General features: G+C 65.4%; 52 protein-coding genes and 3 pseudogenes (1 of these 55 cut by a window edge). 31 read left to right on the forward strand and 24 right to left on the reverse strand.

Annotated elements, in window-relative coordinates; genetic code table 11:
• Positions 1 to 93 precede the first annotated feature (93 nt).
• From C6Y44_RS13125 to C6Y44_RS13140, 4 genes are all read left to right on the forward strand, one after another.
• A complete protein-coding gene (locus C6Y44_RS13125) occupies positions 94 to 882 on the forward strand; it encodes a crotonase/enoyl-CoA hydratase family protein (protein ID WP_159419217.1) in 789 nt (262 codons plus the stop codon).
• Between the two features lie 280 nt (positions 883 to 1,162).
• On the forward strand, positions 1,163 to 1,768 hold the full coding sequence (locus C6Y44_RS13130; RefSeq protein ID WP_120282669.1) for a TetR/AcrR family transcriptional regulator: 606 nt from the start codon (positions 1,163 to 1,165) through the stop codon (positions 1,766 to 1,768).
• A gap of 124 nt (positions 1,769 to 1,892) precedes the next feature.
• The gene (locus C6Y44_RS13135; protein WP_225623551.1) at positions 1,893 to 5,405 is read left to right on the forward strand and encodes a serine/threonine-protein kinase; all 3,513 of its coding nucleotides are present in this window, start codon (positions 1,893 to 1,895) and stop codon (positions 5,403 to 5,405) included.
• Positions 5,406 to 5,652: 247 nt separating this feature from the next.
• Positions 5,653 to 6,618 (forward strand): ScbA/BarX family gamma-butyrolactone biosynthesis protein, encoded by a 966-nt coding sequence (locus C6Y44_RS13140; protein ID WP_159418272.1) that lies wholly within the window; start codon positions 5,653 to 5,655, stop codon positions 6,616 to 6,618.
• Between the two features lie 7 nt (positions 6,619 to 6,625).
• Here the strand turns inward: C6Y44_RS13140 and C6Y44_RS13145 are convergent, their stop codons facing one another.
• Complete coding sequence (locus C6Y44_RS13145) at positions 6,626 to 7,282, reverse strand: ScbR family autoregulator-binding transcription factor (RefSeq protein WP_159418271.1); 657 nt, start codon at positions 7,280 to 7,282, stop codon at positions 6,626 to 6,628.
• Positions 7,283 to 7,434: 152 nt separating this feature from the next.
• Here C6Y44_RS13145 and C6Y44_RS13150 point away from each other — a divergent pair, with 152 nt between their 5' ends.
• On the forward strand, positions 7,435 to 8,310 hold the full coding sequence (locus C6Y44_RS13150; protein WP_159418270.1) for an NAD-dependent epimerase/dehydratase family protein: 876 nt from the start codon (positions 7,435 to 7,437) through the stop codon (positions 8,308 to 8,310).
• A 654-nt stretch (positions 8,311 to 8,964) separates the two neighbouring features.
• On the opposite strand, the gene C6Y44_RS13155 is transcribed toward C6Y44_RS13150, so the two are convergent.
• Positions 8,965 to 9,537: a hypothetical protein gene (locus C6Y44_RS13155; protein ID WP_159418269.1), complete on the reverse strand. Its 573-nt coding sequence runs from the start codon at positions 9,535 to 9,537 to the stop codon at positions 8,965 to 8,967.
• A gap of 105 nt (positions 9,538 to 9,642) precedes the next feature.
• Positions 9,643 to 10,443: a HugZ family pyridoxamine 5'-phosphate oxidase gene (locus C6Y44_RS13160; RefSeq protein WP_159418268.1), complete on the reverse strand. Its 801-nt coding sequence runs from the start codon at positions 10,441 to 10,443 to the stop codon at positions 9,643 to 9,645.
• A gap of 265 nt (positions 10,444 to 10,708) precedes the next feature.
• Here C6Y44_RS13160 and C6Y44_RS13165 point away from each other — a divergent pair, with 265 nt between their 5' ends.
• Positions 10,709 to 11,812, forward strand: coding sequence for an adenylate/guanylate cyclase domain-containing protein (locus C6Y44_RS13165; protein ID WP_318653680.1), 1,104 nt, complete (start codon positions 10,709 to 10,711; stop codon positions 11,810 to 11,812).
• Positions 11,813 to 12,045: 233 nt separating this feature from the next.
• On the opposite strand, the gene C6Y44_RS13170 is transcribed toward C6Y44_RS13165, so the two are convergent.
• The gene (locus C6Y44_RS13170) at positions 12,046 to 13,080 is read right to left on the reverse strand and encodes an MHYT domain-containing protein (protein ID WP_225623552.1); all 1,035 of its coding nucleotides are present in this window, start codon (positions 13,078 to 13,080) and stop codon (positions 12,046 to 12,048) included.
• 584 nt (positions 13,081 to 13,664) lie between these two features.
• Here C6Y44_RS13170 and C6Y44_RS13175 point away from each other — a divergent pair.
• The gene (locus C6Y44_RS13175; RefSeq protein WP_225623553.1) at positions 13,665 to 13,820 is read left to right on the forward strand and encodes an LGFP repeat-containing protein; all 156 of its coding nucleotides are present in this window, start codon (positions 13,665 to 13,667) and stop codon (positions 13,818 to 13,820) included.
• Between the two features lie 270 nt (positions 13,821 to 14,090).
• On the opposite strand, the pseudogene C6Y44_RS13180 reads toward C6Y44_RS13175, so the two are convergent.
• From C6Y44_RS13180 to C6Y44_RS13195, 4 genes and pseudogenes are all read right to left on the reverse strand, one after another.
• A pseudogene (locus C6Y44_RS13180) lies at positions 14,091 to 14,294 on the reverse strand (ABC transporter ATP-binding protein); the annotation flags it as partial.
• Positions 14,295 to 14,336: 42 nt separating this feature from the next.
• Positions 14,337 to 14,768, reverse strand: a complete 432-nt coding sequence (locus C6Y44_RS13185) for an ester cyclase (protein WP_159418266.1) — start codon at positions 14,766 to 14,768, stop codon at positions 14,337 to 14,339.
• Between the two features lie 42 nt (positions 14,769 to 14,810).
• Positions 14,811 to 15,242 (reverse strand): hypothetical protein, encoded by a 432-nt coding sequence (locus C6Y44_RS13190; protein ID WP_120282676.1) that lies wholly within the window; start codon positions 15,240 to 15,242, stop codon positions 14,811 to 14,813.
• 307 nt (positions 15,243 to 15,549) lie between these two features.
• Positions 15,550 to 17,541, reverse strand: a complete 1,992-nt coding sequence (locus C6Y44_RS13195) for an MFS transporter (RefSeq protein ID WP_216850652.1) — start codon at positions 17,539 to 17,541, stop codon at positions 15,550 to 15,552.
• 209 nt (positions 17,542 to 17,750) lie between these two features.
• Here C6Y44_RS13195 and C6Y44_RS28105 point away from each other — a divergent pair, with 209 nt between their 5' ends.
• On the forward strand, positions 17,751 to 18,185 hold the full coding sequence (locus C6Y44_RS28105) for a DUF7662 domain-containing protein (protein ID WP_443714673.1): 435 nt from the start codon (positions 17,751 to 17,753) through the stop codon (positions 18,183 to 18,185).
• Positions 18,097 to 18,284, forward strand: a pseudogene (locus tag C6Y44_RS28110) (transposase); the annotation flags it as partial. The gene C6Y44_RS28105 and the pseudogene C6Y44_RS28110, both read left to right, overlap by 89 nt.
• Before the next feature lie 250 nt (positions 18,285 to 18,534).
• Here C6Y44_RS28110 and C6Y44_RS13205 read toward each other — a convergent pair.
• Positions 18,535 to 18,960 (reverse strand): amphi-Trp domain-containing protein, encoded by a 426-nt coding sequence (locus C6Y44_RS13205; RefSeq protein WP_159418264.1) that lies wholly within the window; start codon positions 18,958 to 18,960, stop codon positions 18,535 to 18,537.
• A gap of 726 nt (positions 18,961 to 19,686) precedes the next feature.
• Here C6Y44_RS13205 and C6Y44_RS13210 point away from each other — a divergent pair.
• From C6Y44_RS13210 to C6Y44_RS13225, 4 genes are read left to right on the forward strand one after another with little or no spacing between them, the layout of a single operon-like run.
• Positions 19,687 to 21,342 (forward strand): acyclic terpene utilization AtuA family protein, encoded by a 1,656-nt coding sequence (locus tag C6Y44_RS13210; protein ID WP_230791718.1) that lies wholly within the window; start codon positions 19,687 to 19,689, stop codon positions 21,340 to 21,342.
• A complete protein-coding gene (locus C6Y44_RS13215) occupies positions 21,339 to 22,937 on the forward strand; it encodes an acyl-CoA carboxylase subunit beta (protein WP_159418262.1) in 1,599 nt (532 codons plus the stop codon). Before C6Y44_RS13210 ends, C6Y44_RS13215 begins: the two co-directional genes overlap by 4 nt.
• 7 nt (positions 22,938 to 22,944) lie before the next feature.
• Positions 22,945 to 24,981 carry an acetyl/propionyl/methylcrotonyl-CoA carboxylase subunit alpha gene (locus C6Y44_RS13220; protein WP_159418261.1) on the forward strand — a complete coding sequence of 679 codons (2,037 nt, stop codon included), beginning with the start codon at positions 22,945 to 22,947 and terminating at the stop codon, positions 24,979 to 24,981.
• Positions 24,978 to 25,757 (forward strand): enoyl-CoA hydratase family protein, encoded by a 780-nt coding sequence (locus C6Y44_RS13225; RefSeq protein ID WP_159418260.1) that lies wholly within the window; start codon positions 24,978 to 24,980, stop codon positions 25,755 to 25,757. Before C6Y44_RS13220 ends, C6Y44_RS13225 begins: the two co-directional genes overlap by 4 nt.
• A 35-nt stretch (positions 25,758 to 25,792) precedes the next feature.
• Here C6Y44_RS13225 and C6Y44_RS13230 read toward each other — a convergent pair whose 3' ends face one another.
• Positions 25,793 to 26,233, reverse strand: a complete 441-nt coding sequence (locus C6Y44_RS13230) for a hypothetical protein (RefSeq protein WP_159418259.1) — start codon at positions 26,231 to 26,233, stop codon at positions 25,793 to 25,795.
• A gap of 950 nt (positions 26,234 to 27,183) precedes the next feature.
• Positions 27,184 to 27,360, reverse strand: coding sequence for a hypothetical protein (locus tag C6Y44_RS13235; protein WP_159418258.1), 177 nt, complete (start codon positions 27,358 to 27,360; stop codon positions 27,184 to 27,186).
• Positions 27,361 to 27,442: 82 nt separating this feature from the next.
• Between C6Y44_RS13235 and C6Y44_RS13240 the strand changes: the two genes are divergently transcribed.
• Entirely contained in the window at positions 27,443 to 28,408 is a 966-nt protein-coding gene (locus C6Y44_RS13240) for a threonine/serine dehydratase (RefSeq protein ID WP_225623555.1), read from the forward strand.
• A gap of 24 nt (positions 28,409 to 28,432) precedes the next feature.
• Here the strand turns inward: C6Y44_RS13240 and C6Y44_RS13245 are convergent, their stop codons facing one another.
• Positions 28,433 to 29,086: a response regulator gene (locus C6Y44_RS13245; protein WP_159418256.1), complete on the reverse strand. Its 654-nt coding sequence runs from the start codon at positions 29,084 to 29,086 to the stop codon at positions 28,433 to 28,435.
• Positions 29,083 to 30,225, reverse strand: a complete 1,143-nt coding sequence (locus tag C6Y44_RS13250; protein WP_159418255.1) for a sensor histidine kinase — start codon at positions 30,223 to 30,225, stop codon at positions 29,083 to 29,085. Before C6Y44_RS13250 ends, C6Y44_RS13245 begins: the two co-directional genes overlap by 4 nt.
• 121 nt (positions 30,226 to 30,346) lie before the next feature.
• On the opposite strand from C6Y44_RS13250, the gene C6Y44_RS13255 reads away from it, so the two are divergent.
• From C6Y44_RS13255 to C6Y44_RS13270, 4 genes are all read left to right on the forward strand, one after another.
• Complete coding sequence (locus C6Y44_RS13255) at positions 30,347 to 31,315, forward strand: ABC transporter ATP-binding protein (protein ID WP_159418254.1); 969 nt, start codon at positions 30,347 to 30,349, stop codon at positions 31,313 to 31,315.
• Between the two features lies 1 nt (position 31,316).
• Positions 31,317 to 32,210, forward strand: coding sequence for an ABC transporter permease (locus C6Y44_RS13260; protein WP_192378458.1), 894 nt, complete (start codon positions 31,317 to 31,319; stop codon positions 32,208 to 32,210).
• A 159-nt stretch (positions 32,211 to 32,369) separates the two neighbouring features.
• Positions 32,370 to 32,780, forward strand: coding sequence for a LapA family protein (locus C6Y44_RS13265; protein WP_174247036.1), 411 nt, complete (start codon positions 32,370 to 32,372; stop codon positions 32,778 to 32,780).
• A gap of 79 nt (positions 32,781 to 32,859) precedes the next feature.
• Complete coding sequence (locus C6Y44_RS13270; protein ID WP_159418252.1) at positions 32,860 to 33,990, forward strand: carboxylate-amine ligase; 1,131 nt, start codon at positions 32,860 to 32,862, stop codon at positions 33,988 to 33,990.
• A 563-nt stretch (positions 33,991 to 34,553) separates the two neighbouring features.
• Here C6Y44_RS13270 and C6Y44_RS13275 read toward each other — a convergent pair.
• Positions 34,554 to 34,835, reverse strand: a complete 282-nt coding sequence (locus C6Y44_RS13275) for a hypothetical protein (RefSeq protein ID WP_159418251.1) — start codon at positions 34,833 to 34,835, stop codon at positions 34,554 to 34,556.
• A 205-nt stretch (positions 34,836 to 35,040) separates the two neighbouring features.
• On the opposite strand from C6Y44_RS13275, the gene C6Y44_RS13280 reads away from it, so the two are divergent.
• From C6Y44_RS13280 to C6Y44_RS13290, 3 genes are all read left to right on the forward strand, one after another.
• Positions 35,041 to 35,517: a 5' nucleotidase, NT5C type gene (locus C6Y44_RS13280; RefSeq protein WP_159418250.1), complete on the forward strand. Its 477-nt coding sequence runs from the start codon at positions 35,041 to 35,043 to the stop codon at positions 35,515 to 35,517.
• Between the two features lie 690 nt (positions 35,518 to 36,207).
• Positions 36,208 to 37,689: a glyceraldehyde-3-phosphate dehydrogenase gene (locus C6Y44_RS13285; protein WP_081314714.1), complete on the forward strand. Its 1,482-nt coding sequence runs from the start codon at positions 36,208 to 36,210 to the stop codon at positions 37,687 to 37,689.
• Positions 37,690 to 38,282: 593 nt separating this feature from the next.
• Positions 38,283 to 39,689: a selenium-binding protein SBP56-related protein gene (locus C6Y44_RS13290; protein WP_120282694.1), complete on the forward strand. Its 1,407-nt coding sequence runs from the start codon at positions 38,283 to 38,285 to the stop codon at positions 39,687 to 39,689.
• 53 nt (positions 39,690 to 39,742) lie between these two features.
• On the opposite strand, the gene C6Y44_RS13295 is transcribed toward C6Y44_RS13290, so the two are convergent.
• The 3 genes from C6Y44_RS13295 to C6Y44_RS13305 all read right to left on the reverse strand — a co-directional run bounded on the left by C6Y44_RS13295 (position 39,743) and on the right by C6Y44_RS13305 (position 42,210).
• On the reverse strand, positions 39,743 to 40,501 hold the full coding sequence (locus C6Y44_RS13295) for a cutinase family protein (protein ID WP_120282695.1): 759 nt from the start codon (positions 40,499 to 40,501) through the stop codon (positions 39,743 to 39,745).
• Between the two features lie 138 nt (positions 40,502 to 40,639).
• A complete protein-coding gene (locus C6Y44_RS13300) occupies positions 40,640 to 41,536 on the reverse strand; it encodes an alpha/beta fold hydrolase (RefSeq protein WP_120282696.1) in 897 nt (298 codons plus the stop codon).
• The gene (locus C6Y44_RS13305) at positions 41,533 to 42,210 is read right to left on the reverse strand and encodes a TetR/AcrR family transcriptional regulator (protein WP_159418249.1); all 678 of its coding nucleotides are present in this window, start codon (positions 42,208 to 42,210) and stop codon (positions 41,533 to 41,535) included. Before C6Y44_RS13305 ends, C6Y44_RS13300 begins: the two co-directional genes overlap by 4 nt.
• A gap of 130 nt (positions 42,211 to 42,340) precedes the next feature.
• Here C6Y44_RS13305 and C6Y44_RS13310 point away from each other — a divergent pair, with 130 nt between their 5' ends.
• Positions 42,341 to 42,988, forward strand: a complete 648-nt coding sequence (locus C6Y44_RS13310) for a pyridoxamine 5'-phosphate oxidase family protein (RefSeq protein WP_225623556.1) — start codon at positions 42,341 to 42,343, stop codon at positions 42,986 to 42,988.
• A 24-nt stretch (positions 42,989 to 43,012) separates the two neighbouring features.
• Here the strand turns inward: C6Y44_RS13310 and C6Y44_RS13315 are convergent, their stop codons facing one another.
• Both C6Y44_RS13315 and C6Y44_RS13320 read right to left on the reverse strand, forming a co-directional pair.
• Complete coding sequence (locus C6Y44_RS13315) at positions 43,013 to 44,296, reverse strand: competence/damage-inducible protein A (protein ID WP_120282699.1); 1,284 nt, start codon at positions 44,294 to 44,296, stop codon at positions 43,013 to 43,015.
• Positions 44,297 to 44,320: 24 nt separating this feature from the next.
• Positions 44,321 to 45,660: pseudogene (locus tag C6Y44_RS13320) on the reverse strand (adenylate/guanylate cyclase domain-containing protein).
• 168 nt (positions 45,661 to 45,828) lie between these two features.
• On the opposite strand from C6Y44_RS13320, the gene C6Y44_RS13325 reads away from it, so the two are divergent.
• The 4 genes from C6Y44_RS13325 to C6Y44_RS13340 are packed head-to-tail and all read left to right on the forward strand — an operon-like array spanning position 45,829 to position 48,215.
• Entirely contained in the window at positions 45,829 to 46,263 is a 435-nt protein-coding gene (locus C6Y44_RS13325; protein ID WP_225623557.1) for a hypothetical protein, read from the forward strand.
• Positions 46,260 to 47,489 (forward strand): NRAMP family divalent metal transporter, encoded by a 1,230-nt coding sequence (locus tag C6Y44_RS13330; RefSeq protein ID WP_120282702.1) that lies wholly within the window; start codon positions 46,260 to 46,262, stop codon positions 47,487 to 47,489. The genes C6Y44_RS13325 and C6Y44_RS13330 overlap by 4 nt, the downstream gene beginning before the upstream one ends.
• Positions 47,486 to 47,881 (forward strand): hypothetical protein, encoded by a 396-nt coding sequence (locus C6Y44_RS13335; RefSeq protein ID WP_120284285.1) that lies wholly within the window; start codon positions 47,486 to 47,488, stop codon positions 47,879 to 47,881. The genes C6Y44_RS13330 and C6Y44_RS13335 overlap by 4 nt, the downstream gene beginning before the upstream one ends.
• Positions 47,868 to 48,215 (forward strand): hypothetical protein, encoded by a 348-nt coding sequence (locus C6Y44_RS13340; RefSeq protein WP_120282703.1) that lies wholly within the window; start codon positions 47,868 to 47,870, stop codon positions 48,213 to 48,215. The genes C6Y44_RS13335 and C6Y44_RS13340 overlap by 14 nt, the downstream gene beginning before the upstream one ends.
• Before the next feature lie 491 nt (positions 48,216 to 48,706).
• On the opposite strand, the gene C6Y44_RS13345 is transcribed toward C6Y44_RS13340, so the two are convergent.
• From C6Y44_RS13345 to C6Y44_RS13355, 3 genes are all read right to left on the reverse strand, one after another.
• The gene (locus C6Y44_RS13345) at positions 48,707 to 49,477 is read right to left on the reverse strand and encodes a helix-turn-helix domain-containing protein (protein ID WP_026061934.1); all 771 of its coding nucleotides are present in this window, start codon (positions 49,475 to 49,477) and stop codon (positions 48,707 to 48,709) included.
• Between the two features lie 311 nt (positions 49,478 to 49,788).
• On the reverse strand, positions 49,789 to 51,045 hold the full coding sequence (locus tag C6Y44_RS13350) for an IS701 family transposase (RefSeq protein WP_106199178.1): 1,257 nt from the start codon (positions 51,043 to 51,045) through the stop codon (positions 49,789 to 49,791).
• Between the two features lie 74 nt (positions 51,046 to 51,119).
• Positions 51,120 to 51,821: an SIMPL domain-containing protein gene (locus C6Y44_RS13355; protein WP_016696376.1), complete on the reverse strand. Its 702-nt coding sequence runs from the start codon at positions 51,819 to 51,821 to the stop codon at positions 51,120 to 51,122.
• Positions 51,822 to 52,014: 193 nt separating this feature from the next.
• Between C6Y44_RS13355 and C6Y44_RS13360 the strand changes: the two genes are divergently transcribed.
• Complete coding sequence (locus C6Y44_RS13360) at positions 52,015 to 52,287, forward strand: GlsB/YeaQ/YmgE family stress response membrane protein (protein ID WP_019289453.1); 273 nt, start codon at positions 52,015 to 52,017, stop codon at positions 52,285 to 52,287.
• Between the two features lie 69 nt (positions 52,288 to 52,356).
• Here the strand turns inward: C6Y44_RS13360 and C6Y44_RS13365 are convergent, their stop codons facing one another.
• On the reverse strand, positions 52,357 to 52,776 hold the full coding sequence (locus C6Y44_RS13365) for a glutaredoxin domain-containing protein (protein WP_016696375.1): 420 nt from the start codon (positions 52,774 to 52,776) through the stop codon (positions 52,357 to 52,359).
• Positions 52,777 to 52,893: 117 nt separating this feature from the next.
• Between C6Y44_RS13365 and C6Y44_RS13370 the strand changes: the two genes are divergently transcribed.
• The 3 genes from C6Y44_RS13370 to C6Y44_RS13380 all read left to right on the forward strand — a co-directional run bounded on the left by C6Y44_RS13370 (position 52,894) and on the right by C6Y44_RS13380 (position 55,081).
• Entirely contained in the window at positions 52,894 to 53,574 is a 681-nt protein-coding gene (locus tag C6Y44_RS13370) for a phosphatase PAP2 family protein (protein WP_225623558.1), read from the forward strand.
• Positions 53,575 to 53,899: 325 nt separating this feature from the next.
• Positions 53,900 to 54,082, forward strand: coding sequence for a hypothetical protein (locus tag C6Y44_RS13375; protein ID WP_225623559.1), 183 nt, complete (start codon positions 53,900 to 53,902; stop codon positions 54,080 to 54,082).
• Between the two features lie 99 nt (positions 54,083 to 54,181).
• On the forward strand, positions 54,182 to 55,081 hold the full coding sequence (locus C6Y44_RS13380) for a phosphatidylinositol mannoside acyltransferase (RefSeq protein ID WP_016696372.1): 900 nt from the start codon (positions 54,182 to 54,184) through the stop codon (positions 55,079 to 55,081).
• A 34-nt stretch (positions 55,082 to 55,115) separates the two neighbouring features.
• On the opposite strand, the gene C6Y44_RS13385 is transcribed toward C6Y44_RS13380, so the two are convergent.
• Positions 55,116 to 56,093, reverse strand: coding sequence for a DUF6920 family protein (locus C6Y44_RS13385; RefSeq protein ID WP_225623560.1), 978 nt, complete (start codon positions 56,091 to 56,093; stop codon positions 55,116 to 55,118).
• Between the two features lie 414 nt (positions 56,094 to 56,507).
• On the opposite strand from C6Y44_RS13385, the gene C6Y44_RS13390 reads away from it, so the two are divergent.
• Positions 56,508 to 56,690 carry the 5' end (the start) of a CPBP family intramembrane glutamic endopeptidase gene (locus C6Y44_RS13390; protein WP_157788937.1) on the forward strand. The gene runs 717 nt beyond the window's last position, so 183 of the gene's 900 nt are visible here — the first part of the coding sequence; it begins with the start codon at positions 56,508 to 56,510; its stop codon lies beyond the right edge, outside the window.

Consider the following 56,690-nt stretch of genomic DNA (forward strand, 5'->3'; position numbering starts at 1 on the left):
GTGGACGGCACAGATGCTTGGGTGACCGGCGCTGGGCGCGGAGTCGGGCGGGACAGTGCTCGAACTCCTGCGTCCGAAGGTGCGCACGCGACGATGCAAGACGAAGAGGAGAGGGTCGTACTGCTCCACCGAGACGGGCCCGTAGGAGTGATCACCCTCAACCGGCCTCACGTTCTCAACGCCGTCGACGCCGCTGTGTCCGATGCATTGGGCGCCGCCCTCGACGAGATCGATCGTGATCCCGATCTGCGGGTCGGTGTCTTGACCGGAGCGGGACGGGCGTTCTGCGCCGGCGCCGATCTCGGGGCCTTCGCCGCTGGTGGATCCGTTCTGCCGACGAACCATCCGGAGTGGGGTTTTGCCGGCCTGGTCCAGCACTACGTGTCCAAGCCGCTCGTCGCCGCTGTCAACGGTGTGGCGGTCGGCGGTGGCACCGAGATCGTGCTGGCATGTGATCTCGCCGTGCTCAGCTCCGAGGCCACGCTCGGATTGCCGGAGGTCAAACGCGGTCTCATCGCTGGAGGCGGGGGTCTCGTACGTCTTCCGGGGCAGATTCCCCCGAAAATTGCTGCGCACGCGGTCTTTACCGGAGAACCTCTTTCGGCCGAGATGGCCCTGCGTTGGGGGCTGGTCAATTCGGTAGTTCCGCCCTCGGAGGTACTGCCCGAAGCATTACGTCTGGCTCATGTCATCGCAGACAACGCACCCCTCGCGGTACGCGCCAGCAAGAAGGTCATGTCGCACGCACATGCAGCCGGATTCGAAGACGATGTCTGGAAAGTCAATTCAGCCGAGTCCGATGGCGTGTGCGCCAGCGAGGACGCGTTGGAAGGTGCCGCGGCATTCACCGAGAAACGACCGCCCGTATGGCGGAACCGTTGACCGCCGCACAGCTTTCGCTGTGCGCCGATCCGTGAACACAACGCGTCCGTAGGGCTGCGCTGTGTAGTGCGACAAGTGACACCGTGGATGCCTCGTGCGGTATCCGAGTTATCCGGCCGGCCCATGGACCCGGTACGTCGTAGCCGGAGTAGAGAGAGGCAGCCGCTCCCGGATTCTCCAGCTGCACTGTCCCTCTCGGGATCGAGTGGGGTCTCGGCAGCGTGGACATCTCGAACCGCATGAACTTTTCTGCATACAATCGTAATCCCGAGGGGCACTGGTGAAGAGAACGACAGAGACAGTCGGACACGTTCGGAATGCGGCTCGGACACAGACCGCGTTGCTGGATGCAGCTCTCCAGGTCTTTCTCAGAGACGGGTACAGCAAAGCTACGACCGAGGAGATCGTGGCGCTGGCGGGGGTCACCCGAGGAGCTCTCTACCATCACTTCGCGAACAAGCACGAATTGTTCCGAGCCGTGATCGAGCGCGCGCAACGGGAGGTCGCGGAAGCCCTTGTGCCCCCAGAGCCGGTCGATGCTTCGTGGGAGGCGTTCATCGGTGGGGTGCTCACTGCTCTCGCCTCCGCTCAGGACCCGGCGACGCGTCGATTGCTGCTGATCGAAGCACCTGCCGTCCTTGGGTGGATCGATATCCGGAAAGCTCAGGAACCGCTGCTGCACAGTATCGCGACCATGCTCGAGCCGGTCGAAACGGTTGAGCGAGGACCGTCGATTCGCACGTCGATACTCGCTCGTCTACTGCTGGCTGCAGTCGAAGAGGCGATGTTGTACCTGGCACACGCCGATCACCCCCGGCACGACCACGCAATCGTGCAAGCCGAAGTGCGCACCATTCTCGAGAAGACCGGTCTTCCCGGGCGGTAGTGGCCGAGACACGACCGGAAGCGAGCACTTGACCGACGCGGACGTCGGACACGATGACGCGGGGTCGGACGACCGTTGCGGTCGATCCCTACGGTGCCCACCCCGCCTCCGCTCCCACGGAGATATGATCAAGGTGTTCGACTCCACCCGGCTATGGACGAGGCCGCCGATGGTTGACATCGATCCGATGGCGACACAGCGGGACGATCGGTCCCACCTTGTGGCCGAATTGAGCGCGGTGGGATTCGAGGACCTCCACGAGATCGGCAGCGGTGGTTTCGGCGTCGTCTTTCGAGGTCGGCAGCCCGAGCTGGATCGCACCGTGGCGATCAAACTGTTGACCGCGCGGCCGGATCCCGACAACGTCGAGCGTTTTCTGCGCGAACAGCGTGCGATGGGTCGTCTCTCCGGCCACCCGAACATCGTCACCGTGTACGGGGTCGGTACCACTGCATCCGGTCAGCCCTACATCGTGATGGAGTATCACCGACGCAACTCTCTCGAAGTTCGGATTCGGACGCAGGGCCCACTGCGTTGGGAGGACGCACTCGAAGTCGGCGTCAAGATTGCCGGCGCTCTGGAGACCGCGCATCGGATGGGCATGCTGCACCGGGACGTCAAGCCGGCCAATATCCTGCTCACCGATTACAGTGAGCCGCAACTGACCGACTTCGGAATCGCGCGCGTCGCCGGAGCCTTCGAAACCGCCAGCGTCGAGGTAACGGGATCTCCGGCATTCACCGCACCCGAAGTACTTGCCGGTCAGGCCCCTACCCCTTCGGCCGACGTGTACGGACTCGGTGCAACCGTGTTCTGCGCAATCACCGGACACGCGGTGTACGAGCGACAGCGCGGTGAATCGGTGGTCGCGCAGTTCCTGCGGATCACCCGCGGTCCGGTGCCGGACCTCTGTGAGGATGCCCGCATCCCGGACGACCTCGGCGAAGTGATCGAACGCGCGATGAACCGAGATCCTGTCTCGCGTACCGGTACTGCCGCCGAATTCGGTGAACAACTCCGTGCCGTCGCGGAATACCACGACTTGCCGGTGGACCGACTTCCGATGCCCGACACCGCCGACACCGCCGACGCCGCCGTGCCTGCCCGGACCACGACCGGTGATCTCGGCCCTCGACGACGTAGTGGATCCGGTCGGTTGCTCCTTCCGATACCCGCCACACGGTTACGCCCGCCGACGACGACCCGACCATTGGTGGTGCGCGAGCGCCTCCTGCAGATATTGCGAGCGGGCGGGCCGCGCATCCTGACGGCGATCACTGCTCCACCGGGCTTCGGCAAGACCACCCTTGCCGCGCAATGGTCGCGCGAGTTGACCGCGACAGGCATCCATGTGGCGTGGTTGTCCGTCGATACCGACGACAATGAAATCGTATGGTTTCTGTCGCATCTGATCCAGGCCCTTCGACAGGTGCGACCGATGTTGGCTCGCGAACTCGTCGCGGTGCTCGACGAGCACGGCGACGATGCCATGCACTACATGCTTGCCACGCTGATCAACGACGTTCAGCAATCCGCCGAACAAGTCGTCCTGATCATCGACGACTGGCACCGGATCTCCCACCCCGACGCCCTCGCTGCGATGGCGTTCCTGTTGGACAATGCCGACGCAGCGAACTTGAGAGTTGTCGTCACCAGTCAGGCACGCACCGGAATGGCGTTGAGCCGTATGCGCGTTCGCGACGAATTGATCGACGTGGACGCCGCCACACTGAGGTTCGACCTTTCGGAAGCGCGAGCACTGCTGGTCGATGTCGCCGGGCTACGTCCGACCGAGGAGGACATCGCCGCGCTGACCCGCGCGACCGGAGGCTGGGTGGCCGCGCTCCACCTGGTTTCACTGTCACTACGCGCCAGCGACGACCCCGCAGGGTTGATCCGCGGAATCACCGGTCGCCACCACGCCATCGAGGACTATCTCGCCGAGAACGTCCTCAGTTCCATCGAAGCCCCGACTCTGGACTTCTTGCTCGCTACCAGCATCTGCGAGTACATCTGCGCGGACCTGGCCGGCGCGCTCACCGGAACGACCCGAAGCCAGGCTCTGCTCGAGGAGATCGAAGACCGAGGGTTGTTCCTTCGCCGACTGGATCAGGACCGCACCTGGTTTCGCTACCACCATCTGTTCCGCGAGTTCCTCCATCGCTGGATCGAACGCGAGAGCCCCGAACGCCTGAGCCGGTTGCATCGCATCGCAGCACAATGGTTCGCCGACCACGGGTTCATCCGAGAGGCGGTCACCCATGCCGAGGCAGCAGGGGACGAGGAGATGGCCGTGGACCTGGTGGAACGGCACGGCACGAACTTGCTCGAGCTCTCTCAGGCCGCCTCGGCACTGGTACTGCTCGACAAGCTGCCGCAGTCGGCGCTTGCCGGCCGGCCCCGTCTGCAGCTCATGGTGGCGTGGAGCAACATTCTCCTCCATCGCCTTCGACCCGCCGAACGAGCCCTTGCCGCTGCCGAAGCTCTTCTGGCGGATGCGACCGTCACTGTCGACGACACCGAGGAAGTCAACGCGGAGATCGGTGTGATCCGCGCCCTCGTCGCAGCCCGTTCCGACCGTTACGACTCGACGGACGAACTCGTTCGTCCGGCTCTGGCTCGAGCCGATGCGCTTTCTCCGTGGGTCGTGTCGGCAGCGACCAACCTCGCGAGTATGGCTGCAATCCACCGCTTCGATTTCCCTGCCGCCGAGCAACTTCAGGAATGGGCCGCTCCTTACCACAGTCGAAATCGCGGACCGTATGCCCGGATGCACAGTTCTTGCTGCCTGGGCATCATCGCGCACGAACGACTGGAGATCTCGACTGCGGAAGAGCAGTTCCGACAAGCTTTGCGAACGGCACGTAACGGAAGCAATGGGAACTCGACCGCTGTGCGACTCGTCGGTGCATTGCTCGGTGGGTTGCTCTACGAGCAGAACCGTCTCGATGAGGCAGATCGGCTTCTCGACGAGAGCTTCCTGTTGGGATATGAAGCCGGTGCAGTGGACTTGAAGACGGTCCGGTATACGGCCGGTGTTCGAATCAAGGCGGCGCGCGGCAATCGTGCCGCCGCCGCACAACGCCTCGACGCGGGCGCCCGGGCGGCGCACGCATTGAAGCTGCTCAGGTTGCGAGCCCAGATCGAGGACGAACGTGCGCGACTGCGGCTACCTGCGACGATCGGCATTCCCGTCCGCCTGCCGCCCACGTATGCGGAACGGCGCCGACCCGTGCACGGGATCGACGCGACCATTGCTCAATTCGACGAGTCCGTCGGCATTCGGACCCTCCTCGACGACGGCACACCGGACTCGCTGGAAACGGCGTGCAGGTGGGCGCAGGAATGGGTGGACCTCCTCGTCGATGCCGGCCGTCCGCGGGCGTTGTTGCAGGCACGGTGTCTGCTGGTAGACAGCCTGGCCACGGCCGACCGCACCGACGAGGCCGAAACGCTGCTCGCAACGATCACTGTCCAGTGTGTCGCGCTCGGTATCGTGCGTGTCCTGCTCGACGGTGGACCGCACCTGGTGGCGCTGCTCGAGGACGTGCGAGCGGACGAGAGCAGGCAACGGAACAACAAATGGCCACCGATGTCCGACCGGTTCTGGAGCGTGATTGCCCCGCCAGGCCCGTGACGTCCGGTCGGTGTGCAGGCCGCACTGTCGATGAGTTCTTTTGTCGAGTCTCTTGTCGGAAGTCGTTTCGGAATCGAGCAGTCGTCTGGTGGACCGGCACCGAGCGGTTCGTGCCTGTCGCCTCCGGAAATGTGTTCGCCGGCGCGGGGGAGCGCAGACTGCTGCGCTCATGCCCTGCAAGCGACATCCTGCCGTCTCGATGACAGCGGGTGCGGTCACGTCCTACCCGTGAGGCGATACTTGCGGTATGGAGGTAGTGAACGGTTCGTCCGGTTCGGGGGATGATGTCGCGGTGTTGTCGTTCGAGTCGACGGTCCCGCGCAGGCATGTCCACCGCCAGGCGGTATCCGAGGTCTTCCTCACCGATTGCGTTCGCGGTCCCGGACCGGACCGGTTCGTTCTGGGTGCGCAGTGGCCGCGTCTGCACGGTTTTTATCGCAGCCGGTCCGGTCGTTACGACCCGATGCTGCTCGCAGAGACGCTGCGGCAATGCGTGATCTATCTGGCACACACCCGGTATCGGGTCTCTCTCGCTCAACGGTTCGTGATGCAGGAGATCGACATCAGCGCCGAGTTCGAGCGCCTGGTGATCGGTGCCGGTGCCGCCGAGGTCGCCGTCACTGCGGTGGTATCGGATGTGCGACGTCGTGGCTCGCAGGTCACCGCCTTGAGCGCCGCACTCGAGTTCGCGATCGCCGGCCGCTGTGTCGGGTCCGGAAGGGGCCGAACCGTGGTTCTCGCGGCCGAGGAGTACGACATCGTTCGTTGGGGTGAGGGCGGGCCACGTGCGCTCGGCTCTGTACCGAGGGGAGTGCCGGTCGATCCGGCCGTGATCGGGGTGCCGGTCGTCGGGGATGTGGTGGTGGGTGCGACGGTACGGCCGGGTCGCTGGCGAGTGCTGCCGGACCTGTCGCATCCGGTGTTGTTCGACCATCCGTCCGATCACTTGCCGGGCATGCTCGTCCTCGAGGCTGCCCGTCAGGCGGCACGAGCGGAGCTCGGGGACCCGGAGGGGGATCCGGTGTCGATGAGCGTGCAGTTTCACCAATTCGTCGAACTCGACGTTCCGGCGGAGATGGTGGTCTCGGGACTCGAAGAGGGGAGCGCAGGTGCCCATGTCGTGCTCGAGCAGCAGGGGAGGGCAATGGCTACCGCCACGCTGAGGTGGGCCGCTCGTGCAACTCGTGTGCCGGGACCGGGATGCGGCGGGTAGCGGCGTGTCAGGCCGGTTGGTGTGTGTTGCTCCAGCGGGCGTGGCGGATCCTGTCGCTGTCTGGGCGGCAGTCGGAGGTCAGGATGCCGTTGAACAGGAACTGAAGCATCTGGTCGATGCGTTGTTCGAGATCGATGCGCCGATCGAGGACATTCGAGACCATCTGGACCCCGGTGAACGCAGAGATGACGAACCGTGCCAGGTCGGGGGGGGCGATTGTGGGGAGGAGGTCGCCCTCGTCGATCGCGGTCTCGACGAGGTGCCGGCAGGCTTCGATCCAGTCCTGGTACGGTCCCGGTTGGTTCGGTTCGGCGCCGGCGCTGAATTCGAGGGTCAACCGGATGCCGGCGCGGACGATCGGATCCTCGACGATCTGCCGTCCCATCTCGTGGCAGAGCATCACGATCTGCTCGAGCGCCGAGGCCTGTGTGGCGGCGATCGCGCCGACTGCGGCGATGGAGATGGCGTGTTGTTGTTCTACGACGGCGTGTGCGAGTTCGTCCTTCGATTTGAAGTGGAAGTACAGGGCACCTTTGGTGAGCCCACTGCTCGCGTCGACGATCGCCCCGAGGCTGGCACCGTCGAATCCCAGCCGATCGAACGTAGCGGCCGCTGCTGCCACGATCTGCTGCCGGGTCTCTACTGCCCGAGCTTGTTTGGCCACACCCCGTGTCCTTTACTCGATGATCTACCGGAAGGTGAGTCGTGGAGCATCTCGGCCCTCTGCCTCCTCTGAGGCGAACCGTACCACCGGACCGGAACGACATTGCGGACCACGCCTCGGCGCCGTCGACGTCCCCGTTGCACGTCGCGGTCGTGGGTTCGAGCGGTTTCCTCGGCGGGGCGGTGCTCGACGCTCTGCTGAACATGGGGGTGGCATGCACGTCGATAGCGCGCCGTCCGCTCGCATCCTCGAGACCGGCGATGCGGGTGGTGGCGGCAGATTTACTCGATGTGGAATCGTTGACCGACGCGCTGGCCGGTGTCGACGTGATTGTGCATGCGGCCTCGTATACGGGCTCCGACACAGCCCGATGTGAGGAGGTCAACGCTCTCGGTACCGAGAATCTGGTGACGGCCGCTGCCGACCACGGTATCGAGCACATCGTGTATCTGAGCACCATCGGTGTCTATGGGCCCGGACCGCACCGGAACGTCGTCGAGGAAGAGCTTTTTCCGAATCCGGTCACTGCGCTGAGCGCCAGTCGGCTGACCGCCGAAAATCATGTACGTGAACATGGCGGTCTGGTGCTGCGTTCCGGATTTGTGCACGGACCCGGCGACCGCTGGTTCCTGCCGGGTTTGGCGCACCTCGTTGCGGCTCTCGGGGTGTGGATCGACGACGGCATCGCACGGCAATCGGTGATTTCGCGCGGGGACGTCGGCAGACTTACCGCCGCGATTGCGGCGTGGCCTCTACGCACTGCGTGGCGTGGGGGCATGCGTCATCTCGCTCATCCGAACGCGGTGACCGTCCGCGAGCTCGTTCACACCGCCGCCGCAGAAGGACTTCTCACCCCACCGATCGACTCCGTCGACTTCGAAGAGGCACTGCGGATAGGTCGGGAGCGGGGACTGTCCGCACGTCATATCGATCTGATCGGGCACGATCACCACTACGTCAGCACCCGAGTCTGGGCTGATACTGCACTCGATCCCTCGCCGGAGGCCTTTATTCCCCACTCACCGTAGAGGTGCTCTGGACGTCCCGAAGTGGATGGCGTTCGCCGGGTTCTCCGGGCGTACCGACCGTGCAGCGGGTATGTATCGGTAAGACGTTCCTTGTGCGCTGGACATGCGGTACTCTCTATTCGGCTGCAATACCGGTCGAATGGTATTGTTTGGTCGGCCTGGCATCGATGTGGATGAATATGGGAGTGTTCGAACGCATCGGCGGGTGATGTGCATCGAGTTGCTGACAGGCCGGTGATGGTGAGAGTTACGAGGGGTGCTCACCATCACCGGCCTGCGAGGTTCCGTCGGCATACGGCGCCGACGGACCTTCGTCCACGCGCTGGGGGGGGAGAGCGCGCGAACTGTGCCTCCGTCAGGGAGCACGGGGGCACAGCACAGACTATTCGAGACCTCGACCGTGTGCACGACCACCCCCCCGGGTACACGAAGTTGTCGGAGTAGGGGCCCAGGATGGTGCTGTATCGGTCATCGGTGCTGTCGACCGTTGTGGTCGGTGAGCTGCTGTGACGCGCTGCCGTCGGCGTCGGCGAGAAAGATCGGTCCCCATCCGTCGTAGACGGTCGCTTTCACTGGCGTCGGCTCGCGTGTCGCGGGACGTGCCGTGTCGCAGTGGGGTTCGATCCTGGACGTTTCTCCTACAGAGTCGTCCTGTTACGAAATGACGACCGGCCCAGTCGTTCCTGTCACTGTCCACCGTCCGTCGGCATGATCGAGGACGTAGGTGAGGCCGAGTCCGCAGTCGATGCCGCACCACAGTCCGGCGCCGACGTGGACCGTTCCGTCGTCCTGCCGTCCGAGGGAGGACAGTCCGACCAGGACGCCGTCGTTGTCGACCCCGGTCAAGCCCTGCCGTGCGGGCTCCGTATGCAGCTGAGGGTCTGCGACGAACTCGACGGGCGGCAGATCGGCGGCTCGGGCGGTGATCTCGTTCTTCAGGTCGGTGTCGAACTGCGGTCCATCGGCGGCGATGAACATCGCCAAGCTGCGTGATGCGGGACCGTCGACGATGTAGATGTACCCGACGGGAGTCGGTGCTTTCGCGAAGGGGTTGTCCACGAGGATGAGATGGTGCAGGGCAGCCGAATAGATCTGTGATTGTTCGCTCGGTACAGGTGTGCTCGTGGTCGTGTCGAGCGGGTCGGTGCCGGCTCCGGTGTCCGTGCTCGAGCAGCCGGTCAGGGCGGCAGCAAGGACCAGCGCGGAGGTCACCGTTCGGGCGCTCACGGTTCGGATGGTACCGATAGCGATGATGTCTTCGTCCTGCGTCCGCACTGGTCGAACAACCTGGTGTTCGTAGTCGGCAGAGTGCCTCGTCTTCGTGGACCGTGGTTACGGTGATTGTGCCATGCGAGCCAAAGCGACTGTTGCTGCTCGTAATTCGTCGGCCGAATCGAGTGGCGACAGATAACCGGCGCGCGTCATGGCTCGACCGCGCGGCGTGGTGACATCGAGGTCCAGGCCGTAGCGGTCGGCTCCGACACAGGTTGCTGCTGTGGCATCCGCGAATCCGCCGAGCTTCCGGGCCATTGCCAGCAACGAATCGGCGTGATCGTCGTTGAGATGTGCGATCGCACGAGCGGCCGACGGGGTAACCGGATCCGGCAGCGCTTCGGCGTAGTCCTCGGCGGTGGCCGAATCCATCCGCCCGTACCCCCCGACCCAGCGCACGCGCTGCACCCGCAGAATCCAGAGCGAGAAGTCGCTGAAATCGATGTACACGCGTGCCGCGGGGACAGCGGCCAGGTGCGCTTCCCGTGCCGCGGCCAACTCCTCGCCCTCGGGCCGCTCGACATATCCCGCGAGGGTGATGCGGGTGCTGGCGAGCGGGTCGGACTGCGGGGCAGGAGCTACGATCGCGATGCTCGCGCGTGGATCGCGCGCAAGATTACGGCCGTGCTCTGCCATGTGCGACACGCACAACACCGGAGAGCCTCCGACCAGTCCGTACGTCACGAAAGAAGCCCAGGGATCTCCGTCCTTGGTGAGGGTCGCGAGAGTGCCGGTGTTCGTCGAGGCTGCGACCGTCCGTGCTTCTTCGGCGGCAGAAGGGCGTGTCGCGTTCACGATCTCTGTCAGTGGCGGCGGCACCGTGGGGGCGTCGCCGGGGTTTCCATGATCCGAGTTCGTCATTCACGAGACGGTACCGGGTGGCATTCTCGACGTTCGCATGTTGAGGTCCGTTGTGTCCCGATCCGAGCGGCGCCTCTTCTCGGAGCATCCGCATCATGTCACCTTCTGCCTCGCCCGGTGCCGACAATCACCGCTACCGTCCTCGCGAGCTTGCCTTGGATCGAATTCGGGTCGATCGGGTACCTGCGACAATTCCCGAGTGCAGATTCCCACCGTCGAACCGCTGGTGTCCCGGCTGACCCGTGTACTTTCGCGCCCCCGTCGTGTGCGTGCGTTCGCTCGGGCCGGACTGTTGAACGGCTTGACCGGGGCAGCCAGACGTTCCCGGATCGCGGTCCTGCACCAACTTGTCGATCATGGAGTGAGCATGACCGAGTTGGGTCGGGCGACCAGCGCCGGTCAATTGGCCTATCTGGTGTTCGATGATGCGTTGGCGCCGCGCGGGGAGATGTACACCTTGGAACAGATTGCGCAGCAGACCGGCGTTCGGTCGGCCGATGTGGAGCGATGGTTTCGTTCGATGGGTCGGGGTGTGTCCACGACGGAGGCGGCAGATTACAGTGAAGATGATCTGCGTCTGGCGCGGTTGTTGACGGAGTACCGTGCGCTCGGGAGTGACGATGCCACCTTGTTTGCGTTTGCTCGGGTGGTCGGCAGAAATGCCTCGATGTTCGCAGATGTCAGCAGGCCGTTTCTGGAGAAGCAGTTGGAGGTGTATCGGGAGCGGCCCGAGGCTGCTCTGACGCTTGCTCAGGACCTGAGGCAGTTCGCTGCCGTTCAGTCCCGCCTGCTCAGTCAGGCTGTGACGACGCGGCTTCGTCAGCATCTCAGCCATCAGGTCCGTATCAGCGGGACCGATCGCCCTTCGCCGGACGTCTACGACGTGGCCGTGTGTTTCGCGGATCTCGTCGGATTCACCCCGTTGGGTGAACAGCTCTCGCCGACCGAGCTCGGAGGCTTGGCCGACCGGTTGGACAGTCTTACCACCGATCTGGTGGAGGAACCGGTTCGGTTCGTGAAAACGATCGGTGACGCGGTCATGTTGATCTCGCCCGATCCGACCGCGCTTGCTCAGGCGGCTGTGCGACTTGTGAATTCAGCTCAGCACCAGGGACTTCCGCCGCTTCATGTCGGCATCGCATGGGGTGCGGTAGTGCACAGTGCGGGTGACTGGGTGGGGCAATCATTGAATCGCGCCAGCAGGATCGTTGCGGTTGCGGAGCCACTGGAGATACTGGCCGACAGCGAGACGATGAGTCGTCTGGATGCATCCCTCTTGGAGGTCGATTTCGCGGGGTCGTACCAGCTGAAGGGGTTCAGCGGTGAGCAGGAGCTCTACCGTGTGCGATCTGCGACGAACGAACGTTGACGAGATCGACGATCGATCTCGGCAAGAAATAAGTGCGAGAGTATATTTCGGCAACGCGCGGGGTGGGCGTCACCGACTCGCCGATTTTCTGGCGATCCGTCGTCGACAGTGCACGAGGTCGCCTGTTCATCGGTGACCTCGCCGGCGTCGAGACCCTTGTCGACCGCTACGGTCCTCTCGACGGTGTCTACTACGGACAGGGTTGTCCTTCGGTCCTGCTGCCGCGGGTCGCTCTAGTGGCGATCCTCGGAGTACGAGGGCGTGCTGCGCATCCGCGGTGGCGCGGTGGGGAAGCGGTAGTGCCCACCCCGCCGCCCTTGACGAACACCGGCCTCTCCGTCGAGATGTCTCCACGACGTAGCGGGGTCACCGTGACGATCGGTCACCCACTGCTCGACCGCCTCATCGAGGTGCGCTTCGCCAGCTCGTGAGGCGAACACCAACAGAATCAACGGTGCGCTGAGCACGAGCGTGCCAACGGCGAAGGCAGCGAGCAGCAGCGTCATGATCGGCACACCGTCAGGAACCGGTGCTTCCGTGGACATGTCGACGTGCAGACCGGCCATGCCGGTGTAATGCAACGCTGCCACGGCACCGCCCATGATCACCGCTCCCAGCACGCGCGTGGCAAGCCGTGCAGCTCTGCGGGCCAGCCACAATGCAGCTGTGGAAGCGCCGATGCCGATGAGTATCGAGACCATGACGAAGAGCGAATCATGGGTGAGTGTGCCACTGATCCGGATCGCGGCCCTACCGCTGTAGTGCATCAGACTGACCGCCAGTCCCATCACTACTCCGCCTACGGACAATGCGATTGCACGTCCGAGGGGGCCCGCCGACAAGGCCCGAATATCGATGAGCCACAACCCGAACAAAGTTGCAGCTACTGCCACTGCCGCGGACAGCGCCGTCAATACGGGATCGTAACGGATCAACGAACCGGGCACTGAGAAGCCCATCATGGCAATGAAATGCGTAATCCAGATACCGACGCCTCCGAGGGACAACGCACCCAACAACAACCACGCCCACCGAGCCGTCCGTGAGGGACGGGTGTGGGCCTGCCGGACGCAGGACAGCCCGACATAGGACCCGGCAATCGATGTCCCGTAGGCGACGAAGAGCACCCACAGACCCAAATCGAAATGATGTATTTCGTGCGTCATCGTTTTCCTTGCATACGGCACGCCCGAGCACTCGCGCTCGGCAGCGGCGTGCCCCACCGTATCGACGCGTGCTGCTCTTTCGGACCCCCCGAGGAGCAGCATCGAGAGCGTATCCGAACATTTCAGCCGACTTCCCGGCATCTGTGGTCTACGCCCGCGAGCCAGGGGAGAAGACGCCGCCGGATGAATCGGCCGAAATCCCCGGCGTTTCGCGGCCGGCCTGATGGCATGAGGTTGTCGGACGAGGGCTTTTCCACTCGAAACCCCGTCGGGGTGCGGAGTGCATCGCGGGTTGCCGTCCGGCTCGCTACTGTTACGCCCCTGTCGGTACCTGTGTTTCGATTTCACCCCCTGATTCATTCTGTCGGCGCCGACGGCGATGCCGAACTCTTTCGTCGACGGAGGTATGCATCCGCGACGGCGGACGGTCCACGGTAGGAACGCTGGTACGCCCCGGAGAATGGGTGCACCGACTACATCTGAAGTGGGGAGCCCTGCCGACGGGGCGGATCGACGGAGACGCCATCAAGGTGACTGCGCCGAGAACGAAGGCGGGCGGTAGCGCCGAGTGGGGTCACCCGTGGCAGACACGGGTCAGGGAATGTCCGCCGCTGACGAGTGCTCGGGTATCGGTGGTTCGTCGGTGGTGTGGTCATCCAGAAGACCGGTCATCCTCCGTACATCGTGTGGGGGAGATTCGCAACAAGTGGAACGAGCTCGGCGGTAGCCAGGGCGCATTGGGCTACCCGGTCAGTGATGAGATCGACGTCGACGGGGTGAAGGTGAGTACGTTCGAGCGCGGCTCGATCTACTTCGAAGACGGTGTCGTGAGCGTCCGCTGATCGGCATCGGCGTTCCCGACCATCGTTCGGGGCGAACGAGTGCATGCTGTCGTCGTTCTCCAACTGAACTCCGCAGCAGCGGAATCCGACTCCGCGAGCATGTCGGCTCTCTGATAGCCGGCTGCACGTCACCTCGTACGAATCGGCTTCGTCGAGTCGCTACCTGTGTAGGGATCGGGAAAGACTTTCGGTCATGGCCGTGCAACCCGTGTGGGGCGGTGTTCCGCGTTCACCCCCACTCGGCGGCCCACTGTCCTTGCGCGGCGGTGGCTACCTCGGGCCTGAGGACGATTCGAAGGACTGAACCGGGTATGCCACGCCGGCGCCGAGTACCCGGATGCCGACGCGGTCGCCCGGATCGAGAGTGGTGACGCCGAAGCGGCGCACGGTGACCCGTTCGGGGACTGCACCACCGGGGGCGTCGAGGCGGATGCCGACGAGCATTTCCGATCCGAGATACTCGACGTCGACGACGGCTCGCAACCGTCTTCAGGTCCTTGCGGAGGGAGCATGCGATCAGCGGTGCGAGAACCGCATCGACGGTATTGCGCGGTCGGTCGTGTGCCTCGACATCTCGGATTCCCCCGCTACCCGGCGGCGGATGCGCTGGGCGTGGCGCTCGGCGCGCGCCATCCGAATCAGATAGGCCGGCGTCGGCGGGACCCACCCGAGTTGCTTGGCGAGCGTCAGGTCGTCCCGGTTCGCCCAACGCTCGACGATCTTGCCGTCTTCGGTGTAGAAGGCGATCGGTGCGGTGTGGTGTCCGTGCATCGTCGAGTTCACCGTGACGAGATTCCACTCGGTAACGGCGTGGTGGATCTCGTACCTCAGATCTTCGAATGCGGCGCGCAACCTGAGCGCGAGTTCGTAGAAGGCGTCGGGCCCGGTGCCGCGCGCCGAGGGCGGCGCGGTTTTGCGCTCTCGGGTGAACCCGCCGACGCCGATCACTTCATCGAAAAGCGGCGCGGTTCCCGCGCGCCATGTAGGTTTCTACGGAGTTACGACCGCTGTCTGCCGTCTGCGATCCAGTGCGTCGATCACGAGGGCTGCACCGATGCCGAACATCCACACGTCCTTGGCCACGGCGGTGCCATCCTGGGTGGGTCGGATCGAGCCGTGCTCGTGCATGCCCGGGGTTTTCCAGTACATGGTCAACAATCCACCGCTGAAGGCCGCGAGTGCGGCCCCAACAAGCGCAGAGGGCACGAACGGCGCGAGCAGTGCTACACCGAGGGTCGTTTCGGCTGCAGAGACCGTCTTTCCGAAAGTCTCCGGCCGCATCGTGCGTACAGCGGGAACAGCGTTGGCGGCCATGCCCTGTAACCCGGCGGCAGCTTCGGAGGACAATGCTCGCTTTCCAAGGCCCGAGTTGAGAATGAACGCGCCGGTTGTCAGACGGAGGGGAAGATGACTCAATCTCACAGTTCTCTCCTCTGTGCGTCAGGTCGAACCTCGGTTGAAGTGTCGGAGTACTTCGATCATCCCGCGGTCGACCGGCAGACGCCACCTGTGATGTACCGCGTGTCGGTGAAGGCAAGGAGGACATCGTCGCTTTCGACCTACGCGCCGACCGCCTAGTGGGCGGGGACGCCGAGCGCGGATTCGGTTCGCGGTCGCAGTGGTGCTTGGCATCGCTGTTACGGGGTTCGTTATATGTCGAGCCGACGGACACTGAGCTTTCAGATGCTCTCGCACCTGTCGGCGCTGAGTTCAGCTGCAGTCGGGTTGTTCATGTGTGCGTTGCCGGTGCCTCCCAGGGCAACACCGCGACAGCGTCGGAGTCACGACGGTCAGCCGACCGGTTGGTGCCGGCGAGTGGGATGGCGATGTCGACGACCTCGGACTCGATGGTCAACGACACTTTGCGGGCGTGGGCGCGCCCGGTGGGGGCGTCGTACGCGATCAATACATAGCGACCGGTCGGAGGCAGCTGGAAGGAGTAGCGGCCGCGGTCGTCGCAGTGGGTGGAGTCGATATGTTTTCCCATCGCCTCGCTGAGCGCAACCAGTGCGCCGGGGGCGAGTCGGCCGTCGCAGGTGACGGTGCCGGAGACGGTGAGTTCGTCGTCGAGGGTGATGTCCTGGACGATCTCGCCGCCGGCGAAGTCGATCACGGTGGCGGACGGTGCCCAGCCGAGGGTGTTCGCGACCACCACGTAGGTGCCCGGGCCGGGCAGCACCACCGCATAGCGGCCGTCGTTGTCGGCCCGGCTCCAGTCCAGCTGTTCGCCGTGCATGTCGAGCACTGATACCAGCATCATCCCGCGGGCGTTGTTGTCGGAGCGGGCCAGCCGGATCTGGCCCCGCACGACCGCTTCGTGTTTCTCCTGGCCTTGGGCGCGGGCGAGTTCCAGTTCGCGGTGGGTGCGGCGGTCTCTGGGGATCAGGGCCGCCACCGCGGCACAGGTCGCTGCTGCCAGGGCGCCGAGGCCGAGTACGAGCTGGAATGCCGTGTCGGTGGCGTAGAAGTTACCGGCGATCTCGACCTGGTGGGTCGCCATGATGACCGCGACCAGGGTGCTGGCCAACGAGGTGCCGACCGAGCGCACCAGTGAGTTCAGGCCGTTGGCCGATGCGGTCTTGGTGATCGGTACCGAGGACATGATCAGTGTCGGCATCGCGGCGAAGGCCAGCGCGGTGCCGATTCCGACCAGGGTCGAGCCGATCACGACCGCGGTCACGGACTCGGCGTAGACGAGGCGGCCGGCGTAGGCCAGTGCCATGAGTGCCGCGCCGGACAGGAGCACCAGGCGGCCGCCCCATCGGCCCAGCAACCACCCGGACAGCGGTGACATGGCCACCATCGCCAACCCCGAGGGCACCATCGCCAGACCGGCAGCGCTGACGCCCAGGTCGAACCCGGTGCCGCTGACACTGGGCTGCTGGAGAACCTGGACGGTGACCAGCATGTTCACGAACATCGCTGTCCCGGCGAAGATGGAGGCGAGGTTGGTCATCAGCACCGGTCGTTGCGCACTGGTGCGCAGGTCGACCAGGGGCTCGTTGACGCGCAGCTCCAGCGGCGTCCAGATTGCGAACAGCAGCACCGAGGAGGCAAACAGGCCGAGGGTCAGCGGCTGGCCCCATCCCCAGGTGTTGCCCTTGGAGATCGGCAGCAGCAGGCATACCAGTGCCGCCGAGAGCACCAGCGCCCCGACTGCGTCGAAGCGGCCCGGTGTGCGCACCGGTGACTCCTCGACCACCACGAGCAACGCCACGACCAGCACCGTTCCGATGACGGCGCTGAACCAGAAGATCGAGTGCCAACCCAGCCAGTCGGTCAACACGCCCGCCAGGGGGAGCCCGAGCGCCGAACCGATGCCCATCGTCGCGCTCATCAACGCTACCGCACTGCCGATGCGCTCTGGTGGGAGCTTGTCGCGCAGCAGGCTGATCCCCACTGCGATCAGCGAGGCACCGAAGCCCTGCAGCGCTCTCCCGGCGATCATCGTCAGGAAGGAGACCTCCATGGCGCAGATCACCGAGCCGACGATCATCGCCCCCAATGCGACCGACAACATCCGTCGCTTGCCGTACATGTCGGCCATCCGGGCCACGACCGGGGTACTCACGGCGGCGGTGAGCAGGGTGGCGGTGACCAGCCACGAGGAGTTCGAGGTGGAGATGTCCAGTAGCCCGGGGAACTCCGGCAGCAGCGGAATGACCAGGGTGAACTGCAACGCTGAGACCATGCCGCACAGTGACAGCACCACAATCGTCATCCAGGTTGGCACATGGCGAGACATCGGACTCCTTCGAATCGGGGCAAGGTCGATCGTTGGCACCCAGTTTTGCTCACCGGGGAGGGTGTGGGTGGTCTGGCACGCTCGGTGTCGCCGGGTTTCTCGCCGCATTTCGCAACCAGCGACAGTTCGACCGGCCATACCGACCACTGCGCCAAGGCGCGGCGACACCACAGGTCCCCGGCGGTATGTGCACTGGCGATTTTCGGCGTGGTTGGTGCGGTGCTCGGAGCTACCGGCGTCCTCAGCCGTCTCGAGTGGGCATCTGGTGGTCGGGAGACCGGCCCCAAGTCGACGCGTGGCGAGCGGCCGGCTTCACCCTCAGTGAGCTTCAGTTGGGGGAGACGGTCACCTTCTCTCGCGCCGTCACGGATAAGAACGCGCGACTTGTGGTCGAGGTGCCCAGCAGAGCGGAACTGAAGACGGTGACCGAACGCTCGGAGCAAGCCGCTGATGTCGATCTGGTGCTGATCACCTGTGAAGTCGAAGCCGGACGTGCCGGCGGCGGCGAAGGATCTGTACATCTCGCCGTGGTTCACCGCTATCGTCTGCGTGTTCACCAGGGGCTGTGCCTGGCGGCACCTGCCGCCGTCATTCGGGGGCAGTGCTCCGATCGCGCATAGTCGGTTCACGCCCTGGGTCAAGGATGGGGTGTTCGACGAGCTGCACCGTCGGTCCTCGATCGGCTCGGTGCCGGCGGGGACCTGGACTGGTCCGCCGCGTTCCACGCATCGCCCGCCGCGGCGTTGCCGACTGACCATCCGCTACGAGCACCACGGCGAGAACTTCGCTGCCTTCCTCCGACTCGCCGCGGCGTCGACCTGCTTCGAGAAACTCGCCGAATGAGACATTCTCTGAAACAGGAAAGGTACTAACGGAACTCTGCCGATGTCAGAGTGTTGAGGAAGGGCCGACATCAAGTCCTGCCACTTCTACGTGACCCATATGGAAGCCCCTCATTCGGGGTATCGATCAGTCGGCGGCGCGCTTACGCGGCCGACCACGCCGCGCCGTCTTCTTGACCGGGGCTCTCCGTCGCGGCTCGGTTTGCTGAGGCTCGTCCTCGTCCTCGCCCTCATCCTCATCCTCATCCGAGTCCTCATCCGAACCTTCGGTGGTGTCCGCTTCCTCGTCCTCCTCCTCGTCCGCATCGGCTTGTGAACTGTCGGATGGGGCGTCGCGCCAACTGAATTCGACTTCAATTTCGACCTGGTCGCCGTCCACCTCGATCTCGAGTTCCCATTCGAGTCGGTCGGCGACGACGAGCGAAATGGTGTCACCGCCCGAGTCCAGTTCCACTTCGGATCCCGTCGCCAAGGCGCGGCCGAGTGCGATCAACCGCTCGGACGCCTGCTTGCGGGAAAGTTCGGCCTTCTGCTTGATCTCCAGCTTCGGCACGGCAACTCCTGACCTCGGTGAAGTATGCATCCACGGTATCTGCCGCGAGGTAGGCAGGAGTCGTGAACGAGGAGTCGTGACGATTTCGAGGTTCGTCGTCCTGGCAAGTTACGTGCGCGCGACCGATCGCGGCGAGAAGTACCTCCGGGCGGGATTGACTTGCGGTGTCGCAGGCCTGCCGATGATGTCGGCCCGGTGCCTTGCCGGTGCCGGTTCGCGTGGCGATGGTTCTGTTCGTTTTGTGACGGTCGACGGTGCGGTCGGTGGTTCTTCTGTCAGGAGTTGTCATGGCCCGTTCCGTTCGAGATGACGAAGGCCGTTCGCCGGCCGATGAGGTGACGCTGCGCGACCTCGAGATGGTGGTGCAGGCACTGACCGGCCGATGTGCGGACGCAGATGCCGTCGAGTTCAGGAGCAGGCGAGGAGCCGCAGAGCCGGCCGGGCGATCCGACGTGCCGGATGGGAGGCGTCGTCGCCGCACACAGCGGTGATTCCACTCTTGGCCCGGCGGGTTACGACCAGGGGCCGCGCGAAACAGTCATGAGTGCTTGCTCCGAGAGCAGCGGCATGTGACGCTGACCACATAGTGGAGTCACGTGCACTTCTCGGCGGTCTCTCTCCGCTCGTTCCTCAACGGGCAGGCAAACCGGTCCAGGAAGGGGTCGCGTGAACCGCGTCGTGCGAATCGGCAACTGCTCCGGTTTCTACGGCGACCGTCTGTCGGCGATGCGCGAGATGCTCGAAGGCGGCGAACTCGACTATGTGACCGGCGACTACCTCGCCGAACTGACGATGCTCATCCTCGGTCGCGACCGTCTGAAGAATCCCGATCTCGGCTACGCCAAGACGTTCCTGCGGCAGGCCGAGGACTGCATGGGTCTTGCCCTCGACAAGGGGGTGCGGATCGTCGCGAACGCCGGTGGTCTCAATCCTTCGGGTCTGGCCGCGGCGCTGCGCACGGTTGCGGATCGGCTCGGTCTGTCCCCGCGCATCGCCCACGTCGAAGGCGACGATCTCCTCGCTCGCATCGACGAGTTCGGTTTCGACGCCGACCCGCGCCCGCTGACCGCCAACGCGTATCTCGGTGCATGGGGCATCGCGCGGTGCCTCGACGCCGGCGCCGACATCGTCGTGACCGGACGCGTCACCGACGCATCGGTGATCGTCGGTCCCGCCGCCGCCCACTTCGGTTGGGCTCCCGATGACTTCGATGCACTCGCGGGTGCTGTTGTCGCCGGGCACGTCATCGAATGCGGTACCCAGGCGACCGGCGGAAACTATGCGTTCTTCACCGAACTCGACGACCTCGTCCGCCCCGGATTCCCCATTGCCGAGATCGAGGCCGATGGCGCGGCGACGATCACGAAGCACCCGGGCACCGGAGGAGCCGTCACCGTCGGCACGGTCACCGCACAACTGCTGTACGAGGTGACGGGCGGGCGCTACGCGAACCCCGACGTCACCGCGCGCATCGACACCGCCATGCTGAGCCGGGAAGCACCCGATCGTGTCCGCATCACCGGCGTGAAGGGCGAGCCGCCCCTACCGACCCTGAAGGTGTGCCTCAACGCGCTCGCCGGGTTCTACAACGAGGTCGTCTTCGTCCTCACCGGACTCGACATCGACGCGAAGGCCCAGTTGGTGCGATCTCAGATGGAATCGGACTTGCCGAGACGGCCTGCCGAACTCGAATGGACTCTCGCCCGCACCGACCATGCCGATGCCGACACGGAGGAAACCGCGAGCGCTCTGCTGCGCTGCACTGCGCGCGATCCCGACCCCGACGTCGTCGGACGTGCATTCACCTCCACGGCCGTCGAGTTCGCCCTTGCAAGCTATCCCGGGTTCTTCGTCACCGCTCCGCCCGGCCCGGGCGCCGCCTACGGTGTCTACACGGCCGAGTACGTCGAGGCGACCCGCGTGCCGCACATTGCAGTGTTGCCCGACGGCACCCGCGTCGACATCCCGGCCGCGGCGACCACCCGGGCCCTCGAACCGTTGCCGGACCCGAATGTGCCCGCGCCGCTGTCGCCCGGACAGACTCGTCGCGTTCTGCTCGGCACGATCGCCGGTGCCCGAAGCGGCGACAAGGGCGGTGACGCCAATATCGGGGTGTGGGTCCGATCCGACGACGAATGGCAGTGGCTTGCAAACACTCTCACCGTCGACACACTGAAGGAACTGCTCCCCGAAATCGAACCTTTGTCCGTCACGCGTCATCTGCTTCCGAATCTGCGGGCGGTGAACTTCGTGATCGAGGGAATTCTCGGTCGTGGCGTCGCCTCCCGTGCCCGCTTCGACCCGCAGGCCAAGGGCCTCGGTGAATGGTTGCGCGCCCGATACATCGACATCCCCACCGTCCTGTTGGAGAAGCATTCGTGAGCACCTTGATCTCGACCCTCGATCCCGGCTCCACCGAATACGCCGCGGCCGCCGAGACGATGCGTGCTCGGCTGGCCGAACTCGACATCGAACACGGCAAGGCCCTTGCCGGCGGGGGAGAGAAGTACGTCCGGCGCCACCACGACCGGGGCAAGCTGCTTGCGCGGGAGAGGATCGAACTGCTCCTCGACCCCGACTCGCCGTTCCTCGAACTGTCACCGCTCGCGGCCTGGGGCACCGAGTTTCCCGTCGGCGGCAGCGTCGTCACAGGCATCGGCGTGGTCGAAGGCATCGAATGTGTCATCGTGGCCACCGACCCCACCGTGCGCGGGGGAACCAGCAATCCGTGGACGCTCCGCAAGACGTTGCGTGCCGACGACATCGCCCTGCAGAACCGGATGCCGCTGATCTCCCTCGTCGAATCCGGCGGCGCGGATCTGCCCACGCAGAAGGAAGTGTTCATCCCCGGTGGCCGGCTCTTCCGCGATCTGACCCGGTTGTCGGCGGCAGGCATATCCACCATCGCGGTGGTGTTCGGCAATTCGACCGCCGGCGGCGCATACATCCCCGGTATGTCCGACCACGTGGTGATGATCGAGAAGCGGTCGAAGGTGTTCCTCGCCGGTCCGCCGCTGGTGAAGATGGCCACCGGAGAAGAATCGGACGACGAGTCACTCGGCGGCGCCGAGATGCACGCCCGTATCTCGGGTCTGGCCGACCACTTCGCGGTCGACGAACAGGACGCGGTGCGTATCGGTCGCAGCATCGTGCGACGCCTCAACCACCGCAAGGCCGGCCCGGCGCCCCAGGCGGACGTACGCGAACCCCGGTACGACGCCGAGGAGCTGCTCGGAATCGTCCCCGAGGATCTTCGGCAGCCCTTCGATCCGCGGGAGGTCATCGCTCGCGTCGTCGACGATTCCGACTTCGACGAGTTCAAACCGCTCTACGGGTCATCGCTCGTGACCGGGTGGGCACAGGTGCACGGCTATCCGATCGGGATCCTCGCCAACGCGCGCGGCGTGCTGTTCAACGAGGAATCCCAGAAGGCAGCCCAGTTCATCCAACTCGCCAACCGTGCCGATACGCCGCTGTTGTTCCTGCACAACACCACCGGATACATGGTGGGCCGAGAATACGAGGAGCGCGGCATGATCAAGCACGGGGCGATGATGATCAACGCGGTCGCCAACTCGACGGTGCCGCACATCTCCATCCTGATCGGCGCATCCTACGGTGCCGGTCACTACGGCATGTGCGGACGGGCTTTCGATCCGCGGTTCCTGTTCGCGTGGCCCAGCGCCAAATCTGCGGTCATGGGCGGTGCCCAATTGGCCGGGGTCATCTCCCTCGTGGGCCGTGCAGCTGCGCAGGCGCGCGGCCAGGCTTTCGACGAAGCCGCCGACGAGGCGATGCGAGCGGCCGTCGAGAACCAGATCGAAGCCGAATCGCTGCCGATGTTCCTGTCCGGTCGTCTCTACGACGACGGCATCATCGACCCCCGCGATACCCGCACCGTGCTGGGACTGTGCTTGTCGGCCGTTGCCACCGCCCCGATCAGTGGTGCCGAATCCTTCGGCGTCTTCCGGATGTGAGGTTCCCGTGACCGAATCGACCATCACCACGGTGCTCGTGGCGAATCGCGGCGAGATCGCCCGCCGCGTGTTCGCGTCGTGCCGTCGGGCCGGACTCGGGGCGATCGCCGTGTTCTCCGATGCCGACGCGAACAGTCCGCACGTCGGCGACGCCGATGCCGCCGTGCGACTTCCGGGAGTCACTCCCGCCGAGACCTACCTCGACGGGAAGAAGATCGTCGCCGCTGCGTTGGCGACGGGTGCCGACGCAGTTCATCCGGGTTACGGATTCCTTTCCGAGAACGCACGATTCGCGCGCGCAGTGCTCGAGGCGGGATTGATTTGGATCGGACCGCTTCCCGAGTCGATCGAACGGATGGGCTCGAAGGTCGAAGCCAAGAAGATCATGACCGACGCCGGTGTCCCTGTTCTCGCCGAACTCGACCCCGCCGACATCACCGACGCCGACCTCCCGGTGCTCGTCAAGGCATCCGCAGGTGGTGGAGGGCGCGGAATGCGGGTGGTGCGGACATTGGCCGACCTGCAGAGGCAACTCGACGCGGCCCGCCGGGAAGCCAGGGCGGCGTTCGGCGACCCGACGGTGTTCTGCGAGCGGTATCTCGAGAACGGGCGGCACATCGAGGTCCAGATCCTCGCGGACCGCTATGGCACGGTGTGGGCGGTGGGCGAACGCGAATGCTCGATCCAACGTCGCCACCAGAAGGTGATCGAGGAGGCACCCTCGCCACTCGTCGACAGGATCGAGGGGATGCGTCCACGCCTGTTCGACGCCGCGCGGCGCGCCGCTCAGGCCATCGGGTACGAGGGCGCCGGCACCGTCGAGTTCCTCGCGGACCGCTCGGGCAAGTTCCACTTCCTGGAGATGAACACGCGGCTGCAGGTCGAGCACCCCGTCACCGAATGCACGACCGGGCTCGACCTCGTCGACCTCCAGTTCCGAATCGCCGACGGCAACCCTCTCGACCCCGAACCACCACCCGTGCACGGTCACTCCGTCGAGGCCAGGCTCTACGCCGAGGACCCGGCCCGGGATTGGCAACCGCAGTCCGGCACCGTGCACCGTTTCGCGCTGCCGCAAGAGGCACGTGAATTCGACGTGCTCCGGCACACCGGTGTGCGCGTCGATTCCGGTGTCATCGCGGGATCGGAGGTCGGGGTCCACTACGACGCCATGCTTGCCAAGGTCATCTCGTACGCGCCGACCCGCGACCGCGCTGTGCGTCTGCTGGCGTCGACGTTGACGCGCACCGAGATCCACGGCATCGTCACCAACCGCGATCTCCTCGTCGCGGTGCTCAGGCATCCCGCTTTCGGTGCAGGGGAGACCGACACCGCCTTCTTCGACACCCACGGATTCGCGGAACTGTCGGCCCCGCTCGCCTCCGCGCACGCGGAAGCGGTGTCTGCGATCGCCGCTGCTCTGGCGGAGTCGGCTGCCAACCGCGCCGCTGCCACGGTGAATGCGAGACTGCCCTCGGGATGGCGGAATCTGCCCTCGCAGCCGCAGGTCAAACGATTCTCCGGCGTGCACGGCGACCATGAGGTGCGCTACCGGATCGCGCGCGACGGTGTCCACGTCGACGGCGGTGACGACCTCGGCGTCGTCGGCTTCACACCGGATCGGGTGGTTCTGGACATCGACGGTGTCCGCCGGCATTTCGCGGTGGCGCGGTACGGCGACGCGGTGTACGTCGACTCGTCGCTCGGACCGGTGCGCCTGACCGCGGCGCCGCGCTTCGTCGACCCCACCGCCCGGATCGCTGCCGGATCACTACTCGCGCCCATGCCGGGATCGGTGATCAGGCTCGGCGCTGCCGTCGGCGATGTGGTGGACGCGGGCCAACCTCTCGTATGGCTCGAAGCGATGAAGATGGAGCACACCGTCACCGCACCCACCGGCGGCACCGTCACGACGCTCGCCGTCGAGGTCGGCGATCAGGTCGCCGTCGGTGCCGTCCTCGCTGTCGTCATGCCCCACGGCGAGTCCGCACCGGTCGAGAGCCGCGACGGTAAAGGGGGACACCACATCGAGGAGTTGTCATGACCGAACCCGATCCGGTGGTGGTGCGCTACATCGTCGACCACGGCACTGCGACACTGACCCTCGACTCACCGCACAACCGCAACGCTCTATCGGTACCGCTGCTGACCCAACTGAGACGCGGACTCGTCGACGCGGCCGCCGATCCCGACGTCCGCGCGATCGTCCTCACCCATACCGGTGGAATATTCTGTGCTGGAGCGGATCTGAGCGGATCTTCCGGATCCGCGCAGGAGACGGCTGCCGCACGCACCCGCGACATGACGGCCTTGCTCCGGCAGATCCTGGAGCTCCCCAAGCCGGTCCTGGCCCGCATCGACGGGCACGTCCGCGCCGGCGGTATGGGTCTGATCGGGGCCTGCGACATCGTCGTCGCCGGGCCGGCGTCGACCTTCGCACTTACCGAGGCACGGCTCGGTCTGGCCGCCTCGATCATTTCTTTGACGGTGCTCCCGCGATTGTCGCCGCGCGCGGCGGCACGGTACTTCCTGACCGGCGAACGGTTCGGTCCCGAGGAGGCGTGCTCCGAGGGTCTCGTCACCCTGTCGGTGGCCGATACCGACGCTGTCCTAGTGGAGTTGCTCGCGGAGATCCGTGCATGCTCACCCCAGGGTCTGGCCGAGTCGAAACGTCTCGTCACGCAGCGGATCCTCGAGGACTTCGATCGTTACGGAGACGACCTGGCAGCACGTTCGGCACGGATGTTCGGTTCCGAGGAAGCCGCGGAGGGGATGACGGCGTTCCTGCAGAAGCGGCGCCCGTGGTGGGACATTCGGTGAGAGCGTGTCACCCGAGAGCGTATGCGCATCTCCAGTCATCCGGCCGAGCACAGGCCCCCGTCCGGACAGAACATCGACCATGCGGCGTTGTAACCGCTGGTCACTGTCCTTTGGCACGAGCTACCGGGTGTGAACGGCCCACCGCAGTCGAGTCCGTTGAGATAGTTGCCCGCATCGGGCGCGGCCGTGACCGTGACGACCGTCCCTACTGGAAAATTCGCGTGACACGAGCCGGACAACACCTGATCCGGGCCGCTCTTGTGCTCGTAGGGAAAGCCCGGAGGAGAAACCAGACGGCAATTGGTCCCCCCGGGATTGCTGGTCACAGTGCCGCTTCCCCAACCGTCGATCCAGACGTACAACGTGCCTGTCGTCTGTGCGACGGCGGATGATGCGGCCGGTACGAGCGTCATTGCGCCACCCAGGAGCGCGGCGGCGACGAGCCGCGTGCCCCGGCGTCCGAAGTCGATGTTCATGATGCTCTGCTCCGAATCCGCCCAACCGGACGATTGCCTGTTCGACAGATTCAGCAGAACACCTGTCGCAGAAAAAGACCTCATCCGAACAGATGAGATCGGACGGATAATCAGGAAGTCAGACAGGACAGCCGGGTGCGCTGCGCGGTACCCGCTACGGAAATGCCGAACGATGGTCACCGTCGACGAGTTCTCGGAGGTCGTTTCGGCTGTCTATGCCGCAGCGGTGACCCCAGAGCGGTGGGACAAAGCGCTCGTCGCGCTCGTAAACGTCTTCGGTGGAACGGGTGGAGGTATCGGTCTGGCATGGCCGAGCCCGAACAGAGCCGAGATGGTGTGCAATGTCGGTGTCGAACCCTCTGCCAGAAGAACCTACAACCAGTACTACGGCAGGCTCGATCACGTGGTGGCGGCCATCCGAGGAGGTCCGGTCGGAGTGGTCCGGACAGGCACGGAGTTGATACTCCCGCATACGGACTCGGAATTCCATGTCGACTGGATCCGCCCCAACGACCTGGAGGACGGGCTGTTCGTGCGGCTCACCGATGGTGCGATCTGCCACTGGCTCGGAATTGCGGCACCCCGACGTGGGCAACCGTTCGGTGATGCCGAGCGGAGTGCGACGCCGGGTTCTGCACCTCAACTCCGCGGCCGAACGTCTCCTCGCGACAGGCGATGGGCTCTCTATCGGTGCGTCGGGATCGATCAGTGCCATAGTTCCGTCTGTCGACCGTCGACTCCAGGGCCTCGCGGCCTGCGCTCTCGGAGACGGTCCCTCCGAGGCGCCCTCCGGTGGTTCCTTCGTGTGTCCAAGACCTTCGGGTCGGCGTGCCTACGTCGTTCACGTGGTGCCACTCCCTGCGGACATGGGACGGTGGGACACGACATGCCGCCGAGCTCTCGTCCTGATTATCGATCCGGCCCACGTACGGAAACTCGACAGCACCGTTCTACGGCAGCTCTACGGACTGACCAGGACCGAAGCGGACGTCGCAGTTCGTGTCCTCCGATGTGATGGTCTCCGGCCCGTCGCCGATGAACTCGAGGTCACGCTGCCGACCGTCCGAAGCCATCTCCAGCACGTCTTCGACAAGACGGACACGCATCGCCGAGCCGAACTCGTCCATCTCCTGTTGCAGAGCGGAATCGACCTCGATGTTCCGTGAAACTAGGGTGCGAGTCGGTAGTCGAGGCACGATGGGAGACGGTGTGGATCAGGTGACTTTCGCCGACGTGCAGGAAGCGGACGACCGAATCGATAATAGTGTCCGTCGAGCGACGGTCGCGCGTATCGGCATGGACACGAAGGTCGAAGGTGCCTCCTACGATCTGTATTTCGCACTGGAGTTCATGCAGCACACCGGATCGTTCAAAGCGCGCGGCGCGCAGAACTTCATCCGGGCGCACCGTGAACAGGGATCCCTGCCCGACGCCGGCGTCACGATCGCGTCCGGCGGCAATGCGGGACTGGCGTGTGCATGGGCAGCGCAGGAACACCGAGTTCCCGCTACCGTTTTCCTCCCCGAGACAGCCCCGCAGATCAAGGTGGATCGGTTGCGCAGTTACGGGGCTGATGTGCGACTCGTCGGAGTGGAGTACGCCGAGGCACAATTCGCCTGTAGCGAGTTCGCGGCAGGCAGCGGAGCTCTGGTTTCCCATGCCTACGACCACCCGCTGATCGCGGCCGGTGCCGGAACGGTGATGACGGACGTCCTTTCCCAAGTCCCCGATCTGGACACAGTGGTGGTCGCGGTCGGTGGTGGGGGTCTGTTCTCCGGGGTCGCCGCCGTCGCACACCACTACGGCGTGCAGACCGTTGCTGTCGAACCGGAGAACTGCCGAGCGCTCAACGTCGCACTCGAGACGGGGAGTCCTGTCGATGTCCCCGTCGATTCGATCGCGGCGGACTCGCTGGGTGCCCGCCGTGTGTCCGCTATGGCCCTCGCGACCGCTCAGCACGCCCTGGTGCGGTCGATCCTCGTGTCCGATCAGGCGATCGTGCAGGCACGGCAATCACTGTGGGACGAGTACCGCTTGGCGGTCGAGCATGCAGCCGCGGGCGCACTGGCCGGCGCCCGCGGTGCAGGAGACTATCTCCCAGCGCCCGGTGAGAAGGTCTGCGTCATTCTGTGCGGAGCGAATACCGATCCTGCCGACCTCGTACCGGCAAGATGAGTGGTGTTCGGAGAACCGGCACCGTCACGGCTGCAGGCCCGATCGGATCGCGAACACGACCAGCTGTGCCCGGTCGCGAGCGCCGAGTTTGAGCATCGCGCGCGACACGTGCGTGCGTACGGTGTCGGGGCTGACGACCAACTCATCGGCGATCTCCTTGTTCGAGCGCCCCGTCGCGACCCACGCGACGACCTCACGTTCCCGCGCCGTGAGTTCCCCGATCCGGGGGTGCGGTTGCGCGGTGTCCTGCGTGTGGGCGAAGTGCTCGATCACGCGCCGGGTGACCGACGGTGCGAGCAGCGATCCGCCGTCGGCGACGACGCGCACGGCATCGAGCAGGGCCGTCGGCTCCGCGTCCTTGAGCAGGAATCCGCTTGCACCGGCGTGCAATGCATCGAAGACGTATTCGTCCAATTCGAAGGTCGTGAGCATCACGACGCGGACATCCCGTAGAGCAGGGTCGGCGGTGATCCGGCGCAGCACCTCGAGACCGTCCGGTGCGGGCATCCGGATGTCGCACAGTACGACGTCGGGGCGCGTGTGCGCCACAACTGCGAGTGCCTCGATTCCGCCGGCCGCCTCACCGACGACCTCGATATCCGGTTCGGAGGCGAACAGCGTCCGCAGTCCTACCCGGACGAGTGCCTGATCGTCGACGAGCACCACCCGCACGGTCACAGCGAGTCCTCCACACGCTCGGACGCACCGACGGGGAGCACCGCCCGCACGACGAATCCGCGTTCGGGTCCGGGCTCGGCGACGAGCGTTCCGCCGAGGGCTGCCGCGCGATCCTCCATCGCACGGAGTCCGAGTCCGCCGGTGGATGCGTCCGTCGCGCGGCCGTGCCCATCGTCGGCGACCCGCACGATCACCGTCTGCCCTTCACACGCGATTTCGACGATCACCGTATTGGCCTGCGCATGCCGCAGAACGTTGGTCATCGCCTCCGCGACGATCGAATATGCGACGTGATCGACGTCGGCGGGCAGTTGACGCGCCGGCACCTTCACGTCGACGTCGAGTCCGGCGGCCCGGATCCGATCGACGAGGACCGGCAGGTCAGCGAGACCGCGTTGCGGGCGGCAGGCGGCGGTGTCGCCGGTGAGGGTCGTGAGTTCGGCGCGCAGTTCACCGAGCGCATCGCGACTCGTGTCGCGGATCGCGACCAGTGCGTCCCGCACCGCCCCGGGATCGCGCTCGAGCACGTGCAGTGCGACGCCGGCCTGCATCGCGATCACTGCAAGTCCGTGCCCGACGCCGTCGTGCAGGTCGCGGGCGATCCGTAGTTGTTCCTCGGTCGCGGCGCGGCGGACGCGCTCGGCGTTCGCGTCCCGCCGTGCCGACCGCCAGAAACCCACCGCAGCGGCGGCGACGGCGAGGGCCGCAGTGCCGAGCGTCTGCCACATCGCGACCCACGCGGGATATCCGGCGACGACGACCCGTGCCGTCATCCCGGCGACCAGCGTGACGCCCACAATGAAGCCCGGGACAGTGAGCTCGCGGACCGGCCTCACACTTGCCGCACCGAACGCCGCCAGTGCGGGTAGGAGGAAGATCGGCCCGTCGGCGCCGCCCGTCGCGAAGTACACGCCCACGAGTGCAGGAGCTGCGATCAGGGCTGTTCGGGGCCATCTTGTAGCGGTCAGCGCGACCCCGACGCATGCCGCTGCGAGTACCCCTGCACCGATCATGGCGGGCAGCGGTCGCATGCTGTTCGCCCCGAGCGTCGCTACGGTGATCAGGGCAGCGAGAGTGACCGCGAACCCGACGCGCAGCATCACCGGGTCGGCGACCGCACGGCTGTGATCGATTCCCACATCTTCCGACGCTAGCCGCGCCGGTCGATCGACGCGGTGCGCATTCTGTACGCAATTCTGCGTAGCTCGATCACGCCCATCGGCGGACGACGCTGACGCCTTCCCGGACCACGATTGGAGCATGACCGAAGACACCCGCATCACCACCACCGACCCACCCGGGCGGAGGCACTCCACCGGGACCGATATCGTCGTGGAGACCTCGGCCCTGACCAAACGCTACGGCGATCGCGCCGCCGTCGATGCCGTCGACATGACCGTCCGACGCGGCGAGATCTACGGATTCCTCGGCCCCAACGGTGCGGGGAAGACCACGACGCTCCGCATGATCCTCGGCCTGATCCGCCCGACCTCCGGAACCGTCCGCGTCCTCGGCAGGCCGGCCGGATCCCGCGAAGCATCAGCGTCCACGGGCGCACTCATCGAAGGACCCGGTTTCTTCCCGTACCTGTCGGGACGCGCGAACCTCCGCACCCTCGCACGCCACCGCGGGCTGAGCGACCGATCCGTCGAGAAGGTGCTGGCTCGGGTCGGCCTCGTCGACCGTGGCGGTGACGCGTACAAGTCGTACTCGCTGGGGATGAAGCAGCGTCTTGGAGTTGCCGCGGCCCTGCTCGGTGACCCGGAGCTGATCGTGCTCGACGAACCAACCAACGGACTCGACCCGAGCGGCATGGCCGACATGCGTGCCCTCATCGTCGAACTCGCGCGGTCCGGGCACACGGTGATTCTGTCGAGCCACCTGCTCGGCGAGGTCCAGGAGATCTGCGACCGCGTCGGTGTGATCGCGAACGGGCGCCTGGTACGCGAATCGACCGTCTCCACCCTGCTCGGCGACGCGGTGCTGAAGGTTCGCGGCACGCCCGTGCATCGGGTGGTCTCGCTTGCGTCGGATCTCGCCGGCGAGAACGGGTTCGAGATCGACGGGGACTCGGTGCTGCTGGATCTGCCGCCCGATCGCGCCCCCGAGGTCGTCCGCACGCTCGTCGCCGACGGGGTGGATGTGTCGTCTATCGGCCCGGCGGAACGCACCCTCGAGGACGTGTTCTTCGAAATGACCACTGGTTCCACACCCACGAAGGGGGCGTGACATGTCCGCCTCGACACTCCGTTCGCACTCCGATTCAGCCTCACTTGCCGTACGGCACAACACCGTTGGTCGGAGCCTGCGTGCCGAGCTGTACCGGTTGCGTTCGTGGCCGGCGATGTGGGCGACCGCCGGCACGTGGTTCCTGCTCGCGATGGTTTTCGGCTACGTGTTCCCGTACGTCTCCTACACGACCGGAACTGCCGGGTTCTCCACGGAAGGAGAGCCGACCGAAGCGTTGCTGCAGAGCGTCCTGCCCGAGTCGATCCCCGACGTGCTGGTCCAGGGCACACCGTTGTTCGGTGGCGCGCTCGTGCTCGTCCTGGGTGCTCTCATCGCCGGGAACGGGTACAGCTGGGGGACGTGGAAAACCGTGTTAACCCATGGCCGTCTGCGCCCTACGATCGGCGCCCTGCTCGCTACTGCGGTGATCGTTGCCGCGATGGTGGTCGTCACCGCTGTGCTGTGCACGATCGTGTCCGTCTCGCTCGCCGCGATCGAATCACAACCGCTCACGATGCCGACGGCTGGCGCACTTCTTCGCTCCGCAGGTACGGCGTACCTCGTGTTCATGATGTGGGGAACGATCGGCTTCGCGCTCGGCACCTACGCCCGCAGTGCGGCGCTGTCGGTCGGCCTGGGTCTGGTGTGGACGCTCGTCGTCGAGAATCTGCTGCGAGGAGTCGGCTCCGCGTTGCAGCTCGTCCAGGACGTGACGGCCTTCCTGCCAGGAACCGCAGCCGGATCGCTCGTCGGCGCGGTGACCGGGGGAGGGGAGGGCACACCCGGGGTGGTGGATGTGATCTCGGGACCGAGGGCGCTCATCACCGTGACGGCCTACATCCTCGTCGCGGTGGTGACTACGGGGATTCTGGTGCGGAGCCGGGATGTGAACTGAGTCCGGTGCTTGTGTTCAGGGACGAAGTTCGTCGACGCCCGGCCTCACGGGCGTCGGACCGGTTCCTCCGACCATCCGCGTCGCCGATTCCATGCTGGACCTGTAGGCGGTGCGGTCCGGGTGGGATAACCGGAACAGGGTCGGGGTACTCCATCGAGCATGACGACCAGCTCGAGGGGCCCCGGTGATTCGAACCCCGACTTCTCTCCGTCCGCGCGGCGTAGCGATACTCCGGTCCCCCCATCCGGCGTGACACCGGATCCGGACGCTTCCAGCAGGCTGCATCCCGACGTCGCCCGTGGGAAAGGCATCAGGGGCACCCGTACCGGGGCGTTGTGGACCGCTCTGATCGTCGGTATGTTGATCCTGCTGTTGCTGTTGGTGTTCATCCTGCAGAACCTGGACAGCGTCACCCTCGAATTGTTCGCGTGGGACTTCTCATTGCCGCTGGGGGTGGCATTGCTGTTCGCTGCGATCGCTGGAGCAGTGATCGTCGGACTCGCCGGCGGTCTGCGAATCTTGCAGCTCCGCCACGCTGCCAACCGGCAACGCGCACGTACCGTCCGGTAAGTCAGATCCCCGGCTGCAGTACACCCACGCCGGCCGCTCTTCCTTCGTAGAGTGAAAGACCTCGAGTGGGGAGAACGCCATGGCCGCCACAGGACCGATCGACACCTCTCCTGTGCGCGGCGGGGTGGCGGCCACGATCGGCGTCGAAGAAGAATTCGTCCTGGTCGATCCCCGTACCGGTCGTCCCCTCCTGCGCAGTCTCGACGTGATCGAGGCCGGGCGCGCACTCGGCATCGAGCTCGAGGTCGAGCTCTCCCCGTGTCAGGTCGAGACCGCCACTGCGGTATGTACACACCCGCAGGATCTACGCGAACAGCTGCGCCGCTCCCGCGCGACGGCCGCCGACGCCGCGGCGCGCGCAGGATGCCGGCTCGTCGCGGTCGGAACCCCGATCTTCGAACCTCCGAGCGGCTCGGTCACCGCCACGCCGCGCTACCGACGCATGGCCCAGCACTACGGTGGCGTCGCCGACGGCGTGATCTGCGGATGCCACGTGCATATCGGTGTCGACGATCGTGACCGTGCTGCCCAGATCATCAACTACTTGCGCCCGTGGCTTCCCACCTTGTTGGCGCTGACCGCCAACTCGCCGATCGCCGACGGTCGGGACACCGGATATGCCAGCTGGCGATATCTGCGATGGGGGCGCTGGCCGAGCGCGGGACTGCCCCCGCAGTGCACCTCGGTCGCGGACTACGACGCGGCGGTCGAATCGCTGCTCACCACCGGCACGATCCTGGACCCTCGAATGGTCTATTGGGATGTGCGGATCTCCGCGCGTCATCCGACCCTCGAGATTCGCATCGCGGACGTGCCCGCGACCGTCGAGGAGACCGTCACGCTGGCCACCTTGGTGTATGCATTGGTCGCCCAGGCGACGGCATCGATCGAACGCGGTGAGGCGGCGCCCTCGGTCGATCAGGAGCTGCTGCGCGCGGCGTGCTGGAGAGCGGCCCGGGACGGTTTGGCCGGGCACGGCATCGATCTCGGCTCTGCGCAGTTGGTTCCGGCCGTCGACCTGATCCGTCGACTGCTCGCTCAGGTCCGGCCGGACCTGGAGGAGCTCGACGCTTATCGCTCCGTGCACGACGCTCTGGCGGTAACCCTGGACCGAGGCAATGGGGCGATCAGACAACGTCGCATTCTCGAGAGCGGGGGTTCCTTCATCGAGGTGGTTGCCGACGCGACGCGGCGCACGGTGGAGAATTGACCCTCGGCCGTGGTCGCTGACGGTGCCCGGAACGCCCCTGTTGCTACACCGTGGCGCGAGCTCGAATCGGATCGCATACCCCCCGGGTGAGGGATGGTTCTCGCCCCGGCGGCGGCAACACACTGAAGTCATGACTGAGATCAGGAACTCGACTTGTTGTGCTGGGAACGAGGACATGCTTGCGTACCGTTTCTGCGCGGAATCGAACCTATCCTCGACGAGGCGTGGTCGATGTCTGCCGAGTCGGATCTGCGGATGCCTGTCGTGGAGGGGGATCGGTCTGTGCAGACGAGGCTGATGAACGCCTACCTGGGCTTGCTGTATCGGGCCGGCGTCGGTGACCCCCGAGTGGGAGCTGCGTTCGCGCGAGTCGTCCATCTTCTCGACCGCCCCGAGTCATTGATGCGCCCAACGATGTTCGCGCGTGTGGTGTGGGGGTCGAACACCGGTCCTGAACTGGGGCGATTACACGTCCTCCGGGTCTGGGCAGCCTCACTGCCGGCGCTGGGAAACGCACATCCTCGGAGCGGTTCTCATCCGGAGAAATACGTGATCGCCCTTGGTCACGGTGTTTCGCTGAAGTCCTCGGGGGTGAAGTCGCGCAGCTGCCCGTTGACTACGTATCCACGGTGTTCGAGGGTCTGGAGCGCCTCGATGTACTCCTCCCGGCTGGTGTCCGGGTGGGTGCGTAGTCCGTCGACGGTCGCCGGGTACCCCGGCCCGTGGCTCATGAGGTCGATCAGGGTCCAGAGTGCGACGGGATCTCCCATGAGGTCTTCACTCCACCGGTGTGGGATGTTGACGCCCTCGGAGGTGGTCATGGGAGGCAGGGTGTTGTCGGTCATGGCTTCGACAGTAGGGCGCAGGAGGCTTCGGGGACAGGGGTCGACCCGACTGGCCAGTACAACGAACCGTCCCACTCGGCGGACTGCCTTCGCGTCGATATGCGGGCCTATGACGGACGGGCCCTTGTGAACCAATGGGCTCAACTCACGCTGATACGCAGGGCATAAGCGCACCGCCCCACGATGCCGCAGGTATTGTCACGACGTGACTGATCGTCGAAAGATCCTCTACGTCGACCTCGACAACACGCTGGTTCACTTCAAGTCCGGAATCGCTCGGCTCGGCGCTGCCGATTTCCAGGAATACCAGGACCGCTTTGACGAGGCACCCGGGATCTTCGCGCTGATGGATCCCATCGACGGTGCGATCGAAGCATTCACACTGCTGGCCGAGCACTTCGATGCGTACATACTCTCGACTGCTCCGTGGAAGAACTTATCAGCGTGGTCGGACAAGCTGCTGTGGGTGCAGAAGCATTTCGGCATCGAGCCCACGTCCGTCGCCTACAAGCGATTGATCCTGTCGCACCACAAGAACCTCAATCACGGAGACTTTCTGGTCGACGACCGCGACCACAATGGCGCGAAGGACTTCACGGGTGAACTGGTCAAATTCGGCAGCGCCGAGTTTCCCGACTGGAATGCGGTAACCGCCCATCTTCTGGCTGCAGTCAGGAACTAGCACCATCTCGCAGGCTGCGGACTGGGTCGAAACGATCAGAAAACCTGCAACGCTCACTAAGCAAGTCTTCCTCGGCACCGTCATTTCTCACGGGTTTGCCGCGTGCAGCAGGGTCATGGCATCGGAACGCGCGAGCCGCGGATTCCCGCAGCTCGGAGTAAGTCCTGGGCTCTGCCCCGGTTGTGTGAAATGACAAGTAGAGCTGTCGGCGGTTCGAAGGTTTTGAGAAGGCCGGAGTTCGGTCGAAAAGTCACCAATATGGGAACTCAGTGACATCTGTCGAAATTCAAGATTTTCTGATGGTTGGGCTGGAGGTCGTATGGCCGACGAACGAGGCAGTTTCAGTGCTCCGATCCGAGTAGGTCGCAGCTGTTTTCCCGCATACCGCCACAATTGTTGTGACTGGCGACACGCGAAGCTCGCCGGTTCGTCTACAGCTCCGGGCGTCGACGAAGCCTTCCTATCGGGGGAGAGACGATCAGCTTCACGCACGCGCGGGCACGTTTCGCCTACCGGGCGTCGACCCGTGAGAGCTCTTTCATATGCTTGGCGGTACGCACGCCGTAATCGGCGTCGGTCGCGTACGGTTCCACCGATCCGGACACCGACCGGCGAGTGACGTGCGTCTCGTCTGGGCTGCACCCAACAGCCTGTGACGTGTCAGACGAGCCGGAAAGGCAGAGGAGCGCAGTGAGCACCCCGGAATTGGCACAGTGGAACTCGCAAGAGGCTATTGCGGAAGCAATGATCCCGATCATCGGCGGTCTGCACCGCCGGCATTCGGTCACGATCTTGCTTCACAGCCGCTCCCTCGTGAACAAGTCGGTGATCGGCATTCTGCGGACGCACCGTTTCGCGCGTCAGATCCGCGGCGACGAGCTGTCCGTCGAGGCGACGTTCCCGTTCCTCGAGGCATTGACCGACCTCGACTTGCAGCCGTCGAAGATCGACCTCGGCCTGCTGGTGACGGCTTATCAGGCCGAGGGTGCCGGACGGTCCATCCCGGAGTTCGTCGCTGAGACCCTCTCGGACCTGGTCGGTGGTGCTCAGACGAGCCCCGCGAAGCCGCAGGACGTGGTCCTGTACGGCTTCGGTCGGATCGGTCGCCTCGTCGCCCGTCTTCTCATCGAGAAGGCCGGCTCGGGTAACGGCCTGAACCTGCGCGCCGTGGTGGTGCGGAAGGGCAGCGGTGACGACCTCACCAAGCGTGCGTCTCTGCTGCGTCGCGACTCCGTCCACGGGCAGTTCAACGGCACGATCAAGGTCGACGCCGAGAACAACGCCCTGATCGCCAACGGCAACGTCATCAAGTTCATCTACAGCAACGATCCGGCGAGCGTCGACTACACCGAGTACGGCATCGACAACGCCATCCTGATCGACAACACCGGAATCTGGCGCGACCGTGACGGGCTGTCGAACCACCTTCGCCCCGGTATCGCCAAGGTGGTGCTCACCGCGCCGGGCAAGGGCGATCTTCCGAACATCGTGCACGGCGTCAACCACCGCGCCATCGACCCGGACGAGAAGATCGTGTCGTGCGCGTCCTGCACCACCAATGCCATCGTTCCGCCGCTGAAGACCATGGACGACAAGTTCGGTGTGGTGCGCGGCCACGTCGAGACGGTGCACTCGTTCACGAACGACCAGAACTTGCTGGACAACTACCACAAGGCCGACCGTCGCGGTCGTTCCGCGCCGTTCAACCTGGTGCTCACCGAGACCGGCGCGGCCTCGGCGGTCGCGAAGGCGCTTCCGGATCTGAAGGCGAAGATCACCGGCAACTCGATCCGCGTTCCTACGCCGGATGTGTCCGTCGCGATCCTTCACCTCCAGCTGACTCGTGAGACCACCAAGGAAGAGGTGCTCGAGCACCTGCACCAGGAGTCGCTCACCGGTGCGCTGCGCCGCAACCTCGACTACACCTCGGCCACCGACGCAGTGTCGAGCGACTTCATCGGTTCGCGCGCGGCGTGCATCATCGACGCCAATGCAGCGATCGTCGACGGCGATACCGCCATTCTTTACGTCTGGTACGACAACGAGTTCGGCTACTCGTGCCAGGTGGTGCGTACCGTCCAGTACCTGTCGGGTGTGGAATACCCCGTCTATCCCATCACGGAAGCCGGCCCCGTGGAGCATGTCGAGGAACCGGCCGCTGCACAGGCATAGCAGTCCTGCACGGATTGCAGTAACGACAGTTCTCCAGGGACTTGTCGACGAGGGAACCCATCCTTGCTCGAGGATGGGTTCCCTTTTGCGTTGGGCCGTTGGTGGCGTCGAGGAGGAGTAGCGGCCGTCGAAACTCGGGGGAGGTTGTGTGCGGTTCCGGTGAAGAACTCGCACAGAACCTCCCCTTATTTCGTCACTTTTTCGCCGTGCCGCTGCAACCAGACCTTCCCGGCCGGGATGTGGCCGATCGCATGGTGTTCGACGACGTTGACGGCGAGGCGACCCACCGGATACCACGGCGGACGCAGCGGGACCTTCAGTGCGAGGGCCCCGGACGGGCCGAGACGTGTTGTCGTGAGCGACAGTCCGCGTTCGCATCTGTACCTGCGACGCGACGCGTGGAAGCACGGATACCGGGTGTGGAGCGGGAGTTCTACCAGCGACCTGGCGCGCGTAGCTGTTCTCGTCGGCGGCGGGGGAGGACAAGCCATCATTCGGAGCCCTGCGCGCTCCCGTGAGTTCACCACGGTTCCGTCCCTCGCGCGATCCTCGTACTCTGACTCGTGGGGTCTCCTCGACGAAGGAGGCTGAAAATGAGTCAGCCGATCACAGACCCGACCTTCTATCGGACAGCGGCAGACGCGGCCGCCGCCCCACCGGAGCGATTGGCCTACGTGGTCGCGTTCGATCGTGCGGCGGACAAACCCGACGCCATGAGCGTGATCGACGTGGATCCCGACTCGGACACCTACGGCCGGGTGGTGGGCTGGACCGAGGTACCCGGGCTGGGCAACGAACTGCATCATTTCGGTTGGAACGCCTGTAGCAGCGCGTTGAAGCACGAGGGCCACGATATGACGGGGTTGGCACGCAGATACCTCATCGTGCCGGGCATCCGCTCGTCGTCCCTGTACGTGCTCGACACCGAGCCCGACCCGCGTCAACCCACCGTGGCCAAAGTCGTGGAGGCTGCCGATCTCGCCGCCAAGGCGGGTTACTCCCGACCGCATACCTTGCACTGTGGGCCGGACGGGGTGTTCATGACCTGCCTGGGCGGTGCCGACGGATCGGACGGCCCGGGCGGGATCGCCCTGCTCGATCACGGCACGTTCGATGTGCTCCGGCAGTGGGAGACCGACCGGGGGCCGCAGTATTTCGCGTACGACGCCTGGTGGCATCTCAACCGGAACACGCTGATCAGCAGCGAGTGGGGCACACCGTCGATGATCGAGAACGGGTTGGTGCCCGAGCTGCTACTGGCGAACGAGTACGGCCATGCCATCCACTTCTGGGACCTCTCGACGGGTGCGCACCAGCAGCGAGTGGACCTCGGCGCCCAGTACCAGATGCCGCTCGAACTGCGCCCGTCGCACGACCCCGAGGCCACGTGGGGATTCGTCGGCGTAGTCGTCTCGACCGAGGACCTGTCCGCGTCGGTCTGGCGCTGGCACCGCGGTGACGACGGTTGGGCGGTGGACAAGGTGATCACCATCCCGGCCGAACCGGCAGAGCCGGACCTGCTGCCACCGGCGCTGAAGCCGTTCGGTGCGGTGCCGCCGCTCGTCTCCGACATCGACCTGTCCGTCGACGACGCGTTCCTCTACGTCTCGTGCTGGGGCACCGGCGAGCTCAAGCAGTTCGACGTGCGCGACCCTGCCCATCCGAAGGAGACCGGATCTGTCCGACTCGGCGGGATCGTCGGCCGCCGCGCCCATCCGGCGGTACCGAGCGAGCCGCTGGCCGGTGGTCCGCAGATGGTCGAGATCAGCCGGGACGGCAAGCGGGTCTACGTCACCAACTCCCTGTACGGGGCCTGGGACGATCAGTTCTACCCGGACGGGGTCGGCGCCTGGATGGCACTGATGCGCACCGACCCTCGCGGCGGGATGGAGATCGACGACCGCTTCTTCCCACACGGCGACGACTTTCGGGGTCTGCGGGCGCACCAGGTTCGTCTCCAAGGTGGCGACGCGTCCTCGGACTCCTACTGCTATCGGTAACGACCGAGTCGGACCCGATTCCACCCGCGCGGCCGACTTCCGGCCCGACTCGGTCAGGGCTGGTAGTCGGGGTACTTCGTGTGCAACTGGAAGTATCCCGTCACGTTCTCCCGGAGCCAGTCCTTGCCGTCCTCGGGTGTGCGACCGTCGCAGATCGCGTCGCCTTCGATGCAGACTCGCTCGACACGAATCTCACCGAAGTCGTTCCGGCCGCCGCCGAGCGTCACGCCAGGAGCGACGGGACCCGGGAACAGGGTCTCGACGCCGCGGTCGTCGCGGGGATCGGAGTAGAGGATGCCCGAGATCCGTTCGGGGGGAACGGACCCGTCGGCTGCAATCTCGGCGAGAACGTCGCCGGCGATCGAAGCGCCCTGCGAGTAGCCGAGCACCAACAGGTCCGAATCCGGGCAGGTGCTGTGCCGGACGGTGATCGTCTGGCGGAGTCGCTGATGCCCGATCTGCTTCGACCTGTCGTATGCGATGGTGCCGTCGTCGTCGATGCCGTCGAAATCGTCGTGCGAGCCGGTCCCCGGCAGCGGCACGACCACTGCGGGGTAACGGATGTGTTCGACCACGGTGCCGGGAGCCTCGAACCGAGCGGAGATCTTCGCCAAGGGGGACTCCGGATCGATCGAGTCGAGGGTCTCGAAGCCACGGGTTCCATCGACGGCGAGGACGTACCGCTCAGGGCAGTTGCGGACCGGGTCGGCCGACGCGGAACCGACCGGACCCGCGACGTTCAGTCCTGCGGTGAGCAGACCTGCGGCGAGCAGACCGACGGTGCGTGTGCGTCTGCGATCGATCCGGGACATGCGCGATTCTCCTCGTGTGCCCCCGACAGACAACAGTTGACGCCGATAATAGCGATGTCTTATTTGTTCGGCCTGTTAGGGATGCGCGCTTTTCGGTGATCATGCTCACCTCGGTCGGAAACTCCGGTGAATTTCCCGTCAGTGCTCGGCGAGGGTGCGGGCGGCCAGCTCGGTGATGAAGCCGGCGATCTCCTCGGGGTTCTCTTCGGCCATGAAGTGGCCGCTGGTGGTGGACTGGTAGGTGAAATCGGGTGCCCAGGCCTGCCACAGCGCTGAGGCGTCGAAGCCCAGCTGAGAGCCCCAGTTCTGGGAGATGACCGCGACGGGCATAGTGAGCTGAGTGCCGCGTTCGCGGTCGGCGAGGTCCATGTCGAGGTCGATGCCGGCGGTAGCTCGGTAGTCGGCCACGATCGAGTCGACAGAGTCGATGGAGCTGGTGACGTAGTGGTCGCGCTCCTCGGGCGTGAAGGTCGTTCCGGTCGGGTCCCACGCGTCGAGGAACGAGCCGAAGAATTCCGGGGCGACTGCGGCGATCATCTTCTCGGGCATCCCTGCGGGCTGGGCCATGAGATAGAGGTGCCAGGCCACCTTCGCGTTCACGCCCTGGAGTACCGCCCAGGTGTCCATCGTGGGCAGGACATCGAGGATGCCGAGACAGTCGACGGCGTCGGGGTGGTCGAGTCCTGTACGGACGGCGACGAGCGCGCCGCGGTCGTGACCGACGAGCCCGAAGTGGTCGAATCCGATCTCACGGGCGAGGGCGACGACGTCGTTCGCCATCGTGCGCTTGGAATAGGTTTCGGGGTTGTCGGCAGGGGGCCGGTCGCTGGCGCCGTAGCCGCGCAGGTCGGGGACGATCACGGTGTGATCGTCGGCGAGTATGTGGGCGACGTGGCGCCACATGTAGTGGGTCTGCGGGAAACCGTGCAGCAGGACGACGGCCGGGCCCTCGCCGCCGATGGCGACATTGAGGTTCACGCCACCGTCCCCGTTGATCGTGCGGTAGGTGAAGTCCTCGATGGTGCAGCGGGTCATGGGGTCTCCGTAGTCGTGGTGGAGGTTTCGGGGTGGCCGGAGAAGATGCCGGCAGGCAGGTCCGTTCGGCCGGCGGACGCGGTGAGCGCCGGAATGACGACCGTGTCGACGAGGGCTTCGAGGTAGGTGTCGTCGACGGTGAGGCCGTTCGCTCGTCGCAGGAGCAGGACGGTGCCCACAACTTCCTCATATGCGAATGGTTGAGCGCCCGTGGGAAGTTCGCCTCGAGCAACGGCATCGTCGAGGACCGCCTGGGGGAGACGCGCGCCTGTCGGGCCGACGGTCTCCTCGATGGCGTCGCACAACTCCGGGTCTTCGAGTCCCGCATGGAGCAGCATGAAGGCGGCGTTGCTGTCGGTTGCGGACATGGTGCGGCTGAGGCGCTGCGCAAGGAGCAGCAGATCGTCGCGAAGTGTTTCGCCGCGCCGAAGTGGGACTGCCGAGGGATGCGCAGGGGCGTCCTTCACGGCTGCGAGCACCATGTCGCGCTTGGACTGCCAACGTCGATACAGCGTTGCCTTCGACGCCTGGCAACGTCGAGCGACCGCCTCGAACGTCACGCCTTCGTAGCCTTCCTCGGCCAGTAGCTCGAGAACGGTGGTGGTGATCCGACGCTCGAGTTCGGCGTCGCGTGGACGTCCGCGTTGCGCAGGCGGTTCATTCGGATACGGCACGTTCCGTATCTTAACTCAGGCAACTCATGTTCGACGAACCTCGAAGTCGATACCCACAACTTCCTGATTGCGGCCGACTGTGATGCACTATCTCGCTGTCGACATAACGGACAACGGCGAGGAGATCGGTATGGGGTCGAGGTATCACCATCTGGCGTTCGGCCCGCAGGCGGTGGCTCGTCAGGAAGCTGCAGGCAGCATCGTTGCCTATGGCGCCGACCTCGACGAACCCGATCAAGGACCTCAATTGTTGGGCGACCGCGAACTCGCTCTCGTACGCGAAAGCTTCCAGTTCCACATGGCGACGGTGACCCCGAGCGGATGGCCCTATGTCCAGTACCGCAGTGGACCCGTCGGGTTCCTGCACCACCTCGGTGGGCAGACGATCGGGTTCGCGGATCACCGAGGCAACCAGCAGTTCGTCTCGGTCGGGAACATCGCGGCCACCGGGAAGGTCGCGCTGTTCCTCGCGGACTTTCCGCTGAAGAGGCGGTTGAAGGTCTTCGGTACCGCGCGGGTGGTCGATGCGGACGACGACCCGCAGCTTCTCGACCGACTGCGCGATCTCGGAGACGGTCGGAGAATCTCGGCGCGATGCGAACGAAGCATCGTCATCGAGGTCGAGGCCTTCGACTGGAACTGCTCACGGAGCCTGATCCCCCAGTACACCGACGAAGCGGTCCGCGCCCGGATCCGTCCCTACATCGACGAGATCAACGACCTCCGAGCCGAAGTGGATTCCCTCCGGGCCCGCTTGGAGGCGGTAGGAGAGAACTGACGGCCGCCGAGGGTCCGCGCAGGCTCAAGCCCGGCCGAGCCGTGCGACAACCAGATGCAGTGCCGCCGTGGTGGTCAGAGTCCTGACCCGTTCGCGGTCTCCGGGGAAACGGCGGGTGACCGTGTACGTCGGTCGTCCCTCGATCGCGACGCCGAAGCACACCGTGCCCACCGGCTTGGCGTCGGTTCCACCGTCGGGGCCGGCGATCCCGGTGGTGGAGACCGCGACGTCGACCTTCAGGCGACGTCGGGCACCCGCGGCCATGGCTGCGGCGACCTGCTCGCTCACCGCGCCGTGCTCCGCGATCATCTCGGCCGGTACGTCGATCAGATCGGACTTCGCGTCGTTGGAGTACGAGACCACGCCACCCATGACATAGGCCGACGACCCGGGACGGTCGGTGAGCCGCGCAGCGACGAGTCCGCCGGTGCACGACTCCGCAGTCGCGATCGTGCGGCCGTCGAGGGCGGCGATCAGCTGGTCGTCGATGGTGGAACCGTCGGTCGAGAATATCTGGCGGCCATGGTGTTCGGTGAGGACATCGAGAAGACGGTGATAGATGCCCGCGTTACCGGAGGCGACCCGCGTCACCATGTCGAGTTCGCCGTGGCGAAGGCAGGTCGTGATCTCGAGGCGATCGAGGCCGGTGATCTCTGCTTCGGCCCGGCGCAGCGTCTCGGCGAGTTGTGCCTCGTGCAATCCGTAGGCACGCACGGTGTGCTGCTGCAGGTCGTCGGCTCGCGACAACACGTTGGCGACCGCAGGGGAGGCGACCGCGCTCGGCCACATCGCCTGCAGCTCACCGGGCGGTCCGGGCAGGATGACGATGGTCGGTACCGGCCGATCGCCGGCGATCGCGGGGATGACCACGCCCGGCGCTGTACCGGTGGGCGGCAGGGCGGTGGCACCGGCGGGCACGTGCGCCTGCTTGCGGATACCGATGCGCGTCGGCCCGGCGTCGAGATCCGGGGTGTCCGGGCGGAAGCGGCGAATGACACCTGCGATGTGTTCTTCGAGTTCGGGATCGAGCAACAGTTCGCGATCGCAGAACTCCGCGACGGTGGGGACTGTGAGGTCATCGGCGGTGGGACCGAGGCCCCCGCTGGTGACGATGAGGTCGACGCCCTGCTCGGCGAGAAAGCGCAGCTGTGCGGTCAGGTCGGCGGGCCGGTCACCGCAGATCGTGATGTGAGCGACGTCGACGCCGAGTCTCAGGAGTTGGTCGGACAACCACGGTCCGTTCTGGTCGGCGATCCTCCCGGTCAGTACTTCGGTCCCGGTCACGATGATTCCTGCACGCACGCTCACGGTGCCGAGCCTAGTCGGCGACGATCATCGTGGGCGCCTCCCTGCTCTGTTGCGACGGTCTGCAAAGCGGGCGAGTTCACGAAGCATGCCGGGAGCCCGGCGCGCCAAGGTCAGTACTGCCCGGTCCGAGACGGTCGGGCGTGGCGGCAGCGCAGGCTGTGCACGACGGGCCCTGGTCGTCGCCCTGAACACCTGCACCTGACCGGGCACACCTTTGAGTCGATGCCTGCCCAGGTCGGTGAAATCGAAATCTCCGCCGACCGCAAGTTCGCGCACCGCCTGTGAGCATCGCACCTCCCCAGGCCCGGAGGAGGCAGCGATCCGCGCTCCGATGTGGACCGTCATTCCGGTCAACCCGGGACCGGCGCGGGTCACCGACCCGACATGCACACCGGACCGAGTCTGTCGTGGGCGCCCAGCAACCGTGCGAAGCGGCTGTCACCGACCTCCGCGAGCAGATCGGTGGAGCGGACGACATCGGTGAACAGAACCGCGCCCAGAAACCGATCCGCGTCGACCGGATGGTCCGAGCCGCTGACGAGTTCCTCCACGTGGTCGAGAACAGGGATCAGCACTTCACCCAGCGTTGCGCCGACCGGGATCGGCGGCAGCTCGTAGAAGCGGCCGTTCGGAATATCCGCGGCAACTCTGCGGCCGGCCTCTCGGGCGAACAGAGTGTCCGGCTGGTGCAGGACCTTCGTCGGGCATTGGATCGCCGGCAGAATCGAGGAGTAGTTCGCGCGGAGGGCCCACTCGAGATGTTTCTGGGCTGTTCTCGGTGTGGCGGAGCAACGTTCGAGCAGCGCCATGATCCGTCGGTTGTGTGGGACATCGAGGGTCGGGTGCGTCAGGGACGTGAGTTTCCCTTGACCCCAAAATGCGTACGCATCCCGATACGACTCGACGAACCGGTCTCGCTCGTCAGCAGTCCATCCTGGTGGCGGATCGCCGTCGGACAGCAGGGTGTCGGCCCAGGGTTCGGCGAGGATCAGTCCGGAAATTCGGTCGGGGTGCCGAGCGGCTACCAAGGCGAGGGGCCCGCAGGTGCTGGCCGCGCCGACGAGCGTGGCTCGAGAGACCTCGGCGTCGTCGAGCACCGCGACTACGTCGTCGGCCTGCTCCTCGAGCGTGGGGACGTGCTCGACGGGATCGGACAGTCCGAATCCGCGGCGCTGGAAGAACAACGAACGCGCGAAGCGGGCGCAACGTTCGAAGTTGTAGTGGAAGTGTGGATCGGTCCACATCAGGTCCGGATGCATCATGTCTTCGAAGAACCACGCGATCGGATGTGGCCCCTCGCCCACGGCCTGATACGCCACTGCGTTGCCGTCGCGCTGGATGTACCGCGTCACGGGCGGATCCATGGGAACAACGATAGGCGCCGGGTCGACAGCGCGACGAGTGTCGACACTGTCGAAACCGACCGGCTACGGAAACCGGCCTCTATCGTGAGGTTGGTGAGGAACGCATGGTCTTCACGGCGCGTCTCGCGGGAGACGGGTAGACGCCGGAGCAGGGGTGCGCTGCTCCATGTGGTCGCTGCAGCGCTGCTCCTGGGTGTCTTCGCATCCGGGTGCGCTTCGATACGCGGCGGGGTGGAAGGCGATTTCGGTCGGGCAGCGCAGCAGATCGGTTCGGCAGCGGTCTCGGCTCAGTTGAGCCTGCAGGTTTTCGCCGACGGTCGCAACACCACCGCCGCCACGGACACCGCACTGTCGGACATGCTCGAAGAGGTCGACCAGGCGGTCTCGGCAACCGCGGATCGAGAGGTGGACACCCCCGAGCAGGGCGACCTGCGCGCCGAGGTCCTGCAGGCGGCGAACACGGTTACCGGACAGATCATCCGGGGTCGAGACATCGTTGCGGGAGTCGGCGGGCAGCCCGAACTGACTACGGTCGCGGCCGAGCTCGGACGTGCGGGTACAGAGTTGCTCGCGCTCGGAGACCGTCTCGAGGCGGCCGGATGAAAAGACTTTTTGCCGTCGCTCTCGGCATCCTCACCGCGATCGGGGGATTCCTCGATATCGGTGATCTGGTCACCAATGCAGTGGTGGGTGCGCGTTTCGGGTTGTCGCTGGCCTGGGTGGTGCCGGTAGGGGTGCTGGGAATCTGTGTATTCGCGCAGATGTCCGGTCGCGTCGCAGCGGTCAGCGGCCGAGCCACTTTCGAGATCATTCGCGAACGCCTCGGGCCGCGCATGGCAGTGGCGAATCTGAGCGCGTCGTTTCTGATCAACCTGTTGACGTTGACCGCCGAGGTCGGTGGTATCGCGCTGGCGTTGCAATTGGCGAGCAGTGTGAACCCGAAGATGTGGATTCCGGTAGCCGCCCTGGCGGTGTGGCTGGTGATCTGGCGGGTGAAGTTCTCGGTGATGGAGAACGTCACGGGGGTGGTCGGACTGTGCCTGGTCATGTTCGCAGTGGCGGTGTTCCTTCTCGGTCCGGACTGGGGGCAGCTCGCGGACCAGGTGTTCACTCCGTCCCTGTCGGACGGCGAAAACCTGGCCGCATATTGGTACTACGCGATCGCGTTGTTCGGTGCGGCGATGACTCCGTACGAGGTGTTCTTCTTCTCTTCCGGCGCAGTGGAAGAGAAGTGGACGGTGCGAGATCTGGCGAAGTCCCGGCTCAACGTTCTGGTCGGATTTCCCCTCGGCGGCATCCTCTCGGTGGCGATCGCCGCACTGTCGGCGATCGTGCTGATGCCGGGTGGGGTAGAGGTGTCCAGCCTGTCGCAGGTGCTGATTCCGGTGGCCGAGGCGGGAGGGAAACTGGCGGTGGCGGTGATCATCCTCGGGATCGTGGCGGCCACGTTCGGCGCGGCGCTCGAAACCGCACTGTCCGGGGGCTACACCCTGGCGCAGTTCCTGGGGTGGTCGTGGGGCAAGTTCCGACGCCCGGTGGAGGCGGCACGCTTCCACCTGACCATGCTGGTGTTGTTGATCGTCGCCGTCGGTGTGCTGATGACGGGGGTGGACCCGATCCTGGTCACCGAGTACTCGGTGGTGTTCTCCGCGATCGCCCTGCCCTTGACGTATCTACCGGTTCTGATCATCTCCAACGACCCGCAGTACATGGGCGAACATGTCAACGGTCCGGTCGTCAACGCGATCGGTACCGTCTACCTGGTGATCATTGTCGCCGCCTCGGCAGCGGCGATACCGTTGATGATCGTCACCGGAGCAGGACAATGAGCAGATCAGAGCACCCAGCCGGCACCGACCGAGACGGTCGGCTGATCGATGCCCGCCTGCACCTGCTGGACCGGCAGATCCTCGACTGTGACGGCGTACCGGTGGCCACGGTCGATGACATCGAACTCAGCGGCATCGAATCCGACGGCGTCACCTCGTCAGCACCGCGTGTCGAGGCGATCCTCACCGGCTCAACCTTGATGACTCGGATCTTCGGGGGCCGTCTGCCCCGAAGCCGCTTGCATCGCATCAAGTGGGACGACGTTGCCGAGGTCGGTATCACTCTCCGGCTACGAGTGCGGTCCGAGGCCTTAAATGCGACGTGGCCCGAGCGATGGGTACGGGACCAGATCATCGGCCGCATTCCCGGGGGCAGCCATGCTCCTGACTGATCTGCTCGACCTGCCTGTCCACGAGCACAACGGCGACCACGTCGGGTGGGTGTGCGATATACGTTTCCGCATCCCTGCTCGTCCGCCTGAATCGGACCGTGGGGGAGTGCTGTCGCCGGAGGTCGTCGGCATTCTCCTCTCGCCTCGCCGGCGCGGCTCGTACCTCGGATTCGAACGCACCGATGTGCGTGCCCCGGTGTTGCTCGCTCGGTGGATCCGGTGGCGCCACCGCGGGACCTGCCTGGTTCCGTGGTCCGATGTCGATCGCGTCGAGGACGGGGCTGTCGTGCTGGACGCGCACTATCGTCGGGAATCGCCGCTGTTGAGCCGCTGACAGATCACGCCGCAGCCTCGACGATGCTGGGCGGAGTTACCATGCTCCGGCGGCGGCACGCCGCTGCTGCCGACGCCCGCCTTTTCCGTCGTGACGTCGCCTTGCCGGTATCCGCTGCGCACGTCGACGCAACGCCAGCTCGTGCTGCAAGCGCTCCGCAGAAAGCTTGCCCGGACCGTGAATGCTCGTGCCGTCCGGCCGTTCGATCGTGGTGGCCATCGCCGTATTTCTCCTCGAGAATCTCGAAATTCGTCAGCGCCCAGTAGTACTCCTCGATGAGTACTGGGGCAACGGAATTTTCGCCCTCACCGCCGAGGACGAACGAACACCGAGTCGACGGCCACTTCGATACGGGTTCCCGACATCATCACCACCCCTCGCCGTCGATAGCTCAGCGAGACTGTCTGCCGCAGAACGTCACCTACCTCTCATGAGACAACCATCCATCCGACCGGTGAACGGAATTCGGCCGAGCGCCTTTGCCTCGGATCTCAGGCCGCGGCCGGTGCTCGACATCCACACCGCACGGCACGCCCCTGCTCGTCGTCGGGAAGCCACCCGTACTCGTCGCAGTCGCCGCACTTCGGTTGGAGGACAAGGGGCGTCGGCAGCGACCGCCATAACGGCAACCATCCGTGCGCCAACCGCATCGGATTGCCCGGTCTGTGCACGGAATTCGCTGCCGCAACGAGAGCCGGCACACCATGCGTGGCGACGAGTGCTTCGATCGCCGCTGCCGCATCGGGTTTGAGGTAGACGAAGGTTGCGGTGAGTCCGGCCCGTCTGCAGGCTGCCGCAAGCTCGACCACCGCCGGACCGAGCGGTGCTTTCGTGACGCGCGGTGTGCGGTTGGTTTCCGTCCTTGGTGTATCGGTACTTGAAAGAGCGCCTGGGTCTCCGATGTCCGCGCTGCCGCGGGTCGGATTCTCAGGCGCCGGGTCGGTGACGGGACGTTCGTAGATGGTCTGGATGGTGATCCACTGGCCGAGCTCGTTCTGGATCTTCTCGCGTACCAGGTAGCCGAGGTCGGCGAGCTCGCGTAAGGCCGATCGGATGGCGTCGCGACCTTCTTTGGGCGACTGTGCCGCGATCGAGTCGGCGCGGGTGCGCCAGTCATCGGGCTTGGACAGCAACCAGACGAGCACGCCCCGCGCGCGGAAGGACAAACGCTCGTCGGTGATGACGGCATTGCTGAGGACGGTGAAGTTGGCGGCAAGGCGCGGTCCACGACGCACGCCGCCGGCCAGGGTATTCTGACCCACGTTCGACTCCCTATTAGTCGGACATCCGGCCCGTCGGGAGTTGCAGCTCCTGGCGGGCCTTATTCGATTGTGGCCGCGCGGATCGGCGGCGTGCTGGCATCGTGCCACCTTCTGTACAAGGCGCGCAAGGAATCAAGCGGGGGGTGCTCGAATTTCGGTGTTCTCGACCTCGCTGAGCGGGGTCCGGAACACCGAATTTTCACCGGCGCTAGTAGTACTTTGTTAGGTTGGGAAGGTGTGGTGGCAGGTCGGGCAGGTGCCGATCCAATAGGCCAGTGCGCGTTGGAGTTCGCGCACGATGCCGTAGAGGGTCAGTCCCGCCCGACCGCTTTTGGGTCGGTCAGCCGCAGGGACGTCAGGAACAGGTGCGCGGCGGTGACGAGCGTGACGTGATGGTGCCAGCCGAGCCAGGAACGCCCTTCGAAATGATCGAGGCCGAGACCGGTTTTCAGTTCCCGGTAGTCGTGTTCGATGCGCCAACGGATCTTGGCCAGACGCACCAACTCCGACAGCGGGGTGTCCTCGGGCAGGGTGGCCAACCAGAAGTCGGTGGGGGCGGCCGCTCCGGCCGGCCATTCGGCGAGCAGCCACGCCTGGGGCAGGACGCCGCCCTCGTCGCGGGGAATGGTGCGGTTGGCCGGGCGGATCCGCAGTGCCACGAAGCGTGAGCGCATCGCCGCGGCCGGATTGGCCGGGCCGGTCTTGGTGCCGCGGCGCCAGGGGATCTCGGTCAGTGCTTCGACGCCGGCCGCCAGGACAAGATCTTTGCAGGTCACCGCCGCCGGGTAGCGCCGGGTCGGTGGCCGGCCGCGGCCGGAATACGGGGCGGTGGCCGGCACCGCATCGCCCGGGTGGGCGAGGGTGGCGCCCTTGACCGCGACGACGTAGGTCAGGTCGCGGTCGGTCAGGCCCTGCCGGAAGGTGGCCGAGTCGCCGTAGCCGGCGTCGGCGACGATCACCGGTGGGGTCCGGCCCCACGAGATCAGCTCGTCGAGCATCTCGAGGGCCATGACTGCCTTGGTGCGATAGCGCTCCTCGTCGGGAATCGCGTTGCGTCGCCGGCGAGCGATGATCGCCGAGGCCGTCTCCGGATCGTCACACCGCTGATCGTCCCAGCTCTCGGGCAGATACAGCCGCCAATCCAAGGGTGCGGACGCGGTATCGGTGGCGGCGTGCACACTGACGGCGACCTGGCAGTTGCCGACCTTGCCCAAGGTGCCCGAATACTGCCGGGCCACACACGGTGAGGCATTGCCGTCCTTGGCGAATCCGGTGTCGTCGATCACCCACGCATCCGGCGAGATCAGATCACACGCTTTGCGGGACAGTGTTTTCCGGACCGGTACCGGATCCCATGGGGAGGTGGTGACGAACTGCTGCAGGCGTTGGTGATCGACTCCGAGGCGGTCGGCCATCGGCTGCATCGACTTGCGGCGCCCGTCGAGCATCAACCCCCGCGTATATATCCCGGCCGTCGCCCGCTGATCCTTGCGTTTGAGCGAGGAGAACACCTGCTCGACGAACGCATCGAGGCGCTCACCAATATCGGCCAGGGCTGCGGCATCCACCCGGCCATCGTCTCGGAAACCTCACCGAATCTCGAGGCCTCGCAACAAGAAGTGGTGAACCTAACAAAGCCCTACTAGGGGGAAGCTTCGAACCGCGCCTCGACGTCGGCGGTGAGGGTGACGCGGTCGGGTTCGAAGACCAGCTCGGGTTCGGCGGACTCGGGTGCGCTCATCGCATCCGAGCGCAGCATCGCGGTGCGCATCATCGGAGCGCCGCCCGCATGGACGGGTGAGGGCTGGGAGCCGAGCATGCCCGGATCGGCGATGGCCACCGCACGAACCGTGTCGAGACCCAATGACGTCGTGTACGCCTTCGCCTTGTCGAGGGCGTCGCGGACGGCGAGGTCGCGGACCTGGGCGAGTCGCTTCTTCCGGGCCTTGCGGGTGATCCACCACTGGAGATCGGCCACGGTGACCACCTCGAGTTCGGCGACCCGTTCGATGAACGCGCCCACAGCGTCGAACTGGTGGAAGGTGACGGTGATCGACGCCGAGGAGTTGTACACCCACGGTCGGTTCTTGCCTTCGCGGTTGAACGGGCGCCGCCGGCTGTGGCGTACCCGATCGAAAGTCCACCGCTTCACCGGGCTCGGGGTGCGCTTGCGCAGTTCGGTGACGAGATCGGTGATGGTGGCGACGGCTGCGGTCACCGGTTCGGCGGCCTGCTTGCGCGACGAGCCGTCGGCGTGCACCCGCAACACCACCGTGCACCGGTTGGGTGCGACGGTGCGCTCGGCGTGACCGGTGACGGTGATCGTGACGAGAGGCCGGGTCATGCGCACGAGTGTGCCAGCGCAAGCCGACCCCGTCGGGCAGACGGCACGTGCCGTAGTCGGAACCGTCGAATCCGACCTTCCGGACCTCGCAATCGTGACACTCTGAAGTTGTCAGAAGTGAGAGGTGTGACTGGTGGGACGACTGGGTATCTGAGTTGAGTCGAACTAGCCAGTGTTCACGAAAGGACTGCACATGCTCGGACTCGGAATCCTCGGTTGGATCATCATCGGTGGTCTCGCCGGTTGGATCGGTAGCAAGATCATGGGCACCGACGCCCAGCAGGGCATTCTCCTCAACATCGTCGTCGGCGTCATCGGCGGCTTGATCGGTGGTTTCCTGCTGAAGGTCTTCGGCGTTGATGTCGAAGGCGGCGGACTGATCTTCAGTTTCCTGACCTGCCTCCTCGGCGCGGTCATCCTGCTGTTCCTCGTCAAGGCCGTCACCGGCCGGGGTGTGCGCCGCTAACCGCTCTGCATCAACGAGGTCCCGGATCCACACAGGATCCGGGACCTCGTTCGTGTCGGCGTCGGTTCGTCAGACGAGTTGATTGCGGAGCCAACGGGGGTCGGGATTGGTATGCGACACATCGCCGACGAACACCGTCGGCACCGTCTCGTTCCCGCCGTTGACTTCCCGGACCCGAGCGGCCGCAGCGGGATCCCGCCAGATGTTCACCCAGATCGCGCGACGCGCGCGGGTGCGCAGGGTAGCGCGCAACCGGATACAGAACGTGCACCCCGGGCGCCAGTACACCACCGGAACGCCGCGGGCTGCGGCGTCGCGACGGGCGGTGGCGTCGTCGACGTGATGGGGGAGGAACAGGGGAGAGACGACCCAGGCGAGGGCGAGGAGCAGTACTGCCGTCACCACCGAGGTCACGTCGAATGCGCCGGTGAGCAGAACGACGGCCGCGACGGCCACCATCGCTGCGGAAAGGATCCAGGTTCGCCACACCCCTGTGAGCCTAGTTCCGTCGAGCCCTACCGAAACCTGCCGAGTGAGACGCACGGCGGAACCCGCCCGACCTGCCGGTCTGCAGCCGGTCGAGATGGCGCGATAGCGTATTCGGTCATGGTCGTCACCGAGAGTTCACCTCCTGTATCCCCGCGGTTGGTCCGCTCGATGTTCATCCCTGCCGTAGGGGTGGCGCTCGTGCTGACTCTTCTCGCGGCGGCGACGGTGCCGATGCGCGACCGCCTGTATCTGTCCGTAGCCCAGACCGTCGAGGGATCCTTCCTCGGACCGCTCGCAGGTCTCGTCGCCGACAAGGGGTTGCTCGTCCTTGTCGCCTTCACCGGTGTGCTCGCGGCATGGCTGTGGCGGAACGATCGCCGCGGCTTCGGCACCCTCGCCGTCGGCGGCACCGGTGTCGTGGGTGCCTACCTGTCGAGCGAACTCGTCAAGCTCGTGGTGACGGAACCGCGACCGTGCCGCGCACTCGGCATCGAGACGGTGCTGGAATGCCCCGAAGTGGGTGACTGGTCCTGGCCGTCGAACCACTCCGTCATCGCGGCGTCGTTCGCCACGGCGTGTGTCCTCGCGGCTCCGCGTCTGATCTGGCTGGTCGCTCCGCTCGCCGCAGTGCTCGCCTTCTCTCGGGTGACGGTGGGGGTGCACTACGTCCACGACGTGCTGTCGGGTATGGCGCTCGGCGTGTTGGTGGTTGCGCTGGTCGTCGTGGTGCTTCTGCCGTTCGCGTCGCGGCTTCCGATCCTGTCGCGCGAGGCACCGGCGGTCCCGCCCACCGAGTAGGCGCACCGAATACAGCACACCGAATCCGGCTGTCGGCAGAGCAATCTGCAGGCAGCCGGATTTTTGTTCGCAAGTTGGACGGGGCGGGCGTGGTTCGTTACCGAGGTCCCTCGGTCGCTGCAGTGGACCCGGTTTGCACGACCATCGGCTCTGCATCGGGCCGGCGGTCGTTCTCGACGATCCGGACGACGTATCGGTCCCCGACCCGTCGGCCGAGTCTTCGCCTCATTTCGACTCTGTTCTTGCTCAGTGGGAGTACGACGGCGTCGAGTACATCAGCCGAGTGAGTCTCGAGGGCCGCGGCCGCACGGGAGAGACAGTCCGCATGGGGGTCGACGAGACGGGCAACTACATGCCGGTTCCCCGCACCGGTACCGAGAATGCGGTCACGGCGCTCGGTGCGGCTCTGGTGATTCTCGTCCTCGGCACCGTGGCATGCTCGCTCACGCTGTTCGGCGTCCACGTCGTGATGAACCGGCAGAGACTGTCTCGGTGGGACCGTAAGTGACAGGAAGCAGGACGACTCCCGGGGTGGCCGATCGGGTGAACGTCGCGCAGCGCCCGTCGTGATGGTCATCGTTGTCGACCTCCGCGTTCGGGGTACTCGATGCGCATGAAGGATCGGGCCTGGGATCTCGCATACGCCGCCGGTTGGTGGGCGGTATGCGCGCTACCGGAGGAGCCGGCGAGGCGCTTGTTCGAGATGGCCGCGGATCGAGCGGCCCGAAACGGCGGACCGATCCAACTACGCCGCAACCTCGCTCGGGTGTTGTCCACCACTCCCGATCAGGTACCGGATGAACTCGTACGCGCGAGCCTGCGTTCGTACGCGCGATATTGGTGCGAAGCGTTCCGCTTGCCGTCGATGGATCCGGTACGGCTGGCCGAGACCATCGACTCCGCGGCCACCGGTCTCGAACATATCCATACGGCCGTCGCGCGTGGGCGCGGCGCAGTGTTGGCGCTTCCGCACAGCGGAAACTGGGACCTAGCGGGAGTGTGGATCGTACAGCGGATCGGCACACCGACCGTCGTCGCCGAGCGGCTGCAACCGGAATCGTTGTTCCGCCGCTTCGTCCGGTTCCGTGAAAACCTGGGTTTCGAGATCATCCCGCTCACCGGCGGCACTGTCCCACCGTTCGAACAGCTGGCCGTCCGGATCCGGGAGGGACGGTTCGTCGGACTCCTCGGTGAACGGGATCTGACGGGAACGGGCGTGCCGGTCACCTTCTTCGGCGAACCGGCCTGCATGCCGGCCGGCCCGGCCAAGCTCGCGATCGATACCGGCGCACCGCTGCTGCCGGTGCACTGCTGGTTCACTCCGGGCGGATGGGGATTCCACGTCGACGCACCGATCGATACCGCAGGCGGCGTCCACGCCACAACCCAGAGGCTGGCCGATCGGTTCGCGGCCGGTATCGCCGCGCATCCCGCCGACTGGCACATGCTGCAATCGGTGTGGACGGCCGACCGGCGGGACCACACACAGACACCCGGCAGGGAGTGACGACGCCGGTTCTCGCGGCTGGCCTCGTAGACCGTCAGAAGAAGTCGGCAGAGGTGATCTCGGCGCGGAAGAACTCGCCGTCCCCACCGGTACCCGTGTCCCAACTCGCGCGGATCCGCGAGGCGATCGTCATGCCGCCGAACCGGCGTTCGGCCTCGACCGCGACGATGAACGGATACCGGCCGAACTCATGATTGTCGGGGTTGCCCCATCGCAGCATCCGCACCCCGCACAATGCCCCGTCATCGGCGACATCCAGACGCACGGTCTCCTTGTGGCGGTCCACCGTCCAGGTCGCCGAGGCGACGAATTCGTCGCCTCGCCACCGTGCGAGTGGAAACGATGTGGGCACGAAAATGCTCTCTCCGGCCAGGCGACCGGCCGCACTGTCGCTGACATCCGGACCATCGGCAGACATCACCGGGATGATTCCCCCGATCCGCCAAAGCATCTCGCCACACCCGTCGGTGAAACGATCGTACCCCGACACGGGCATCGGGCCGATCCGAGTGGTCGCAGCCCAGATGAACCCCGTCGCCGGAGCGAGGAGTTGGACGGCGGTGAACGGTCGCCAGGAGCCGAGTCTGATCTCCCCGGAAATCTCCAGCCGTGCAGCTGCGGCCATCGGCGTGCCCTCGGCAACGGCATGATCGATCCAACGCCGCGCAGCAGGTGGCAGGGATGCGGTCATTGCCGGCGCGAACCGCTTACCGGTGCCCTTGACCTCGGACAGAGCGCGCCAGTGTGCGCCGACATGATGAGCGGCGCACGGAACAGCTGGTGCACGGCCTATGCGCACGAATCCTCCACCGGTCGGCTCGGCCCTTGACGATGCTTCGCTCGGACTCGGTGCTTCATCGGTGGGGTGGGCCGATACTCGCTGATTCCAGCACATTATGCCCGGCCCCGTGTCCTTGCCGATGGAATAGTCGATCGTCGCGCTGTAGGAAATCTCGGTCGGTCGCGGGTGGCGTCGCGGGGTAGACGGTCGTCCGAGACGGAAGAGGTACACATGCGCGCCACGGGTTGAGGACGCCGATTGTGGGGATGGTGGCTTTCGTCGCCGGCGCGATAGTGGTAGCAGTCTCAACCGAACTAGGTTTCGCGGGCCGGGACGCGAACGGTTCGGCGTCTCGGCGTCGCATAGCACGAATCGACTGGTCGGCTGAGGGTGTTTTACACGGCCGTTTCATATATGTCGGGCCGGAGGCAACGAATCCGAGTCGAGAGTAGAGCGGTTGCGCATCTGCTGTGTGCAGCATCCAACCGTGTCGTCCATCGCGCAGGCACACGACCTGGCTTCGCGACTTGGGCGCCGATTCTCGGAAGTCACCGACCCCGAGGGGTGTCGACTCGACGAATCCCGTTCCGTGTCACGCGAGGGCACGGGCAATGAAGCAGGAATTCGACGTCTCCTCCATCGTGCTTGTCGATTTCCCGCGGCATTGCTCGATGTCGGCGGAACGGGGCTTTCACCCGCCGACCGCTGACGTTCGCGACTTTCCAGATTACGCCCGGGACGGCGGGTAATAAGGACGGCATGACGAAATTGAATGCCGCGAGTCCCATCTGGCATGCGTTGGTGTGGATAGCGGTCTACGTGCTGCTT

Source organism: Rhodococcus rhodochrous (assembly GCF_014854695.1).
Taxonomy (GTDB): Bacteria; Actinomycetota; Actinomycetes; order Mycobacteriales; family Mycobacteriaceae; genus Rhodococcus.

What these genes read in the sequence shown, in the direction of transcription:
- C6Y44_RS13125 (WP_159419217.1), top strand. Translation starts at nt 94, where the DNA reads ATGCAAGACGAAGAGGAGAGGGTCGTACTGCTCCACCGAGACGGGCCC.
- C6Y44_RS13135 (WP_225623551.1), top strand. Translation starts at nt 1,893, where the DNA reads ATGATCAAGGTGTTCGACTCCACCCGGCTATGGACGAGGCCGCCGATG.
- C6Y44_RS13140 (WP_159418272.1), top strand. Translation starts at nt 5,653, where the DNA reads ATGGAGGTAGTGAACGGTTCGTCCGGTTCGGGGGATGATGTCGCGGTG.
- C6Y44_RS13160 (WP_159418268.1), bottom strand. Translation starts at nt 10,443, where the DNA reads ATGACGAACTCGGATCATGGAAACCCCGGCGACGCCCCCACGGTGCCG.
- C6Y44_RS13170 (WP_225623552.1), bottom strand. Translation starts at nt 13,080, where the DNA reads ATGCTGCTCCTCGGGGGGTCCGAAAGAGCAGCACGCGTCGATACGGTG.
- C6Y44_RS13195 (WP_216850652.1), bottom strand. Translation starts at nt 17,541, where the DNA reads ATGACGATTGTGGTGCTGTCACTGTGCGGCATGGTCTCAGCGTTGCAG.
- C6Y44_RS28105 (WP_443714673.1), top strand. Translation starts at nt 17,751, where the DNA reads ATGTGCACTGGCGATTTTCGGCGTGGTTGGTGCGGTGCTCGGAGCTAC.
- C6Y44_RS13210 (WP_230791718.1), top strand. Translation starts at nt 19,687, where the DNA reads ATGCGCGAGATGCTCGAAGGCGGCGAACTCGACTATGTGACCGGCGAC.
- C6Y44_RS13225 (WP_159418260.1), top strand. Translation starts at nt 24,978, where the DNA reads ATGACCGAACCCGATCCGGTGGTGGTGCGCTACATCGTCGACCACGGC.
- C6Y44_RS13230 (WP_159418259.1), bottom strand. Translation starts at nt 26,233, where the DNA reads ATGAACATCGACTTCGGACGCCGGGGCACGCGGCTCGTCGCCGCCGCG.
- C6Y44_RS13235 (WP_159418258.1), bottom strand. Translation starts at nt 27,360, where the DNA reads ATGGACGAGTTCGGCTCGGCGATGCGTGTCCGTCTTGTCGAAGACGTG.
- C6Y44_RS13255 (WP_159418254.1), top strand. Translation starts at nt 30,347, where the DNA reads ATGACCGAAGACACCCGCATCACCACCACCGACCCACCCGGGCGGAGG.
- C6Y44_RS13260 (WP_192378458.1), top strand. Translation starts at nt 31,317, where the DNA reads ATGTCCGCCTCGACACTCCGTTCGCACTCCGATTCAGCCTCACTTGCC.
- C6Y44_RS13265 (WP_174247036.1), top strand. Translation starts at nt 32,370, where the DNA reads ATGACGACCAGCTCGAGGGGCCCCGGTGATTCGAACCCCGACTTCTCT.
- C6Y44_RS13270 (WP_159418252.1), top strand. Translation starts at nt 32,860, where the DNA reads ATGGCCGCCACAGGACCGATCGACACCTCTCCTGTGCGCGGCGGGGTG.
- C6Y44_RS13275 (WP_159418251.1), bottom strand. Translation starts at nt 34,835, where the DNA reads ATGACCGACAACACCCTGCCTCCCATGACCACCTCCGAGGGCGTCAAC.
- C6Y44_RS13290 (WP_120282694.1), top strand. Translation starts at nt 38,283, where the DNA reads ATGAGTCAGCCGATCACAGACCCGACCTTCTATCGGACAGCGGCAGAC.
- C6Y44_RS13295 (WP_120282695.1), bottom strand. Translation starts at nt 40,501, where the DNA reads ATGTCCCGGATCGATCGCAGACGCACACGCACCGTCGGTCTGCTCGCC.
- C6Y44_RS13300 (WP_120282696.1), bottom strand. Translation starts at nt 41,536, where the DNA reads ATGACCCGCTGCACCATCGAGGACTTCACCTACCGCACGATCAACGGG.
- C6Y44_RS13310 (WP_225623556.1), top strand. Translation starts at nt 42,341, where the DNA reads ATGGGGTCGAGGTATCACCATCTGGCGTTCGGCCCGCAGGCGGTGGCT.
- C6Y44_RS13330 (WP_120282702.1), top strand. Translation starts at nt 46,260, where the DNA reads ATGAAAAGACTTTTTGCCGTCGCTCTCGGCATCCTCACCGCGATCGGG.
- C6Y44_RS13335 (WP_120284285.1), top strand. Translation starts at nt 47,486, where the DNA reads ATGAGCAGATCAGAGCACCCAGCCGGCACCGACCGAGACGGTCGGCTG.
- C6Y44_RS13340 (WP_120282703.1), top strand. Translation starts at nt 47,868, where the DNA reads ATGCTCCTGACTGATCTGCTCGACCTGCCTGTCCACGAGCACAACGGC.
- C6Y44_RS13355 (WP_016696376.1), bottom strand. Translation starts at nt 51,821, where the DNA reads ATGACCCGGCCTCTCGTCACGATCACCGTCACCGGTCACGCCGAGCGC.
- C6Y44_RS13360 (WP_019289453.1), top strand. Translation starts at nt 52,015, where the DNA reads ATGCTCGGACTCGGAATCCTCGGTTGGATCATCATCGGTGGTCTCGCC.
- C6Y44_RS13370 (WP_225623558.1), top strand. Translation starts at nt 52,894, where the DNA reads ATGGTCGTCACCGAGAGTTCACCTCCTGTATCCCCGCGGTTGGTCCGC.
- C6Y44_RS13375 (WP_225623559.1), top strand. Translation starts at nt 53,900, where the DNA reads ATGGGGGTCGACGAGACGGGCAACTACATGCCGGTTCCCCGCACCGGT.
- C6Y44_RS13380 (WP_016696372.1), top strand. Translation starts at nt 54,182, where the DNA reads ATGCGCATGAAGGATCGGGCCTGGGATCTCGCATACGCCGCCGGTTGG.